The organism is Streptomyces sp. NPDC013317, from assembly GCF_055563155.1.
This window is the reverse complement of the sequence record NZ_JBVHDX010000012.1, coordinates 1-57,508: the sequence shown is the minus strand read 5'-3', so window position 1 is coordinate 57,508 and position 57,508 is coordinate 1. Positions and strand designations below refer to the sequence as shown.

Annotated in this window: 51 protein-coding genes and 7 pseudogenes (1 of these 58 cut by a window edge); 32 read left to right on the top strand and 26 right to left on the bottom strand. The window is 67.5% G+C overall.

Annotated elements, in window-relative coordinates; genetic code table 11:
• A protein-coding gene (locus ACZ3IJ_RS27535; protein WP_467472431.1) for a hypothetical protein crosses the window boundary here: on the top strand, positions 1-771 show its 3' portion. The gene continues 18 nt to the left of window position 1, outside the view; 771 of the gene's 789 nt are visible here — the last part of the coding sequence; its start codon lies beyond the left edge, outside the window; its stop codon occupies positions 769-771.
• 7 nt (positions 772-778) lie between these two features.
• On the opposite strand, the gene ACZ3IJ_RS27530 is transcribed toward ACZ3IJ_RS27535, so the two are convergent.
• The 13 genes from ACZ3IJ_RS27530 to ACZ3IJ_RS27470 all read right to left on the bottom strand — a co-directional run bounded on the left by ACZ3IJ_RS27530 (position 779) and on the right by ACZ3IJ_RS27470 (position 13,901).
• Entirely contained in the window at positions 779-2,734 is a 1,956-nt protein-coding gene (locus ACZ3IJ_RS27530; RefSeq protein ID WP_467472650.1) for a putative baseplate assembly protein, read from the bottom strand.
• A gap of 2 nt (positions 2,735-2,736) precedes the next feature.
• A complete protein-coding gene (locus tag ACZ3IJ_RS27525; protein ID WP_467472430.1) occupies positions 2,737-3,141 on the bottom strand; it encodes a GPW/gp25 family protein in 405 nt (134 codons plus the stop codon).
• A 28-nt stretch (positions 3,142-3,169) separates the two neighbouring features.
• Positions 3,170-5,083 carry a phage baseplate assembly protein V gene (locus ACZ3IJ_RS27520; protein ID WP_467472427.1) on the bottom strand — a complete coding sequence of 638 codons (1,914 nt, stop codon included), beginning with the start codon at positions 5,081-5,083 and terminating at the stop codon, positions 3,170-3,172.
• A 41-nt stretch (positions 5,084-5,124) separates the two neighbouring features.
• Entirely contained in the window at positions 5,125-5,955 is an 831-nt protein-coding gene (locus ACZ3IJ_RS27515; RefSeq protein WP_467472424.1) for a LysM peptidoglycan-binding domain-containing protein, read from the bottom strand.
• A 26-nt stretch (positions 5,956-5,981) separates the two neighbouring features.
• Positions 5,982-6,623, bottom strand: a complete 642-nt coding sequence (locus tag ACZ3IJ_RS27510; RefSeq protein ID WP_467472422.1) for a hypothetical protein — start codon at positions 6,621-6,623, stop codon at positions 5,982-5,984.
• 144 nt (positions 6,624-6,767) lie between these two features.
• Positions 6,768-7,319 (bottom strand): phage tail protein, encoded by a 552-nt coding sequence (locus ACZ3IJ_RS27505; protein ID WP_467472421.1) that lies wholly within the window; start codon positions 7,317-7,319, stop codon positions 6,768-6,770.
• A 24-nt stretch (positions 7,320-7,343) separates the two neighbouring features.
• Entirely contained in the window at positions 7,344-7,832 is a 489-nt protein-coding gene (locus tag ACZ3IJ_RS27500) for a phage tail protein (protein WP_467472419.1), read from the bottom strand.
• A complete protein-coding gene (locus ACZ3IJ_RS27495) occupies positions 7,829-8,812 on the bottom strand; it encodes an eCIS core domain-containing protein (protein WP_467472418.1) in 984 nt (327 codons plus the stop codon). Before ACZ3IJ_RS27495 ends, ACZ3IJ_RS27500 begins: the two co-directional genes overlap by 4 nt.
• Before the next feature lie 1,924 nt (positions 8,813-10,736).
• A complete protein-coding gene (locus ACZ3IJ_RS27490) occupies positions 10,737-10,892 on the bottom strand; it encodes a DUF6760 family protein (protein ID WP_467472648.1) in 156 nt (51 codons plus the stop codon).
• Entirely contained in the window at positions 10,889-11,314 is a 426-nt protein-coding gene (locus tag ACZ3IJ_RS27485; protein WP_467472417.1) for a hypothetical protein, read from the bottom strand. The genes ACZ3IJ_RS27490 and ACZ3IJ_RS27485 overlap by 4 nt, the downstream gene beginning before the upstream one ends.
• Before the next feature lie 11 nt (positions 11,315-11,325).
• Positions 11,326-11,790, bottom strand: coding sequence for a hypothetical protein (locus tag ACZ3IJ_RS27480; protein ID WP_467472416.1), 465 nt, complete (start codon positions 11,788-11,790; stop codon positions 11,326-11,328).
• 29 nt (positions 11,791-11,819) lie between these two features.
• Complete coding sequence (locus ACZ3IJ_RS27475) at positions 11,820-12,284, bottom strand: phage tail protein (protein WP_467472415.1); 465 nt, start codon at positions 12,282-12,284, stop codon at positions 11,820-11,822.
• Positions 12,285-12,311: 27 nt separating this feature from the next.
• Positions 12,312-13,901, bottom strand: coding sequence for a phage tail sheath family protein (locus tag ACZ3IJ_RS27470; protein WP_467472414.1), 1,590 nt, complete (start codon positions 13,899-13,901; stop codon positions 12,312-12,314).
• 170 nt (positions 13,902-14,071) lie between these two features.
• Here ACZ3IJ_RS27470 and ACZ3IJ_RS27465 point away from each other — a divergent pair, with 170 nt between their 5' ends.
• Together ACZ3IJ_RS27465 and ACZ3IJ_RS27460 are read left to right on the top strand one after the other, a co-directional pair.
• Positions 14,072-14,698, top strand: a complete 627-nt coding sequence (locus ACZ3IJ_RS27465; protein ID WP_467472413.1) for a Pvc16 family protein — start codon at positions 14,072-14,074, stop codon at positions 14,696-14,698.
• Between the two features lie 12 nt (positions 14,699-14,710).
• On the top strand, positions 14,711-15,106 hold the full coding sequence (locus ACZ3IJ_RS27460; protein WP_467472412.1) for a PAAR domain-containing protein: 396 nt from the start codon (positions 14,711-14,713) through the stop codon (positions 15,104-15,106).
• Between the two features lie 27 nt (positions 15,107-15,133).
• Here the strand turns inward: ACZ3IJ_RS27460 and ACZ3IJ_RS27455 are convergent, their stop codons facing one another.
• Positions 15,134-17,896, bottom strand: a complete 2,763-nt coding sequence (locus tag ACZ3IJ_RS27455; protein WP_467472410.1) for a helix-turn-helix transcriptional regulator — start codon at positions 17,894-17,896, stop codon at positions 15,134-15,136.
• A 579-nt stretch (positions 17,897-18,475) separates the two neighbouring features.
• On the opposite strand from ACZ3IJ_RS27455, the gene ACZ3IJ_RS27450 reads away from it, so the two are divergent.
• From ACZ3IJ_RS27450 to ACZ3IJ_RS27420, 7 genes and pseudogenes are all read left to right on the top strand, one after another.
• Entirely contained in the window at positions 18,476-19,315 is an 840-nt protein-coding gene (locus ACZ3IJ_RS27450) for an IS5 family transposase (RefSeq protein WP_467472409.1), read from the top strand.
• A 1,113-nt stretch (positions 19,316-20,428) separates the two neighbouring features.
• The gene (locus ACZ3IJ_RS27445; RefSeq protein ID WP_467472408.1) at positions 20,429-23,209 is read left to right on the top strand and encodes a helix-turn-helix transcriptional regulator; all 2,781 of its coding nucleotides are present in this window, start codon (positions 20,429-20,431) and stop codon (positions 23,207-23,209) included.
• A gap of 1,081 nt (positions 23,210-24,290) precedes the next feature.
• Positions 24,291-25,598: an ABC transporter substrate-binding protein gene (locus tag ACZ3IJ_RS27440; protein ID WP_467472406.1), complete on the top strand. Its 1,308-nt coding sequence runs from the start codon at positions 24,291-24,293 to the stop codon at positions 25,596-25,598.
• The gene (locus ACZ3IJ_RS27435) at positions 25,576-25,890 is read left to right on the top strand and encodes a hypothetical protein (RefSeq protein WP_467472405.1); all 315 of its coding nucleotides are present in this window, start codon (positions 25,576-25,578) and stop codon (positions 25,888-25,890) included. Before ACZ3IJ_RS27440 ends, ACZ3IJ_RS27435 begins: the two co-directional genes overlap by 23 nt.
• A gap of 39 nt (positions 25,891-25,929) precedes the next feature.
• Positions 25,930-26,358: pseudogene (locus ACZ3IJ_RS27430) on the top strand (helix-turn-helix domain-containing protein); the annotation flags it as partial.
• 8 nt (positions 26,359-26,366) lie between these two features.
• Positions 26,367-26,670: pseudogene (locus ACZ3IJ_RS27425) on the top strand (hypothetical protein).
• A gap of 127 nt (positions 26,671-26,797) precedes the next feature.
• Positions 26,798-27,208, top strand: coding sequence for an ankyrin repeat domain-containing protein (locus ACZ3IJ_RS27420; protein ID WP_467472403.1), 411 nt, complete (start codon positions 26,798-26,800; stop codon positions 27,206-27,208).
• Here the strand turns inward: ACZ3IJ_RS27420 and ACZ3IJ_RS27415 are convergent.
• The 3 genes from ACZ3IJ_RS27415 to ACZ3IJ_RS27405 form a co-directional block, all read right to left on the bottom strand.
• Positions 27,205-28,416, bottom strand: coding sequence for an IS110 family RNA-guided transposase (locus tag ACZ3IJ_RS27415; protein WP_467472402.1), 1,212 nt, complete (start codon positions 28,414-28,416; stop codon positions 27,205-27,207). The genes ACZ3IJ_RS27420 and ACZ3IJ_RS27415 overlap by 4 nt on opposite strands.
• 528 nt (positions 28,417-28,944) lie before the next feature.
• Positions 28,945-29,427 (bottom strand): ATP-binding protein, encoded by a 483-nt coding sequence (locus ACZ3IJ_RS27410; RefSeq protein ID WP_467472647.1) that lies wholly within the window; start codon positions 29,425-29,427, stop codon positions 28,945-28,947.
• Positions 29,428-29,901: 474 nt separating this feature from the next.
• Entirely contained in the window at positions 29,902-30,366 is a 465-nt protein-coding gene (locus ACZ3IJ_RS27405) for a hypothetical protein (RefSeq protein WP_467472400.1), read from the bottom strand.
• A gap of 136 nt (positions 30,367-30,502) precedes the next feature.
• Between ACZ3IJ_RS27405 and ACZ3IJ_RS27400 the strand changes: the two genes are divergently transcribed.
• From ACZ3IJ_RS27400 to ACZ3IJ_RS27360, 9 genes and pseudogenes are all read left to right on the top strand, one after another.
• Entirely contained in the window at positions 30,503-31,294 is a 792-nt protein-coding gene (locus ACZ3IJ_RS27400) for a hypothetical protein (protein ID WP_467472399.1), read from the top strand.
• Positions 31,295-31,367: 73 nt separating this feature from the next.
• Positions 31,368-32,425: pseudogene (locus ACZ3IJ_RS27395) on the top strand (IS630 family transposase).
• Between the two features lie 497 nt (positions 32,426-32,922).
• Entirely contained in the window at positions 32,923-33,264 is a 342-nt protein-coding gene (locus tag ACZ3IJ_RS27390) for an ArsR/SmtB family transcription factor (RefSeq protein ID WP_467472397.1), read from the top strand.
• Between the two features lie 74 nt (positions 33,265-33,338).
• Positions 33,339-34,994 (top strand): SulP family inorganic anion transporter, encoded by a 1,656-nt coding sequence (locus ACZ3IJ_RS27385; protein WP_467472645.1) that lies wholly within the window; start codon positions 33,339-33,341, stop codon positions 34,992-34,994.
• Positions 34,991-35,413, top strand: a complete 423-nt coding sequence (locus ACZ3IJ_RS27380; protein WP_467472396.1) for a pyridoxamine 5'-phosphate oxidase family protein — start codon at positions 34,991-34,993, stop codon at positions 35,411-35,413. The genes ACZ3IJ_RS27385 and ACZ3IJ_RS27380 overlap by 4 nt, the downstream gene beginning before the upstream one ends.
• Entirely contained in the window at positions 35,410-35,835 is a 426-nt protein-coding gene (locus tag ACZ3IJ_RS27375) for an ATP-binding protein (protein ID WP_467472394.1), read from the top strand. The genes ACZ3IJ_RS27380 and ACZ3IJ_RS27375 overlap by 4 nt, the downstream gene beginning before the upstream one ends.
• Before the next feature lie 60 nt (positions 35,836-35,895).
• Entirely contained in the window at positions 35,896-36,261 is a 366-nt protein-coding gene (locus tag ACZ3IJ_RS27370; protein ID WP_467472393.1) for an STAS domain-containing protein, read from the top strand.
• Between the two features lie 44 nt (positions 36,262-36,305).
• On the top strand, positions 36,306-36,524 hold the full coding sequence (locus tag ACZ3IJ_RS27365; RefSeq protein ID WP_467472391.1) for an alkylphosphonate utilization protein: 219 nt from the start codon (positions 36,306-36,308) through the stop codon (positions 36,522-36,524).
• Positions 36,525-36,700: 176 nt separating this feature from the next.
• The gene (locus ACZ3IJ_RS27360; protein ID WP_467472390.1) at positions 36,701-37,036 is read left to right on the top strand and encodes an ArsR/SmtB family transcription factor; all 336 of its coding nucleotides are present in this window, start codon (positions 36,701-36,703) and stop codon (positions 37,034-37,036) included.
• 237 nt (positions 37,037-37,273) lie between these two features.
• Here the strand turns inward: ACZ3IJ_RS27360 and ACZ3IJ_RS27355 are convergent, their stop codons facing one another.
• Positions 37,274-37,498: a hypothetical protein gene (locus ACZ3IJ_RS27355; RefSeq protein ID WP_467472388.1), complete on the bottom strand. Its 225-nt coding sequence runs from the start codon at positions 37,496-37,498 to the stop codon at positions 37,274-37,276.
• 790 nt (positions 37,499-38,288) lie between these two features.
• Positions 38,289-39,050 (bottom strand): annotated as a pseudogene (locus ACZ3IJ_RS27350) (slipin family protein); the annotation flags it as partial.
• A gap of 479 nt (positions 39,051-39,529) precedes the next feature.
• Between ACZ3IJ_RS27350 and ACZ3IJ_RS27345 the strand changes: the two are divergent.
• From ACZ3IJ_RS27345 to ACZ3IJ_RS27330, 4 genes and pseudogenes are all read left to right on the top strand, one after another.
• Positions 39,530-39,823, top strand: coding sequence for a hypothetical protein (locus tag ACZ3IJ_RS27345; RefSeq protein WP_467472387.1), 294 nt, complete (start codon positions 39,530-39,532; stop codon positions 39,821-39,823).
• Between the two features lie 329 nt (positions 39,824-40,152).
• Positions 40,153-41,453: pseudogene (locus tag ACZ3IJ_RS27340) on the top strand (ArsB/NhaD family transporter).
• Between the two features lie 44 nt (positions 41,454-41,497).
• Positions 41,498-41,755 carry a DUF3040 domain-containing protein gene (locus ACZ3IJ_RS27335; protein ID WP_467472642.1) on the top strand — a complete coding sequence of 86 codons (258 nt, stop codon included), beginning with the start codon at positions 41,498-41,500 and terminating at the stop codon, positions 41,753-41,755.
• 9 nt (positions 41,756-41,764) lie between these two features.
• Positions 41,765-43,285 (top strand): potassium/proton antiporter, encoded by a 1,521-nt coding sequence (locus ACZ3IJ_RS27330; RefSeq protein WP_467472385.1) that lies wholly within the window; start codon positions 41,765-41,767, stop codon positions 43,283-43,285.
• 590 nt (positions 43,286-43,875) lie between these two features.
• Here the strand turns inward: ACZ3IJ_RS27330 and ACZ3IJ_RS27325 are convergent.
• Together ACZ3IJ_RS27325 and ACZ3IJ_RS27320 are read right to left on the bottom strand one after the other, a co-directional pair.
• Positions 43,876-45,129 carry a cation:proton antiporter gene (locus ACZ3IJ_RS27325; RefSeq protein WP_467472383.1) on the bottom strand — a complete coding sequence of 418 codons (1,254 nt, stop codon included), beginning with the start codon at positions 45,127-45,129 and terminating at the stop codon, positions 43,876-43,878.
• Positions 45,130-45,135: 6 nt separating this feature from the next.
• Entirely contained in the window at positions 45,136-45,621 is a 486-nt protein-coding gene (locus ACZ3IJ_RS27320) for a cation:proton antiporter regulatory subunit (RefSeq protein ID WP_467472381.1), read from the bottom strand.
• A gap of 263 nt (positions 45,622-45,884) precedes the next feature.
• Here ACZ3IJ_RS27320 and ACZ3IJ_RS27315 point away from each other — a divergent pair, with 263 nt between their 5' ends.
• The 5 genes and pseudogenes from ACZ3IJ_RS27315 to ACZ3IJ_RS27295 all read left to right on the top strand — a co-directional run bounded on the left by ACZ3IJ_RS27315 (position 45,885) and on the right by ACZ3IJ_RS27295 (position 49,899).
• Positions 45,885-46,838 (top strand): HAMP domain-containing sensor histidine kinase, encoded by a 954-nt coding sequence (locus ACZ3IJ_RS27315; protein ID WP_467472640.1) that lies wholly within the window; start codon positions 45,885-45,887, stop codon positions 46,836-46,838.
• A complete protein-coding gene (locus tag ACZ3IJ_RS27310; RefSeq protein WP_467472379.1) occupies positions 46,835-47,500 on the top strand; it encodes a response regulator in 666 nt (221 codons plus the stop codon). The genes ACZ3IJ_RS27315 and ACZ3IJ_RS27310 overlap by 4 nt, the downstream gene beginning before the upstream one ends.
• Positions 47,501-47,617: 117 nt before the next feature.
• On the top strand, positions 47,618-47,875 hold the full coding sequence (locus ACZ3IJ_RS27305; protein ID WP_467472377.1) for a hypothetical protein: 258 nt from the start codon (positions 47,618-47,620) through the stop codon (positions 47,873-47,875).
• Positions 47,872-48,084 carry a hypothetical protein gene (locus ACZ3IJ_RS27300; RefSeq protein ID WP_467472375.1) on the top strand — a complete coding sequence of 71 codons (213 nt, stop codon included), beginning with the start codon at positions 47,872-47,874 and terminating at the stop codon, positions 48,082-48,084. Before ACZ3IJ_RS27305 ends, ACZ3IJ_RS27300 begins: the two co-directional genes overlap by 4 nt.
• 26 nt (positions 48,085-48,110) lie before the next feature.
• Positions 48,111-49,899: pseudogene (locus ACZ3IJ_RS27295) on the top strand (NAD-binding protein).
• Between the two features lie 302 nt (positions 49,900-50,201).
• On the opposite strand, the gene ACZ3IJ_RS27290 reads toward ACZ3IJ_RS27295, so the two are convergent.
• Complete coding sequence (locus ACZ3IJ_RS27290) at positions 50,202-50,360, bottom strand: DUF6126 family protein (protein WP_467472373.1); 159 nt, start codon at positions 50,358-50,360, stop codon at positions 50,202-50,204.
• A gap of 2 nt (positions 50,361-50,362) precedes the next feature.
• The gene (locus tag ACZ3IJ_RS27285) at positions 50,363-50,560 is read right to left on the bottom strand and encodes a hypothetical protein (RefSeq protein WP_467472372.1); all 198 of its coding nucleotides are present in this window, start codon (positions 50,558-50,560) and stop codon (positions 50,363-50,365) included.
• A gap of 468 nt (positions 50,561-51,028) precedes the next feature.
• On the opposite strand from ACZ3IJ_RS27285, the gene ACZ3IJ_RS27280 reads away from it, so the two are divergent.
• Positions 51,029-51,247, top strand: coding sequence for a hypothetical protein (locus tag ACZ3IJ_RS27280; protein ID WP_467472370.1), 219 nt, complete (start codon positions 51,029-51,031; stop codon positions 51,245-51,247).
• Positions 51,248-51,827: 580 nt separating this feature from the next.
• Here the strand turns inward: ACZ3IJ_RS27280 and ACZ3IJ_RS27275 are convergent.
• The gene (locus ACZ3IJ_RS27275; RefSeq protein ID WP_467472369.1) at positions 51,828-52,124 is read right to left on the bottom strand and encodes an ATP-binding protein; all 297 of its coding nucleotides are present in this window, start codon (positions 52,122-52,124) and stop codon (positions 51,828-51,830) included.
• A gap of 427 nt (positions 52,125-52,551) precedes the next feature.
• Here ACZ3IJ_RS27275 and ACZ3IJ_RS27270 point away from each other — a divergent pair, with 427 nt between their 5' ends.
• On the top strand, positions 52,552-53,013 hold the full coding sequence (locus ACZ3IJ_RS27270; protein ID WP_467472367.1) for a hypothetical protein: 462 nt from the start codon (positions 52,552-52,554) through the stop codon (positions 53,011-53,013).
• A 289-nt stretch (positions 53,014-53,302) separates the two neighbouring features.
• The gene (locus tag ACZ3IJ_RS27265) at positions 53,303-53,695 is read left to right on the top strand and encodes a tyrosine-type recombinase/integrase (RefSeq protein WP_467472365.1); all 393 of its coding nucleotides are present in this window, start codon (positions 53,303-53,305) and stop codon (positions 53,693-53,695) included.
• 989 nt (positions 53,696-54,684) lie between these two features.
• On the opposite strand, the gene ACZ3IJ_RS27260 is transcribed toward ACZ3IJ_RS27265, so the two are convergent.
• Both ACZ3IJ_RS27260 and ACZ3IJ_RS27255 read right to left on the bottom strand, forming a co-directional pair.
• A complete protein-coding gene (locus tag ACZ3IJ_RS27260; protein ID WP_467472363.1) occupies positions 54,685-55,644 on the bottom strand; it encodes a catalase in 960 nt (319 codons plus the stop codon).
• A gap of 160 nt (positions 55,645-55,804) precedes the next feature.
• Complete coding sequence (locus ACZ3IJ_RS27255) at positions 55,805-56,116, bottom strand: putative quinol monooxygenase (RefSeq protein ID WP_467472361.1); 312 nt, start codon at positions 56,114-56,116, stop codon at positions 55,805-55,807.
• A 479-nt stretch (positions 56,117-56,595) separates the two neighbouring features.
• Here ACZ3IJ_RS27255 and ACZ3IJ_RS27250 point away from each other — a divergent pair.
• A pseudogene (locus ACZ3IJ_RS27250) lies at positions 56,596-57,402 on the top strand (IS5 family transposase).
• Positions 57,403-57,508 lie beyond the last annotated feature (106 nt).

Here is a 57,508-nt window from a genome sequence, read left to right as displayed (position 1 = left end):
CCACCGCTCGTTCCGCCGGTGGCGGAGGCGTGCTTCGGCCGGGCGGTGGTGGTGGTGTGCCACCACCGGGCGGTGGTGTGCTTCGGGCTGGTGGTGGGGGAGGCGCGCTTTGGCCGGATGGGGGTGGTGGCGGAGGCGTGCTTCGGCCGGGCGGTGGTGGTGGTGTGCCACCACCGGGCGATGGTGTGCTTCGGGCTGGTGGTGGGGGAGGCGCGCCTTGGCCGGATGGGGGTGGTGGCGGAGGCGTGCTTCGGCCGGGCGGTGGTGGTGGTGTGCCACCACCGGGCGGTGGTGTGCTTCGGGCTGGTGGTGGGGGAGGCGCGCCTCGACCCGGTGGTGGGGGCGGCGGTGCGCCTCGGCCGGGCGGTGGTGGTGGGGGAGGCGCGCCTCGACCCGGTGGTGGGGGCGGCGGTGCGCCTCGACCCGGTGGTGGGGGCGGCGGTGCGCCTCGACCCGGTGGTGGGGGCGGCGGTGCGCCTCGACCCGGTGGTGGGGGCGCGCCGGGCCGGCCAAGGCCGGGCGGACCTGCCCCTGGCGGTGGATTCGGCAGCGACTCCATGGGACCGACGACCACGGCGCTGTACGCGTCATGCATCCGCGCGAGCAGGCCGCGTCGAGAAGGCGGCTCCTCTTCCGGCGTCGGCGCGGGCGGCAGTGGCTCGATCTTGGGTGCCACCCGCTCGCCGCTCCACTCCAGGAACTTTCCACACGAGCCGCAAAAGGTGTCCCCGTCAGTGTTGTGGAAACCGCACTCCCGACAGACGATCATGATCTCTCCCTAGTGCTCCTCTACGCGGACCTGGTGGTCGAACGAATAGACAAGGCTGTTGGCATCCAGATCCACCCGGCGTGTCTCGGTACCTCGCTCGCCGGTGACGGGATTGGCGGTGAACATCCGTACGTCCTCCACGAACTCCACGCCGTGGATCTTCTGTAGCACTGCGTACAGATCACCGGACTGGACTGCGCGACCGAACGGCCAGCCCTGGCCTCGCGGACCGCCGCCGGGCAGTGGACTGAGGTATGCGTAGAGTGCCTCCAGCGCCTCCTCCCGGATTCGCTCGGTGGCGACCCGCGGCCGTGCCACCAACCTGGCGACCACGGTCAGCCCTCGGTAGCGCGGCGGCTCCACGACGACTCGCGTCCCGATCAGCCGGACCTGATCGAGCCGTTCCGCCAACCGGGTGAGCAGGTCCTCCGGAGGAACGAGATCAGCGAACCGGACACGGTGTCTATCAACTGCGGCGGCCGGCACGACAAGCACCCTGACTGTGCCTGCCGCCACGCCGTCCTCGCCCGCTGTGATGCAGCGCACTCTGGCTGCTTCCGGTACCGCCTCGCGCGCGAGCCATTCGTAGTCTTCCGCGGTGACCGCGCGGCTGCGCGTGCGCAGGACCATCGGGCCGCGGTTCTTGGCCTGCTCCAGGGTCTCCCCCTCGGTGCCGCCGTGTGCGGACTCCAGGTTCTCCACAGCGGCCACGCACGGGATCGACGACTTGACAGCGCTGATCGCACCCCGACCGACGTTGCCCGCGGAGCCCCCCCCGATGGCGTACTGGCGGATCCGGACGGCCTCGCCTCGCGGCGGTACCGCGCCGTGATTGTGCATGGTCCCGTCCTCCATTCGGACGGCGGGCCCGAACACCACCTCGCCGGCTACACCGTCGAGGATGAAATGGCGGTCCGTCGGGCCGGAGGCGGCGAAGTCCTCGACCCGTTCCCAGGCCACCCAGCCCTCCTCGGAGCTGACCTCCACCACGCTCTCGGCCATGCCGGTGAGAACGGGACCGGATTGGAGGTTGAATACCTGTCCAGGCACGCCCTCGGACGAACCGAGTGTCTCCTCCTCGACGATCTCCGCATTGACAACCTCTCCGGTTACACCAATGGTCGCGGCGGACAGGCCCTGTACCAGCGGACTTGCGCTGTACTGCGTCTGACCGGGGTCGGGGGTGACGACTCGGGCACGCAGCCAGCCGGCCCGGACGCCGCCCACCACGCCAGCCTGGTGGCCGGGAGGGACGTGCAGCACCACCTCGCCCGGCCGGTTCAAGCCTCCGGTGTCGTCCCGGCTGACAGCGCACTCGGTCCATGAGTCACCGGTCATCGCCTCCCACACCAGAGGCGGGCGATCGGGGTTCACGCCGACGCCCTCCACCCGGCCGTCGAACTCCAGCCTGACTGCACACCGGGGCACTGGCTGGTCCAGGCCGATCAGGAACTCGTCGCCGATCGACGGCTCGACGGAAAAGGCCTTGAAAGGCGTCGACCGCGCGAGTTCCCCAGTGTGGTCCAGGACTTCCTCCGTCTGCGCTGCTCGCCCGCACACGGCGTGGAGCGTGCAGGGCAGCGCCCGAAGCTCCTGGGAGGTGGAGAAGGTGATCGACTCGACGTTCTCCGAGCGCGGAGTGCCAACCCTGGTACCCATGGGGATCACCATGGCTGAACGGGCCGGTGTGGTCAGCCAGAAGGTGACCGGTGCGCGCGCCGCGGTGGGTGGCATCATGCGCAGCCCGATGAGGTCGAGGAAGGTCACGTGCAGCCGGTCCGGTATCCGGTTGACCCGGTACAGGAGCTGATCGACCATGAACGCGAAGGTCTCGATCAAGGTCACGCCAGGGTCGGACACGTTGTGGTCGGTCCACTCCGGACACTGGCGTTGGACCATGCGCTTCGCGTCGTCGACCAGATCCTGGAAGCGCCGGTCGTCCAGATGGGGTGCGGGGAGCGCCATGGTCACTCGCTCTCGTTCTCGGGGATGGTGTAGAAGGGGAAGACCAGGTTGCGCCGGTCGTTGCTGGCCCTGATCCGGTAGCTGATGTCGATGTGGAGCAGGCCCTCGGTGTCTTGGGACGGGTAGACAAGTACCTGCTCGACCTCGACCCGTGGTTCCCACCGCACCAGCGAGCTGTTGACCTCTTGGGACAGTTCGGCGGCGACGTTGTCCGTGGTCGGCCGGAACACGAAGTCGCGCAGTCGGCAGCCGAAGGCCGGGCGCATCGGACGTTCGCCGGGGTAGGTCGAGAGGATCAGCCGCATGGACTGTTCAAGCTTGTCCGCGCCCCTGGACAGTGCGAAGGCGCCGTTGCCCTGGATGGCCAACGGGTAGCTCCAGCCCGATCCCACGAAGTCGGTTGTCATGCAGGTCTCCTGACAATTCGCCGTACGCTCAGTTCAGCTTGATGGGGTTGCCCTTGATTTCGACGGGGCCCTGACTTTCGATCTTGAGGTTGGCCTGTGCCGCGATCTTGAGGTTGGCCTGTGCCGTCAGGTTCACCTCAGTGCTGGTCACATTGACCTTGCCGCCCATTCCGGTGTTGATGTTGATCGTGCCCGTGTCTCCGCAGGCGATCGTGAGCTCGCCCGCCTGGGACTTGCTGTTCGGCGGCGCCGGTTTGCAGCTGATCGCCACCGTGCCCGCGACCTGGTCGATCGTGAGCGCCATTGCACCGTCGGAGGTGCCCAGAACCACTTGCGAGGCGGTCGGCGGCGCGCCGTCGCCGGGCGGTACTTCGTCATGGAAAGCCAGGAAATTACCCGCTTCGGACACGAAGCCGCGCCATGCCACGGCCGCAGTCTCGCCCTGGACTTTCAGCGGGTCGCCGCCGAGCTGGTAGGCGCTTTTGCTGTTGACGATGCCGCCGAGGACGTAGGGGCGGCGTGGGTCACCGAACTCGAAGCCGACGAGCACCTCGTCGCCGACCTGCGGGAGGAACATCGCACCGGTGCGCTGGCCCGCGCCGAACTGCACCACAGACGCCCAGTCGGACTCGAACTGCGGAGACAGCCACGGCAGGGTCACCTTCACCCTGGCCGCCTTCTGCGGATCGTTGATGTTGCTGACGATTCCGCAGACGAGGCCATCGATCCGCGGCGCGCGGCCGTGCGCCGTGCCGCCGGATGTGAGGGCAAGCAGCGTACGTTCCTGGCGGCCGCTGACCTCGAAGGAGGTGTGGTACCGGCCATTGCCGAAGACGTGCCGGGCACTGGTGACCACCCAGTCGCCGGTGAACTGCTCGGAGACACCGGACACGGAAGCAACGCAGCCCGCAGTCAGCCGCGGATTACCGATCGCCTCGCCTTCGGCCTCGGCGAACGTTCCGGCCATCTGTCCTGCGACGCCGGCCACGACCTCCTCCGCCGCAGCAGTGATCGCCGCCCCGGACGCGAGAGGTCGGTCTGACATCACGAACGCGGTGTCGCTTGGCGCGGGCCCCAGGTCGCCCAGGGCCGGGTTGCCGGGTGCGGGCGGCGTTGGCCGTGCCGGGGTGAACACGCCCGCCAACTGGCCAGCGTCGGCTCCGCCCAGGCCCACCGAGTCGCTGTCGGCTGTGGACGTCGCGCTGATGACTTTCGCCTCCAGAGGGTCCCACACCCGTACCTCGGTGTCCGGGCTGAGATTGCCGGCCGTCACCCGCGGCCGGAAAGCGCGCAGAGTGACCGGAAACTTCAGGTCGACCCCGGTAGTGCCGGACGTGACTCCCGACGCCTTGCGGAAGAAGAACTTTCCCTCCGCCACCCCGAACTCGAATCCCACTTCCCCGGCCCGCCAGCACAGGAAGTCCCAGTCGGTCTGGTTCACCTGGGGCATGTGCGCATGAGTGGTTCGGGTCTCCTCGACGGTGCCGATTGCGATACCCGCCTGCGTGGCGATCTCCTGTGCGATGTCGGAGTCCTTCATGTCGGCGAAGGTGCGGTTGCGAAGGCCCCGCTGCAGGCGGTGGTCGCGGGAGTAGCCGCGCACCACCGTCCGGACCAGCGAACCGGCGAACACGCCCTCCACGCTGGTGACTTCACCCGCCACCAGGAGCTCGGCGGATCCGCTGTCCGCAGTCCCGGCATAGACCTCAAGCGCCACGCCGACAGATATCCCTGCGGTGGCCAGCGTGTCCCCCCTGCTGTCCGCGAAGGTGATCTCGAACATGTCGGGCAGGTGAAGATGGCTATCCACGACAAGCCGCTCCATCCGGTCCGTCACGTCTTCGGACAGTTCTCGGCCGGCTGTGGCGGCGCCGACCGACCCGACGAAGACCGACGGCAGGACCGTGGTCAGATTGCCGGGGACGGTGCTGGGAATGCTCATGCCGGTCCGCCTTCCTCGTGTACGCGTTCAGTCGTCATGGCTCATCGCCCCTGATCCGTTTCGTCCGGCAGCATCAGGCTGCGGCCGTTTTGGACGCGCAGCGGATCGTCTATGGCGTTCGCCGTGGCGATGTCGCGCCATGCCGAGGGGTTGTGGTAGGTGTCTGCCGCGATGCGCTGAAGGTTGTCACCTTCGGTGACCAGGTGTGTTCGGCCACCGCCGGGTCCTCCGGAGGTGGGGTTCTGCGGCGGCGGCGGCATCTCCGCCTCCTGAAGGGACAACGCCACCTGCGCCCGGATCGGATTACCGACGGCATCGAACCGTGTGTAGGACACGTCGACTTTTCTGAGCACGACCAGGTCCGGAAGCGGCTTCTTCATGTCGCCGATGCACAGCCTCAGACGCTTCTGCCACACGCGGTGGTTCGGCTTCCCGCTGCCCCGGCCCGCATCGGGCCCCGGTGCCGAGGGCCGATGCCCGCCCAGCGCGAAGGAAGCCTTCTTCTTCGGCGGCTCCTTCCCGGTCTTTCCCCCCGCGTCGGCCAGCTGCGACGGCGTGGCCGACACCCAGCCCGGCTCCGCAACCCACTTCAGCAGGCGCTCGATGGCGGCCATGCTCCGCTGCCCCTCGAACATCAGCCCGTTCAGGGTGATGCTGAGGGCGTGCGCGTCGGTGACCCGCTCCTCGTACACCACTGCGCCGCCGACATTCTTGAGCTGGGCGGATTTCTCCACAGTGACCAGGTTGGGGTTGTATTGGAACACGACCGACTCCTCAGGATCCGTGTCCCTCGTGAGGGTCATGTACGGCTGCCAGGCGGAGCGTTGCGGCCCCTGCGGCAGGGCGGCGGTGTTGCTGACGACGGGGGTCACCTCAACCTGCCTTTCTCAGCGTGCTGTCACGAATGGTTCTGGCCCGACCGGCCCGCTCGGGGCAGCGCCACGATGTCGCCGTTCCTGACACGCAGGGGGTCGTCTATCCCGTTCGCCGTGGCGATGGCGCGCCAGGCTGCGGGGTTGTCGTATGTGGTTGCAGCGATGCGCTGCAGGTTGTCGCCCTCGGTGATTACGTGAGTGCTGCCGCCACCGGGGCCTGCGGACGTGGGGTTCTGCCCTTTGACCCGCACCTTGAACACCTGCAGGGTGAGTGCCACATCGGCGCGGACGGCGTGGCCGTTGCGGTCGAACCTGGTGTACTTGGCGGAGACCTTCTTCAGTAGCACCGGGAACGACAGCGCTTCGCCGACATCGAACCGCAACTGCCTGGGTGGCGGTGCAAGGTTTTTCTTGCCGTCCCCCGACTGCCCACCCGGCTCCTGGTCGAGCCAGCTCAGCAGGATGGGTACGTACGCCAGCTGCTGCCGTCCCTCGAAGCGTAGAGTCGGCAGACTGATGGCCAGCGCGTCGATGTCGACGACCTCTTCCTTGCGGTACACCGTCTGACCGTTCGTCTCGACCTTGGCGCTCTGCTGGAGTGAGATTTTGGGAGGGCAGTAGGCGAAGGGCACCTTCTGCTTTGACGCCTCGTCGGTGAGCGTCATCTTCGGCCGATGACCTCCGGCGACTGCGTTTCGACTGCGTGGGGCTCCCTGCTGCGCCGTCCCCTTATGCCATTCTCCGGGCGCCGAACCTCTGTTCGGTGCGGACAGCCCGCCGGGGGGGGGAGATGTGCTCATCTCTGCACCTCAGTCCAGGAATCCGTAGTGGTGCAGGACGAGCTTCTCGGTGGCCACTCCATCGGACTGGGCATTAAGCGTCGGGCCGCTCCAGGACGCCGGGATGGCATGGAGAAGCGTCCAGCTCGTTACCGCGCCCGATCCGTTGCTTCCGAACAACGTGATGGTGACGGTGTCGCCCTCCCACGGTGTGTCACCGTCGCCGTTGATCCATTTGTCGCGCACCTCGATCAGCCACTTCCGCACGGTGTCGCTGCTCTTCGGACTGATGGCGCGTTCGAGTGTCACGTCGCTGTAGGTCATCTTTCCCGGAAACGCCAGCGGGTGCTCGTAGAGACCGCCCACCTCGTAGGACTCGTGGCTGAAGGTCACCTGGAGACCCGAGCAGGCGGACCAGCCGCCCAGATCACGGCCGGTATTGTCGATCTTCACTTTGAAGCGAGTGGCCAGCCCGTAGACGTCGTTCGCGCCGGAACCAGATGGCGTCGCCCCAGCGACCGTCGCGGGCATGCCGGCAGGAGGCTTGGACGAAAGGGAACGGGGTGGCTGAAGCATGGCCATGATGTCTCCTCGGCGGTCGTCAGGTCATCGGTACGTGTGCTCGTCGTCGAGGAATCCGCCGTGGGCCAGGTCAAGGGTCTCCATGACCGGCCTGGAACCACCAGCGTCCAGGGGGTCGATGCCCCAGGCGATCGGGAAGAACTGCTTGAGCTTCCATTCGACGACCGTCATTCCCATGAAATTGACCATCTTGATAGCTCCGCTCAGTGGCTTGGGCGTGCGGCTGGTCTCGACTAGCCACTGCTGTACTGTCTTCGATGCCGAGCAGGCCGCCCTTGACAGCTTGATGGGCTGATAGCTCGCCTTGCTGCGGCCGACCCAGATCACGCTCGAATCCCCGCAGCGGTACTCGACCTTGCCCCAATTGACGGTCAGGCCCGACGCCTTGGACCAGGTGCCCAGGTTGTAGGCGAACTCGCCGCGGTCTATCTCCACGATGAACCGGTGGCTGACACCGACTTCGCCGAAGAGGAACTCCGTTGCCTTGGTGGAGACACTCGAAGGTGAGATCATCGTCGTCCTCCTTGTCCGAAGACGCCGAGCAGCCCGGCGCGCTCCCGGTCGATGAGCAGTTCGTGACGCAGACCGAGGCGCATCCGGGGAAGGAGCTTGTCGGCCAGTTCGTCGAGTGCCGCCGGGCTGTCGAGGGCGGCCGCGGGTTCCGGAGCGGGCTGCTCGCGCAGCTCGGTCACGGACGCCTTCAGCTCGGTCACGGCGTCACGCAGGGCGGCTACTTCGCCGGGGTCGGCGGTGACGGCGCCGACGACATTCATGACTGGGGTAAGGCCATTCCCACCGGGGGGCCAGACGAAAGGCGTGACGTTCATGAAGTCGGTGGTGTGACTCGTGGCATCGACGTGAGCGGGCACAGGGGGCAGCTCGGAGCCCGTCGGCAGCGACCCGGCCGAGGGCAGAGTGAAGGTTTCAGCGGCGGACATCGCCTGCTCCGTCGCACGCTGCACCCCCGTGGAGACGGGAGCGCTCCAGGCACTCGAGCCAGGGGCCGCTGGAGGCCAGGCACCGTGCGGCAGCGTCGGTTCGCCGGACGGCTGGAAGACACGGGTGGCGGTCGGATCGGTGAGGGAGAGCGGCGCCGTCGCGCGCCCGCCCCCCAGCCATTCCTCAGTGTCAATGGCAACCTGTTCCAGCCGCTGCCCGAGTTCGGAATTCTCGGTCGGCTGGGAGGGCCCCATCATCCGTTGCTGCGCCGCGTGCACCAGTTCATGCCCGAGCAGTGCTCGCGTGCGGGGATCAGCCATCGGTCCGGCCTCGTCCGGCAGGAACACTTCGCCGCCCGTGGTGAAAGCACGCGCGGACAAGGATTTAGCCTGCCGGGAGACCTCCGGGCCACGGTGGACGGGAATCCCGGAGACATCGACGCCGAGTGCCGAACGCAGGTCGGCGGCGACGCCGGCAGGCGGGGTCTCAGTACGCCTGTCGCCCGCCGGGCGGCCTCTGACGCCAGGGCCTTCGTCCTCCTGGGCATCCTCCACCCTGGCTGGCAGGGGAGCCAGGATCGCCCGGTAGACCACGCCGACCGGGCGGCCTGGAGCCTCTAGCTCCGGTTCCATTCTCGGGTCAGGAGGCGGCTCCGGACTCGCCCGATGGGTCACTCCGGTGGGGCGGCCCTGACCAGCATCCTGGTCAGGGCCGCTGAGCTCAGCCGGCTCGGCGTGTGCGCTGGGGGGCGTCTTTGGCGGCTCATGCGTGATCCCAGCCGGAGGATCAGCAGGGTCCGAAGATGGCGGCACACCGGCCGGGTGTTGTGCGGCGGTCGGAGGCCCGCCGTTGAGTATCGCCTCGAGCAGGCCGGAGCCGGAGCCATCTGGTGCAGGGCCTGCCGTCGAGCTCGTACCGAGCACGGCCGGTGCGCTTGAGGCGGGGTCGACGGGAGGAAGAGGCCGGGAGATGGGGGCACCAAGGCCGACTCCCTTCGAGGGGAGCGAGCGGGGCACCAGCGGCTCCGGTTCGCTCTCGGCCATGGTCAGACGTTGCGCCGGACGGGACTGCGGTCGGCTGCCCTCCGACGGCTCGGGCCGGTGGACCATCCGCGGCTGCCGGGGATGGGGTGTTGTATCGGCGCGGCCCTCCTCCAGCCGCTGCGCCGACTGCCCTCGTGCTGACGTGGCGTCCGGGGACGGCGGCAGATCGTCGCGCTGGAGCTCAGCGGAAGGCGTGCTGGACGCGGCCGGTCCCGTGGGCTTCGGTTTAACGGCCGCATGCCCGCCGACCATCATGTCGGGACTGTGGGCGTCGTTGACGTGTCCCTCGGCAGCGGCTTCGTCGGAGGTGCGGGGAACCTGAGCCGCCAAGGCCTCTTCCCGCCCGTCGCTCTCGGTGTCCTCGGAGCGCTCTGTCACGCGCGGTGACTCCGTGATGGCCGAGGGGAGGGCCGCGGTGGCCGTCGGGACACCGCCGGAATCAACTGCTGAAGCTGTCGGCGTACCGCCGGAATCGGGGGGGCCGACTCCCGCTTCGCCCGCTCCGTCGTCGTCTTGGGCATGGACGGAGTCTGTTGGAAGTGGTGTGGGTTCCCGGCCGTCGAGGCCCATCCGGCGGCTCTGGGCCAGTGTTGCCCGGTGCAAGGGACGACCAGGCTGCTCCTGGTTCGGGGCGGCGGGTTCGGGCGACGCGGACGGAGATGACGGCGGATCCGCGTCCTGGCTGAACGCGGCCAGTGCGGCTAGCGCGGCGCCGAGGTCACCCATGCCGCTCAGATCATCGTAGAACTGATCCTGTGACGGTATCCCGTCCTGCTGCTCCTCAAGTGCGTGCGGCTGCTCCTCGGGTGCGTGCGGCTGGCCGACGTACTCGTCGACGGCCTTGGTGAGCTCTGGTCGTGCCGTCGCGTCACTCTGGTGCCGTGTGACAGGAACCCGCCGGGGGTGCACGGGAGTCGGCGGCGGCTGTAGTGGGTTCTCGGCCTCCAGGGCGGACACGGACTGGCCTGGCGTCGCCGGAGCATTGAACACCTCCGGGGCGAGTGTGAGCGGGACAGCGAGACCGCTCACCAGGCCGGGCGGGGGCGGTGCGGGCAGCTTGTACCCGCCGGGCCCCAAGCCCGCCGGGAACGCGTTCTCCCCTATCTCTGGTGAAGCTTTTGCAGAGGTAGCGGTTGGCCGCTGCGTGCGCGGATGGCGTAGCTCGGTGTGTGGTTCTGTCATCCGCCGGGTCCCGGCCACGCTTGGCGCGCGCAGGGGAGGAGCGAGCGTGATGGGCCGCATGGAAACGGTCGTCGTGAGGGCGGGCAGCCGTGCCCAGTTGCGCGGCCTGGACGGAGCCGGCGGCACGAGGGGTGCCTGCCGCCCGCTGCCGGGCAGCTCGGCGGAGCGCTCGGTGCGTCGTCGAAATGGCCAGCGCATGTTCGTCCCCTGTCGTGGGTTGGTCGTTGGTCGGGCGCCGTCAGTTAGCTGCTGGCTAGGCGCCGTCGAGGCGCCGGTGGATCATTCCGAGTTCTGCGATGATCCGGCGGCGCGTCGCGTGCTCCAGGCCGAGGATCTCGGCGAGCGGCCAGTGCAGGTAGTAGGCGATGTACACGGCCTCCTCCCAGAGGCGGTCGGCCGTGTACGTCAGGATTCCCCCGGGGCATCACCGGCGATGTCCACGCCGAAGACCTGACCGCAACCGGGACAGTTGACCTCGACCTCCGTGAAGCCGTCCTGGTTGATCCGCCGGTAGAGGTCCTGGAGGAAAGCCAGATCGGAAGCGAACAGCTGCTCGATCACGGAGGAGTCCACGACCGGCACCGTGCCCAGTCTCATGACCGTGCGCTCCAGCAGCAGAACCGTGAGGAATGCCGGGTTCTGGCGAACCCTGGCGTCGGTCTGCGGCGCGATTTCGTCCCGCGCGGTCGCTAGCCGCATGACCCCCTCCCTGTGCACGGTGCCGGATGCGTCGACGAACCCGCGAGGCAGCACGAACGGATACTGTGTGCACACACCGGCCGTCACGGCTTCAATGTCACCGTGATGCGACTGAGCCAGCTGATCGATCATATCGATTTCCTTTACGCGCCGTCGCCGCCGCTGAAGATGAGTTCTATGTGGTCGCATTCCAACGTGAAATTCACCAGGCCAGATTCCGTGGCACCAGCCTTCACATTTCCGAGGTCGACCTTGGTGCACCAGGCGAGATGCAGATTGTAGGTGACCTTATAGCCGCCGCCCTTAGGCGTAACCATCAACTGCGCGTCGCGACGTGCAGCGGGTGTACCTGCCCGTACGGCTTCGTGCCATCCCCAAATTACCTTGAGAAACTTCGGGATAAGGGGGGCGGAAAGAGTGACGCTTGGGGGGACCGTCTTACCGTACTGCTTGGTGTGGTTAAGAGTTCCCCTTTCGTCACAGAAAAGCAACTCATGCTTCTCCACGGAGCTCGACACGCTCTTGATCTCTGAGATTGGGACTGAATAACTGTCAACCCCCAGCATGAGGTTTGCAGAACTGAGGATGTCGGGATTCTGGCCAGCCATGGTAGGCCTCCGTTATCTGGCTAGATGGTTCATGGAATTTTGAGGGGAGATATGGGGCCAGGGATGATCTGGTCGCATTCGATCGTCACACGCATGACGGGCATTCCCTGTCCTGCAGCCACCGGGTCGATATCGAACTTGGAGCACCAAGCGTTCTCCAGCATGTAACTGCCCATGACTTGTCCGTCGGACCGCATGATCGAGAACTGCGCTGGCGATTTCGCTACCGGATTGTTCATGCGGGCGAGTGTGTGCCACATGAACAGGTGGGAGAAGCTCGCCATGTCGAATGCGCTTTCCAAGGTGATGGTCGGTGGCCGGCCCCGGCCGAACTGCCTGGAGAGGCTGACGCCGTATCGGCCGCTGTGCCAGTATTCACCGGCCTCTACGGAAGAAGTGATTCCGGACAGCTTGGAGAAACTCAGACCAATACCCAAGGCATCCGCCTGGAAATAGAATCTGGGAGCGCTGACGACATCCGTCGCATTGAACATACGTCACCTCGTCGCAGCCGCCGAAATCTATTCGTTAAGACTGGAGCCTTCAGAGAATTGGGACAGACGGAACACGACGAATTCAGCTGGCTTGACCGGGGCGATCCCCACGTCGACCGTCAGGATCCCGGCATCCCGGTTCTCCTCCGGATTATTCTCCGCGTCGCACTTAACGTAGAATGCCTGCTCCGGCGTCTGGCCGAAAAGCGCTCCGCTGCTCCAGACTCTGCGCAGGAACATTGTGATCGTGCGGCGGACCGAATTCCAAAGGAATTCATCGTTTGGTTCGAAGACCACCCAGTTCGTGCCGGTGAGAATGGACTTCTCCACGAAGTTGAAGAGTCGTCGCACGTTCAGGTAGCGCCACTCGGGATCACTGCTCAGGGTACGGGCGCCCCAGATGCGGATACCCTGCCCGGGGAAGCTGCGGACACAGTTGACGCCGATCGGATTGAGCTGGTCGTGCTCCCCTCGTGTCAGCCCCGACTCGAGTTCGATCACGCCGCGCAGCACCTCGTTCGCCGGTGCCTTGTGCACGCCGCGAGTGGCATCATTGCGTGCCCATACCCCCGACACGTGACCGCTCGGCGGGACGAATTCCGGCTTACCGGTCGCCGGGTTCATCACCTTGACCCACGGCCAGTACAACGCGGCGTACTTTGAGTCGTAGCCGGCGACGTTCATTCGCCAGTCCTTGACCTTCTGCGGGCGCAGACCGGGAGGCGGGTCGAGGACTGCGACGCGGTCGGACATCAGCTCGCAGTGGGCGATCATGGCGAGCTGCACGGCCTTGAGACCCTCGTCATCGATCCTGCCGTCGCGGTAGGCGGCCATCAGGTCCGGTACGCACAGCATGGTCACGTCGTCGATCGCCTCCAGGCCCGCGAAGCCGGTCCGGTCGGCGGGGCTGCCCACATAGTCGTCCGCGGTGACCACCGGCGTGGACCCCGGCTCTTCCCCAGGGGCGGGGGACGGGGCGGATGGGCGCAGCACGATTGTGGCTCCCACCTGCGGCACAGCGACGGGGGCGCCCTTGACCTCTTCCACCGTGATGAGAGTGGACTTGCGGACCGCGCTGTACACGCTTTCCGGTCCTCGACGGGCGGTGACGTTGTCGTAGACCTCTTCGTGGCCCTCGCCGCCGTCTGTTCCTTCCGCGTGCACGACCAGCTTGAAGTGGTCGGGTGTCGGCTCGGAGGCCTGCTCGACCTTCACCGTGACCGTCGGCGCGTCCGGCTCCGCGTTCAGGGCACGGACCACCAGGGGCTGACCGGGGCCGGAGCCCGAAGGAAGGGCCTTGGCCGGCGGCTCGAGCTCCACGTGAGCACCGGCCTCTGACGTATCCCCGGTGCTCTGGCCGCCGACCCGCACGATGTACGCCGAGCCTCCGCCGTTGAGGAAGTACCCGTAAACCGACTGGGCAAGGTACGTCCCCTCGACGAAAGAGCCGAAGGTTTCGGTGAACTGGGTCCAATTGGTGACCAGGACAGGCTCGTCGAGCGGGCCCTTCTCAGCAAAACCGACGAAGGCGGCGACTGCGGTGCCGACCCCTTCGATGGGCTTCGAGCCGGAGGACACTTCCTCCATGTACACGCCCGGTGAGAGATAAGAAGGCATGGGTCCTCCAGCGTGAGTGCTGTGCGAAAGCGGATACGACGGCTCCCACTCTGGTCATTGGGACTGTCGCTCCCAAGAGTTGCCGGGCGGGAGAGCGCGCAGCGAAAGATGCCCGATCGGCCGCCCTCCCGTACTCACCGGCCCTTGGTCCGGTCGCACACACTGGCCGGATGCTTGACATGATCGACGCGAGCCTGCGGTCGCTGCTGACCCGGGGTCTTCGCGATGCAACGCAGGTGCGCTTCGGCCCTCCCCAGCCATCCTGGGCGTCTGACCCGCCGGACCCGCGGGTGATCAGTGTCTTCCTCCACGATATTGAGGAAGACATGTCAGGGCGGCTGGCCGACTGGATACCGGTGCGGGACGAGCGGGGCCGGACCATCGGGCGGCAGGCCCCGGTGCGGCGCTACAGGCTCGCCTATCTCATGACCGCGTGGGCGTCGGGAGAGGACGGCGAGCACCGGCTTCTGAGCGCCGCGCTCTCGGTGCTCGCGCAGTACGAGACCATCCCGCAGGAGCACCTGCCGGGTCCGTTGCGGGAACTGGGGCTGACGGTGAACCTGGCGACCGCGTCACCCGAGGCGCCGACGGTCGGTCTCGACAGCTGGCTCTCTCTGGGCGTTCCCCCACGAACGAAGCTGGACGTGGTGGTCATAGCGCCGGTCGTCCCCCCGCTCGACGACGATCTCGCGCCGCCCGCCGACGTCATCGACATGGGAATGCACGGCCAGCCTCCGCCTCGCCCCACCCCTGGAGAACCTCAAGGGTGGCGCGATAAACGAATCCGGGAAGAGTGAAGGGGACCGCTCATGGGCGCACCCGCCGCGAAGTTCGGCGATCAGGTGATCGGGGTGGACACGCATATCGTGGAGGTGCCTTCGGCGAATGGCACCGTGTCCACACCGACCCCGTTCGACTTTATGGGGAAGATCATGACGGGCTGTGTCGCGAACGTGGTGATCGGCGGTCAGCCCGTGGCCGTGGTAGGCAGCATCGCGATGAACCTGCCGCCTCACGTGCCGAAGACCGGGACGTTTCAGGTGCCGCCCACCAACCAGGGAACGGTGCTCACTGGCAGTCCTACCGTCCTGGCCGGCGGTAAGCCGATCGCGAGGGCCGGGGATAAGGTGCTGACATGCAACGACCCGGCTCCGCTTCCCGTTGGCGTGATCCAGGCTCAGGGCACCGTCCTGGTGGGCCCCTGACCGGACTGCGGAGCGTCCGTCTATGCGTCAGGCGTTGGTGCTGTCCGTGAGGTGGATCCGCAGTTGCCGTCGGCTGGTGAGGCCCAGCTTCCCGAAAACGCGGCTCAGATGGTACTCGACGGTCTTGACGCTGACGTAGAGTTCCGCGGCAATCTCCTTGTTGGTCAGGCCGCGGACGACGAGGCGCACGATATCGCTCTCGCGATCGCTCAGTTGAGAGAGCGGATCCGTTGTGTCGGCGGGAGGGGCGGAGCGGTGGACGTCTGCGAGGTCTTGTTGGCACCGCGTGAGGAAGGGCTGGGCCTTGAGGCGGGCGAACTGGCGAGCCGCCCGCGAGAGCAGGATCTCGGCACTGTCACTGTCGCGGAGTGTGATGAGCAACCGCCCTTGGGCCTGTTCAAGCCGGGCGCGATGCAACGGGGGGGTGTCCGGGTTTCCGGCAGTGGCCAGGCAACTCTCATACTGTTGGCGGGCAGCTTCGAGATCGCCCTGGGCTTCCGCGAGCTGTCCGGCAGCCCACCCGGTCATGGTGCACAGTTGGGGAATCTCCGTCGCCAGGCGATTGAGGTGGTGCAAATTCTCCTGAGCCCGTTTCAGGTCATCGGTGGCGGTGAGGGCCTCAGCGTACAAGGGGCGCCAGTATGCTTGGAGCAGATTGGTCATGCCCTGCTCGGACAGCTCGAACATCTGGTCAAGCGCCCTGAGCATTGCCGGATAGTCGGCCTGTGCCTGAGCCAGCACAGCTTCTGCGATGGCCAGCGACGGTACGCAGTAATCGGGTGGACACCGCTGAGCGCTCTCTCGGGCGGCCCGCAGCAGCTCCGTGGCCTGGTTCCCCTGGCCTCGCCCGGCCGCCGTCCATGAAGCGCATGAGTAGGCGAGGGCAGCGTCCCAGCTGTTGCTTTCGTTCGCGCTGATGGCCGCATACCTCGCGTGGATCGCCGCGTCGTCCCAGGCCCCTTGCATGTAATAGCCCACGGTGAGCCATGTGTGACAGAGGCACAAGGCGATTGGGCTGGCGGCGGTCTGTGAGAGACGGAGGGCCGTGGTCAGGTCGATGATGCTGCCCCTCGTACTAGCAGCGAAACCTCGAACGACTCCACGCTGGCAGAGAGGGTATGCGGCAAGCGCTGGTGTGAGGTCGGCCAGGGGTGGTGCGGTGCCGGTCTTCACATGACGCGCCGCGGCTGAGGGTCCGTGGGCCATTCCCTCGTTCAACGCCATGACGAATCGCGACCTCAGCCGCACATCCTCGCGGATCGGACTGTCCAGGGCGTCCTTCAATTCGCTCATCGAGTCGAACGGGGTGACTTGCAGCATGCGTGTGAAACCTGCCCAGTAGCTGGCCAGGTTCGCTATCCAGGCCTGGTCCGGCGGTAGTTCACCGGTGCGGGCCCGGTTGAGCAGCAAGATGGCCTCGCTCATCGCGCCGCGCGAGATCGCATGGCAGCCGAGCGCCAGGTCCCTTAGCGGGCTTGGGCTGCATGCCTGCAACTCCCGGTACAGGGCGTCGACTTGCCCGAAGCGGTCGGCCCACATCAGGTGGAGGGCCCCTGTGAGCAGATGGGTCTCCCGTTCGGTGCGGGAGCCAGCCAGGTCTGCGGCCCACAGCGTCAATGTTGCGGCTCGCTCGATCATGCCCTTCGCGAGCAGGCGGTCAGCTTCGGCGCACAGCTCGACGCACAATTCCGGGTCGGGCCCGCCAGTAGAGGCAACGCGGTGGCGCCAAGCTGAGTTCTTGTCGAGATGACGGGCCGCCGCAGCATGCAGGCTGCGGCGGCGTGTCGGGGAGATGGCCGCGATGACGGCGCCGCGTTGGAGCGCATGGCTAAGAGCTATGGGTGTAGCCGGTTCCTCGGGCCACCATCGCAGCAGGCTGGATTTCAGCGCAAAATCCAGTGCCTCGGCCGCCTCCTCCAAGCCGGCCATGTGAGCCACCACATTCAGTGGTGCCTTGGTGTTCATGATTGCGGCTGCCTCCACCAGCCGCCGGGCGGGCTCGGGCAGATTCAGCAACTGTTGGTGCACCGTTTGGGCGAGGTTCGTCGGCAGCGGCAGCTCCCCGCGGACGTCCACGAGTTGACCTGGCGTCAGTTCCTGTACCACGGCCTGCAGATACAGGGGGTTGCCGCCCGTATGACTCCACAGCCGCTCCGCCACGGGCTCGCTCACGATGGAGCCCGTGAGATGCTGCGCGAGTTCACGCACGTCGTCCCGGCTGAGGCCTTTCATGGACAGCCAGCATGTGGCAGAACGCCCGGACACCAATCGCCGCACCTCTTCGACCCGCCGCAGGGACTCATCACCGCCCGAAGTTTCAGAGCGCAAGGCGAGTACGGTGAGGATTGAGTTGGCGTCCAGCCGTCGCAGAGCGTAGCTCAGTGCCTTGAACGAGGCCTCGTCGCACCACTGAACGTCGTCCACGACGAGCGCCACCGGCCCTCGCTCATGCAACTGGTCGATCATCTTCTGCAACCGCGCGCCATGGACGAATGGGGCGGACGTCGCTTCAGTGACGTCGGAGGAAGAAAGCTCGTCGGCCATGTCGGCAGGGAAGTGGGAGCACAGCTGCGTGATCACGCCAAGGGGCCACCCCTGCTCCGACGGATCACAGACTGAGCGTATGACCGTGAACTTGTCGAAGACGGGGCGGCACAGCCACCTCCGCAGAAGCGCGCTCTTCCCCACACCCGCCTGGCCTTCGACCAGCACCACAGAGGCCGGGCCGGACACGACGTGCGCCGCATACTCGTCCAATTGGGCGAGCTCTGACTCGCGCCCGATGAACACGGCTGTCACCTCCGAGGCTGCCGACGGCCATGCCCGTCGCAATGCAGCGAGCCTCCTCCGCGATCTTGTGCGGACGCCTGCGGCGATCATGTATGACACGACCTGCCGCCCATGGTAGGCCGAGACGCGAGAAGGATGCCCGTTATCTGCCATTTTGACGAGTCCCACGATACCTCGTGAGCGGGCGCTTTCCTCGAGATCGCGATCTACCGGCGCGATATATCCCGCTACTAGGGCGCTTCTTCCGGATCTTGGTAGGCGGACTCCGACGCTGCTGCCCGCATATATTGGCGAGATGGACGAAGCTGAGGCGAGCGGACAGGTGTGGAGGGACGAGGTTCGAGCGCGTCCGACAGCTGAGCAGGATCGGGATGCCCTGGCCCGGCTTGTCGAGGTCGACGCGGACTCCTTCGAGGTTGAGCTATACGAGCGCGCGGCAGATCCCCAGGTGCTTTCGATCGATCGCGCCCAAAGGTCGCAGGCCGGGCAGTAGGCCAGGCACGTGCGGCGACTTCGAGATGCGCAGCAGCACCAGGAAGTTGAGCAGTAGTCTTCAGATCATCTGAGCGTTGATCGGGTGTGTCGTTGACTGACGACCAGTGGGCGAGAATCGAGCCGTTGCTGCCGGACCGAACCCCGAAGCGGGGCGGACGGTGGCGTGATCACCGGCAGGTGATCGACGCGATCGCGTTCAAGTACCGCACCGGCACTCCGTGGACGGAGCTTCCCGACCGCTTCGGTTCCTGGAAGGGTGCTCACAACCGGTTGCGGAAGTGGGCAGCCGACGGCACCTGGGAGAAGGTCTTCACCGGCCTGCTCGCCCGGGCCGACGCCGAAGGCGACCTTGACTGGGTCGTTGCGGTCGACTCCACCATCGTCCGCGCCCACCAGCACGCTGCCGGGGCGAGAAGGGCCCCGGCTGGCGAGGCGGACGACCATGCCCTCGGACGGTCCCGCGGCGGGCTGAGTACCAAGATCCATCTTGCCTCGGGCAGCCGCTGCCGCCCGCTCGCCTTCATCCTCACGCCCGGCCAGGCCGGTGATGCGCCTGCATTCCCCCAGGTCATGGCCTGCTTACGGGTGCCCCGGCCGATCGGCCGGCCCCGGACCACACCGACGATGGTCCTGGCGGACAAGGCGTATTCGTCCCGCGCGATCCGCGCTCATCTCCGTCGACGAGGGATCCGCGCGGTGATCTCGCAACCCGCCGACCAGGCCGCCAACCGCAAACGGCTCGGCAAGATGGGAGGCCGACCACCGGCATTCGACCGCGACGCCTACAAGCAGCGGAACACGGTCGAGCGCTGCATCAACAAGCTGAAGCAGTGGCGCGGTCTGGCCACTCGCTACGACAAGACCGCCACCATCTACCTCGCCGGACTCCACCTCGCCGCCATCTTCATCTGGTCGGGCAGATGATCCGAAAGAGACGGCCTAGTAGCGGCGCCATCGGGCACCATGATCACCGGCACGCGCAAGTGATCACTGTTGCGGGCTGCTGCCCTTGTGGGCTTGTTGCCTGCGCGGGTGGGACTCGCCTAGATCGCCGTCGGCTTTCGGTATCTGCGGCGGCATCGCCACCGCATGTGCGGCCACCATTGACGACCCCGCCGGCCTCCGGCCTGCTGCGTGCCGCGGGGGCCCGATCTCGATCGCGTCGGTCCGACGGCAGCCGCGTCCCAGATCGGCGAGTGCAGCGGGCCGACTGCTCCCGGAAGCGCGGCGGAGGCGATGTGCAGGTGCGTGGCATGTCTGGTAGAGCGCGGCGTCGCGCGGCTGGAGTCATGAAGGCCCTTGTCCATCGCTATGGCCCGGCCATCCTGAAGCAAGCGGCTCCCCGAAAAAGGGCCGGTAACGTCGCGGTTACTTTACGTGTCCGACCTTGCCGTTGCCGGCAGGTCTGGGCTGTCAACGTGTACGCCACAGGCGCGGGAAGTCGATCAGTAAGGCGGGTCATTCGGTCAATTGTGGATGAACCCCAGCATAAAGATCGAACGGGGAGACTAGGGACGCCCTAGGGGATTGCCCCAGTGCCTCAGTGGTTCCCCCTCGAATAGGTTCGGGGGAGATCGCAGGACCGAGGAGGGCGCACATGGGCATCTTGGTGTCGATCTTCCTTTCCGTGTCTGACTCGGCCCTGAGGTCGCCGGGCTGCATGCTTCTCCCTCACACGAGAATCATCCATGGGCTGAAGCTGTGCTTCTTCACGGTGGGCGGATCCTCTGTGTACCCCGGGAATCGCGATGCCCTCGGTACCTGCCCGAAAGGACGGCCCTAGCGGGAAGACCTCGCGAATGAGCGGGTCTTAGGGTGCCCCCAAGAACGGCTCGTCTGAAGCCTGTTCACGCGTTCGCATGGGCGCGCGAGCAATGGGATCGCATCTGTTGCTCTTCCGTGTGGCCTCAAGGCTGCGTCTGACGACATGGCCGAGACCTGAAGAACCAATGCCCGTGCCTATCCGCGGTGTTGCTCTGTGGCGGACGGCACACTCCGTCCGGCCGTGAAGTCTTCGACGTCATCGAGGGTGGATAAATGAGCGGATATTTCGTTGGGCGTAAACCGCAGCTAACTGAGCTGCGAGAACGCGCTGCCCGGACGTCGCAGGGACACGCACAGCTGGTCCTGCTCGAAGGAACGGCGGGAATCGGCAAGAGTTCCCTGGTCCGTAGGTGGCTCGACGATCCCGTTGTCAGGCCCTTCACCGTTTTGCAGGCCCTGTGCGACAGCAGCGAAGAGAACTGGCCGTTCGCCATGATCAACCAGTTGATGAGTCGTGCGCCGCGATCCGCGTTCTTCGGATTCCCAGCACTTGCCGCTGGTCCGGCGCCCGACAGCTCGCTTGAAGAAGTCGCGGCACAGTTCGTGGCGTTCGTCGACACCCTCGCCCGTGCCGAGCCAGTGGCCCTCATCGTGGACGACGCGCAGTACATGGACGAGGAGTCGCTTAGGGTCTTGACCGCCGTGCGGGGGCTTCCAACAGAGCGCAGGGTCCTTACGGTACTGATCACTTGCAGCGCGACGGGGCAGCAAACGGCGGAGTCGGTACGACTGGCCGAGCTGGCAAGCCATTGGCCACCCGCCTGCCACATGGTTCTTCCCGGCCTGACTGAGAGTGAGGTGCAGGATCTTGCCAAGCGCCTCACCAGCCGGCCGATGACGGGGAGAACTGCGGACCGGATACGTCACCACACGGGCGGCAACCCCTTGTATCTGGAGACGCTGCTGAAGGAGATTCCGCCCATGCTCCTGGCCAACGAGGAGCAAGCGCTCCCCATGCCGTACTCAATGGTCAGCGTGGTAAGGCGGCAACTCGCCGCACTGCCGGAAGATTCCCGGCGGCTGGTGGAGGCGGCCGCCGTTGTCGAGTGGCCGACAGCGCTGGTGAGGATCGCGGAAATCGCCCGCGTGCCCGACCTCACCGCAGTGACTCCTGCAGTCGCCGCAGGATTGCTGAGACAGCGACGGGGCGACGAGGCCGAGGTGACAGTCGCCTATGGGGTCCAGCGCTCCGCGGTCGAGGCGGCGATCAGCCCCGTTCGGCGCCGTGCGCTGCACCAGGCGGCCGCCCAAGTGCTAGAACCGGGACTCTCGTGGCGGCACAAAGTTGCCGCGTCCAACGGGCCCGACGCCGGACTGGCAGCGGAGCTGGAGTCCGAAGCGCACCAGCACCTGCAGGCCGGCGCCGTGGATCGTGCAGCAAGCCTGCTGCTGTGGGCATCCGACGTGGCTGCCACCCGCGCTGATCATGAATGGCTGCTGCTTGCCGCGGTCGCCCAACTGATGTGGCACGAGCGGTACGCGCGCGCTGGCTCACTGATACCGCGGGTTCACGATTGCGCCCCTCATCCGCTGCGGGACCTGATTCTGGGCTCATGGGCGATGCGCCACACCGCCACGGGCGAAGCTGAGGCACTGCTGAACGAAGCGCGCCGAGCTGCCCAGACACGGTCTGGCCAGCAATGGATCGCGGGCATGGCAGGACTGTACCTTTCCTTCCTCTACCTGATGCGCGGTGATGGAGCCAGGGCGGCCAAAGCGGCCCAGAGCGTCCTCGCTCTGGAAGGGCTGGAAGCCGGTCTGGCAACGCGCGCCAGAGCACAGCTCGCGTTGGCCTTCGGCTTGGTTCACGGTCCGGCTGCAAGCAGCAGACATGTGACGGTACTCGGGCCTGCCGACTCTCTCGAGGAGGATGGCGTTCGTGCCGCGGACCTTCTCATCGCACGGGGACTGTCTCGTTCGGCATGCGGAGAGCTGACGCGGGGTTCGGCGGACCTGACCGCTGCCCTGCGATCGGAGGGCGGACGCCCCATGCTGGCGGAGCTAGCCCGCGCGCAACTTGCCGTCAACCAATACCTGCTGGGCGCTTGGAACGACATGACCGCATCTGTCAGGAGGATGCTCGCATCCGCCGATAGCACCGGCATGTCGTGGGCGAGTGCTCTTGCCTACCCGATGGCTGCCTGGGTGACAGCGGGGCGGGGCGACGGAGATCGGGCTGAGGAACTGATTCACCGCAGCGAGGAACGGTCCAACGCCATGAACGAGACCCTCCCGAGAGTCTTGCTGGCCATAGGCCGCGCGTTGGCAGGCCAAGCTCAGGGCGACCACACCGCGATGCTGTCCGCGCTGGAGCCCCTGCAGCCACTGGCGGTCCAAGGGCATGTCAAGTGGTACGAAATTCACCAGCGTCCCCTGTACATCGAAGCCTTGATCAATACTGGCCGGCTCGACGAAGCCGGTCAGGCGATGGCTGGCCTGCGGCGCCTCTCCAAAAGGACGCCGTGCTTGCGGATCGTCACAGCCTGGCTTATGGGCCAATTGGCCGAAGCGCTGGGCGATCTGCCGACAGCCGCCGAACACTACAAGCGGGGCCTGGCGATCCCGGCGTCGCCCGATGCCCCCCCTCTGCACCGCGCTCGACTTGAACATGCGCACGGCAAGCTGTTGGCTGGCCAAGGGGATCGCCACGGCGCCGAGACGTGGCTTGGTATGGCTGCGAATGACCTCGCCGCCTTGGGTGCGGTGCCATTCGCCCGCCGCTGCGAGTCCGACCTCGCTGCACTGATCCGGGGCCGCACTGATGAGTCCGCTCAAGCAGGGGAGGCCTCACACGACCTACTGCGGCGGCTCACCGTTCGCGAGAGTGAGATCGCTCATCTCGCAGCGCGGGGGCTGACAAACAAGGAGATCGCCGCGGAGCTGTGCGTGAGCCCCAAGACGATTGAATATCACCTCAACCGCGTCTATATGAAGCTCGAACTGACTAGCCGCCCCCAACTCCGGTCATTCATCAGCCGCCTGTCACCTGCTTGAACTGCGGTTAGTCTGGCCTCCGTTCATTACAGAAGAGCGATGTTCGAGGTATTGGATCACCCCAGGATTGGTGATTCCGGAGCTGGGGTGCGGTCGAGCCGGGCAGGAAGGGCAGTGAGCCCCATTTGATTCCCGGGCTAGCACCGAGAACGTTGTCGGCCAAGCCATGAGAGACTCCCGGACTCGACGGCCTCCGCCTACATGGTGATCTCTGGGCGATGGACAGGGCGATCCCGACCGAAGCGCGCAGCCTGACCTGCCAGGCCTCGCATCGTGGTCTATGACTCATGTCTCAGCCCCGGTATGGGGCTCCGAGTACTGGCTGAATGCTTTGGCCACCTCGGCGTCACCAGGCAGACCGCATCATCGACGGTAAATCCCGGCCCGACCCCGGCCAGCCGCCGGACGCACGGGGGGCAAGTCCATCTGCGAGAGACTGAACCCCATCAAGGGCATCATCTGACTGCCGTGGGCGCAGGGGCGCTGTTCTGCAGCCCAGCCATGCACGGACTGCGCGGCCCCCGTCGGCTCGGCTTGGCCAAGCGACCGGATTCCGGCCCCAGTGGAAAATCGCACGGACTCCGAAGACCCCCGACTGGTACAGGGAGATTCACGAGCGATAGCGGAATCCGACGCCTCATGACGGGTCGGGATCGAACCCACAAACCAAGCCGGCGAACACGCAAGACATCGTCCAGCCACCGTCCGCCTCCTGACCCAGCAGAGCCTCACCGGAATCCCCGACGTCTCACCGACTACCGTGCAGGAACCCGTTAGACCATCGGGTGCAGGTATGCGCGGGAACGAGGCTTGGGCACACGGCGAAGACACGCCCACGAACGCCCATGTGTTCAACCGGGGCTGGATCGCTTCGGGATTCCGCACCGACAGCCGCCGCTCAACCACCGGCATGGCCGGCCTCCTTGTCTTGCGTTCACTGGGCCACCAAGCAGGTGATTGATCTGGTACGAGCAGGTGAGACTGGGCAGCAGTTTGATTGCGGCATCTCTCATGCAGGTAATTTAAGGGTCAATGATGGAATGATGTGCATTCGGGATGGGCTGGAATCTCCCAGGATCCTGTGAAACTCTTCGCCCGGAAAGGTCTGCATATGCGCTCCCTTCGGGTAATCCTGTGGGTAACCGCAGCAAGTTTGCTTTTCTCGGCGTGTACGACGCGAGGGGACGGATCAGAGGCCCCTCCAGCCCCCTCGACTGAACTTAAGGCCGCGGATACCGGCGTAACTGCGGACGAAATTCGCGTCGGGATGGTGGCGGATGTCAATGCGGAGGTGCCGCCGGGACTGTTTCAGAGTTCAGTCGACGGCATCCGAGCATGGGCCTCGTATGTCAATGAAAATGGGGGCCTGGCCGACCGGAAGGTAGTGGTTGATTTCTACGATTCACAGCTCACCGCTGACGGGTGGCGCAACGGTGTCATTAAGTCATGTGAGAACAATTTCGCCATGGTGGGGACATCTTCTCTTGTTGAGGATGACGTTTCCGATCTGACCGAATGCGGAATCCCCGACCTGGCCCACCTGACGCCATCTGAGGCGCACCATTCTGCAGAGAACACGTTCACTGTGTCCGGGGGCTGGGGTCCTGGACAGCAAATGGTAGGTCCCGAGAAGTGGTATCTGTCTAAATTCAAGGACAAGAAATGCTGCTCTGGGATCTGGCTCACGCAGGCCTCCGGCTCGCCATCCGCTCTCAAGCAGGCGAATGATCTCATCAAAGCGCAAGAGCAAATCGGGTTCATGAAGAAGCACGTATTCCTCATGAGCGGACAGGAGTCCAATTTCACCCCGTTCGCACTCGCGATCAAGAAGACCGGAGCTACATATGTCCGCGTGGGAACCGACTACAACCAGACCGTCGCCCTCCGGAGGGAAGCTAGGGCCCAAGGCGTGGACTCGGTCGTGGTTTGGGACTGCTCGCAGCAGTGCTACAACCGTGAGTTCCTCAAGACAGGAGGCAGGGATGTCGAGGGTCAGTTTGTGTACAGCATCTTTGAGCCGTTCGAGGAGGCCGCCGAGTACCCAGGGATGCGAACTTTCCTCGATGCAATGAAAAAGTACTCTCCCCGGGCTCCAATCAACGGATTCAGTCAGGGGGCATGGGTCAGTGGGATCATGTTTGGCGAGGCGGTCGAGAGCGTGGTGAAGGACAACGGACCCAACGGACTCACTCGATCCAACCTACTTACGGCGCTCCGGTCGATGCACGACTTCACCGCCGACGGTATGACCGGTCCGACCGACATCGGAAACCATCGCGTGTCCTCCTGCTTCGTGATCATGCAGGTGCGTGACGAGAAGTTCGTGCGCGTGTACCCGGATGAGGGCCTGTACTGCGATGAGGGCAATGTGGTATCAATCAAGCCGTGAGCCGCGCCCATGGGCCTTCTTCGCGGCGAGCGTCTCTGGGATCGCCACTGGCGCCACCTTAGCCGTGGCAGTCAGCGGGCTGGTCGTCACTAACGTGACTTCGGGCATTTTCAACTTTTCCCAGGGTGCGATCGGCATGCTGATGGCCTTTCTCTACTGGGAACTGAGAGTGGACGTCGTGGTCACTCTGGTATTGATGGCCGCTCTGATGGGCATTGCCGGGCTGGTGTGTCGAGCGCCCCTGCGAGCCGGTCCATGCCGCCGTTCTTCGGTGGTGGGGGATTCCCCTTGAGTTCTAGCGGTCGTAGCAACGCCCCGCTTGAGGGGTGGCATGGAGTTCGAGGTCCGAGAGGACCGGACTAGGCCGCAGGGCCGGAAGCCGCTGTCCCGGGAACGGGGCGCGTACTTCCGCTCAGCAGCAGGGCTACAGGAACAAGGAAGCCTGCCGGATGGTAGTCGTTGACATACGGACCGGTACGAAGTGGCGTAATGGCAACCGGCCGGGCAGGGGCCGCAGACCACTGCCACCGGGACACAGGCCGGCAGCAGAGGCCTGCGGCCCCTCCCGATACCTGCGCGAGGACGACGCATCCACATCGCCGACCGGCTGCGAGAGAAAGCCACCATCCGGCGGATCGCGGCCGAGCTGGGCCGAAGCCCTTCCACCGCCAGCCCCGAGATCCGCCGCAACCGGACCGGCCTGCATGACTACCGCACCTGGTACTACCGGCCGCATGCCGCCCAGGGCCGTGCTGATGCGGCGCCGATATCGAGAACGGTGACTACATCGACGACTCCTCCGAGGAAGCGCTGTTCATGATGATCAGCGGCCTCGACGACTCCGACAACACGTTCGTCGTCGATGAGGAGGCCCCGTCTGGTTCGCCTCCGTGACCGTCTTGGACGAGGGCGGCTACGAGATCCTCCGTCGTGATACCACCCGCAATGAGCACGAGGTCACCACGGCGACCAGATCAACGACATCGCCCGCGACCTCACCATCTGGATGGCCGCCCGCGACTTCCCCGGACGGCCAACCAGGCAGGTACGCGGGTTTAAGAGACGGCCTTAAAGAGCTTTTTGTCCCGGTAGGGGTGTTGGTGAGTCGCGAGGTGTGAGCGGATTGGGGGGGATTGCCAGCTGCCGACTGCGGGGGGGTGCCCCTATCTGTTTGGTCAAGCCGGGTGAGGATGGTCGGCATGATGGATCGGGATCGGTTGGGGCGGACGGCGGTGCACTATGCGGCTGCCGATGGGGACGCGGATCACCTGCGGGTGCTCTTGGCCGGAGGCGCCGCCGCGGAGGCAGCCGACGATGCGGGCTGGACACCGTTGCATTTCGCGGCTCAGGCTCAGGCTCCATCGGCCATGGAGGTCCTGTTGGCCGCGGGTGCGCCGGTTGATGCCGCGGACGGTTATGGCAATACGCCGCTGTGGAGGGCGGTGTTCTGTTCGCAGGGCGAGGGTGCGACGATCCGGCTACTGCTGGAAGCCGGTGCCGATCCCGACCGGGGCAACGGCCATGGCGTGAGTCCGCGGGCGCTGGCGGGACGGATCGCCAACTACGACGTGGCTGCCCATTTTCCGGCCGGGGACGGTACTTCGTCCTAGGCTCCGCTGCCCGCGACGGCTGGCTGGGGTTCGTAGAAGGCGCCGTCGCGGAGCATGGCGAAGAAGACGTCGGCTCGTCGTCTGGCGAGGCAGAGCAGGGCTTGGGTGTGGTGCTTGCCCTGGGCGATCTTCTTGTCGTAGTAGGCCCGGGATGCCGGGTCGCCGAAGGCGGCGAACGCGGAGAGGAAGAAAGCCCGTTTGAGCTGCTTGTTTCCTCTCCTGGAGGGCTGTTCGCCGCGGATCGAGGAGCCCGAGCTGCGGGTCGCCGGGGCGAGTCCGGCGTAATCGGCCAGGTGGCCGGCGGTCGGGAAGGTGCTTCCGTCGCCGACCTCGATGAGGATGCGGGCTCCGGTCCTGACGCCGATGCCCGGCATCGAGGTCAGGGCTTTCGAAAGAGGGTGTGCCTCCAGCAGTTCCTCGATCCGTCCGGCCAGCAGCTTCCGCTGGTCAAGGACGGCCGTCAGTGAGGCGGCCAGGCTCGGGACGATCAGCGCGGCCGCCTCGGTCCCTGGGACCGTCACGGTCTGTTCGTCCAGCGCGGCGAAGATCTCCTCGACCAGCCGCTCGGCCATCCTCGGCGCCTTCGGCCGCAGCAGGGTGACCAGCCGCCGACGTCCGGCCTTGCGTATCTGGGCCGGGGACCCGAACCGTTCCAGCAGCGTGAGGACGGCCGGGTGCTGCAACCGCGGCCCCAACACGCGTTCCAGGGACGGGTGGATCTGGGTCAGCAGGCCGTGCAGCCGGTTCGCGACCCTGGTGGCTTCGCCGGCCAGGTCGTCGTCGAAGCCGACGATCATCTCCAGCTCGGCGATCGTCTCGTCCTCGCCGTCGATCGCCCGCAGCGTGTGCGGCATCGCGCGGGACGCGTCCGCGATGATGAACGCGTCCCTCGCGTCGGTCTTCGCCTCGCCCGGGTAGAGGTCGGCGATCCGCCGCATCGTCAGGCCGGGCAGGTAGGCGACCGGGCAGCCCATGTCCCGGGCGACCGCCAGCGGCAGGGCCCCGATCGAGGCCGGCTGGTCGACGACGACCAGCACCGTTCCGTGCTTGGCCTGGAGCTTCGCGAACAGCTCGCGGAGCTTGGGCTCGGTATTGGGCAGCCGCTTGTCGAACGCCTTCTTCCCGGCCGGGGTGACGGCGGTGGCGTGGTGTTCGCCCTTGCCGACGTCCAGGCCGAGGAAGACGTCGATGTCGCCGGTGTCGATCACGTGCCAGCCCCTCCATCACGCTTTCGTCCGGCCTTGCCACGGCACCGAGCTGCCACACCCACGTTACGGAGAGCTCAACCGGCCCGGGTGAAGCCGGTGCTCAAGCCCCTCATCAGCGGTCCGTCGATGCCTCCGGGCCCGGTGACACCACCCCCCGGATCATGAACAACAAGGGAGGGAAGTCATGCCGAACCCGAAGGCCGGAGGCCCCGTTGCGGAGCCACGAAGAAGGTAACGGGGGGAGAGAGAGGAGATCTAGTCTTCTACCCGGTGTCACGCCACCACGCATGTGGGTGGCGAATGGTTCGAGGTCTCGCGGCCGCCGTACTTGCCCGCGGAGATGCGCTGGGAGAAGGCCGTCGCGGACGGTCTTCCCGTCGACGTCTCCCACGCTTTGCTGCCACATCTACGCCACTGTCGCACGACGAGGGGCGGTCTCTTCGAGACCGCCCCTGCGCAGATATATGCCGCTATACCCCGATAGTCCATACCGCCCCTCAGGTCAGGCACCGAATTCACGCTGGAGGGCTATGCGCTGTCCGCAGGCAGGTCCGCCCACCAGGTGCTGCCGCCGGGAGGGGTGCTGTAGCTGCCGTGGGCGCTGGCGAGGGCGTCGATGATGACAACGCCGCGACCGTGCTCTTCCGGTGCACAGCTCTCCACCCACTCGCCGCCGCACGGAGCGGGCCCGCCATCGCTGACCTCGATGTGCAGCACGTGCTCGGCCTGGCGCACGCAGAGGGCGAGAGGGGGCTGGGCATGTTCGACGGCGTTCGTCACCAGCTCGGAAACAGCCAGTTCGAGATTGTCTGCTACTTCCTCGTCTACTCCCCAGGCACGCACGGCACCACCAGCAAGACGCCGGGCTTCGCTTACGGCCTCGGGCTGGTGCGGCAGGGGCCACGCCGCGGCAGGAGCCTCATCCCTGCGAAAAGCCGGCAGCAGTTTCGAGGCTGCTCCGTACCCACCCTCGATCTCAGGTACGCCGATGAGATTGAAGCGAAGATACATGCCGAACACATCCCTTAGATATCGCCTTGGGGTATAAGTTCGTTCCTTCTGTTATCTGTTCTACGGCGTGGAGGGCTGACCGGGCATCGGGGTATCTCCCTAGCCTTCGCCCCCCGGGGACCCCAGGGGATTTCCCGGGGGCACCCAGGGAATGGCGCGATCTGGGGCACGACCTGCTCGAACGCGGGAAGCACCGGCTTAACGAAGCCTGGAGCCAAGTGGGCTCTGCCGGCGGCGCGCGCCCTTGGTCGCCCGCCCCGGAACCGCATGGACTGACCTCTGAGGAAGCCTTGGCTTCCCGATCGTGCCGCGCGCAGCTTCGCCCGGCCCTGCACCACTTTGCGGCACCTAGCATCACTTCCCAGGCGCTCGTGCAGGGAAGGCGAGCGGCATGTCCGGCACTGAGGGGCTCGCTGACTTGGCCGACCTGCCCCCTCGCGCCAGAGGAGGGGTAATGGACGAAGATCAGACGAGTCACCCCAGACGGCCACATCGCTGGGTCCCGCTGGGCTTTCTGGCCGCGATATTCTTCGGTGCCCCAGCTATATCATCTGGGCCAGACGCCCTCGCGGCACCGACGCCCGCGCCGTCGCCCGCTACCGCCGATGAAGCTCCTCCCTGCACCGCATTGCCCACTCCCTCCGCGTCGCCGTCCGGTTCTCCGTCCGGTTCTCCGTCTGGTTCTCCGTCCGCGTCGCCGTCTGGTTCTCCGTCCGCGTCGCCGTCTGGTTCTCCGTCCGCGTCGCCGTCTGGTTCTCCGTCCGCGTCGCCGTCCGAGCCGTGCCTGACTTCTTCCCCGAACGTCATCTCATCGCCGAGCGCGTCCGCCATCGTCTCGCTCTCTCCGTCAGCCGTCTCACCGGTGTCACCGATTGGCTCGCTCGCTGCGCCGACTATCTCGCCGACAGTCCGACCCGCCCCGCCCACGTCAGCCTCCAATGCCACCGCACCCCCACACAGCACGCTGACCGCCCAGACCCCGGCCAAGCCGGCTGCTCAGTTGGTGACGGCGCCCCCCCGCCCCATCTCCTCAGTTCAGGGCAGCAGTTCCGCTTCACACCCGTACCAGTACGCGATGTCAGTCGCTCTTCAGCCCATCAGCAGAGCGGAGATTCTCCAGCGGGCGCGGCAGTGGGTGCTCGAGGCTGTGCCCTACAGCCAAACGGCTTGGTGGACCAACTCGCTGGGCGTCTACCGGCAAGACTGCTCGGGGTATGTGTCCATGGCCTGGCGTCTCGACCAGAACGTCAATTTCTGGACCGGCAACTTGGCTGCTGTATCCCACCCCGTAACGCAGCAAGAGCTTCAGCCGGGGGACATCCTGCTCAACGAGGCAACCCACACGCTGATCTTCGCGGGCTGGGATGACAACTCCAAAACGACATTCAGCCTGTACGAGGAATCGCGGCCTGGTACGAGCGCGCATTTTGTCAGCGGGGCAAGCTACGCCGCGTACTCCGATAGCGGGTTCGTCCCTTACCGGTACAACAACCTCCTGAACCAAGGCAACGGCTGGACTGCCGAGTTCGTTGCACTTCCCGCCTACCCCGCCGCTCCGGCCGTGCTACCGGCCCCGCCGCTCATCGCCTGGACCTACGGTGGAGGGCATGTGTCTTCCATGCCAGTCGCGCCCCCGAGCATCCGCCAGTCCGCCCCTGTTACGAACATCGGCCAACAGAAGAATCTTGCCGGGAGCAATATCACGGCTGCGGCACCGGTGGCTCTCGAATACACGGCCGCCGCTCTGGTTCTGTGGGCATGGACGGTAGAACGTAGATACCGGAGGGCGACCGCACCTCGCCTCTCCCCAGATGGCATGCTGCGTGGCGGTATCAATCCGCCGCTTCGTAGAGGCCTTTCTCGGTAGCTACTGAACTTGATTGAGTGATGTCGGGGCCGTTCGCCTGACGGTGACCGGTCCGTTCCGGTAGCCCTGGACCGTGAGATACGCGCAGGGCGGCGGGTTGACCGACGCCGGGAGGGCCGCGAGGGGGCGGGTCCGGCTGCAGGCTGTGGAACGCTTCGAGGGCGGGCCAGAAGGGATATCGCTGCCGCGCTGCGGGTCCGCGAGCGGTCCGTGGAGCGGTGGCGCCGCCAGTGGCGCGAGCGCGGTGAAGCGGGAGTCCTGTCGAAAGGATCACCGGGGCGGCCGAGGCTCAGCGACGCGCAGATCGCGAGGCTAGGGCGGGAGCTGGAACGCGGGCCGTTGGTCCATGGCTGGGCCGACCAGCGGTGGACACTGGCACGGATCAAGACGTTGATCGGTCGCCTGTTCCACGTGAGCTACACGGTGGAGGGCACGTGGCTGATGCTGAAGCGGCACGGCTGGTCCTGGCAGCAGCCGACCCGCCGGGCGATCGAACGCGACGACGCGGCGGTCGAGGTCTGGAAGAAGGAGACCTGGCCGCGGGTAAGAACACCGCGGCGGCGTGCGTCGGCTGGATCGTCTTCGAAGACGAAGCCGGACAGTCGATGACGCCGCCGCGAGCGAGAAGCTGGGGACGCAAGGGCTCAACGCCGGTGGTGCGGGTCCGTGGGCGGGGTTCGGGCCGGGTGTCCATGGCCGGGCTGACCTGCTACAAGCCGGGGCAGCTCCAGGATGTTCCACTCGGTCCGCGAGTACCGGGGCCGCAAGGGCGAGCCGAAGGGCATCGGCTGGCGCGACCTGCGCGACCTGCTGGTCAGAGCGCACATACAGCTCGACGGCCCGATCGTGCTCGTGTGGGACAACCTGCGCATGCACCTGGTCGAGCCATTGCGCGAGTTCATCGTCGACCACGCGGAGTGGCTGACGGTCTTCCAGCTTCCGTGTTACGCACCAGACTTGAACCCGCAGGAGGGCATCTGGTCGCTGGTCAAGCGCGACATAAGCAACCAGGCCGCAGCCGACCTCGGCCAGATCACCCGGGCCGTCAAGCGGAAGCTCAAGATGCTGCAGTACCGACCGGAGGTCATCAACGGCTGCCTCGCTGGCACCGGCCTGGCCCTGGACGCGTGAACGCAATGGCTGGCCGATCGGCGATTGGCCGGCACGGTCAAGTCGAAAGTTGCTGGTCAGATACGGTGACGGAATGACCGAGAGCCTGCCTGCCGACGTAGCCGACGTCTCGCGGCAGTCCTGAGCCAGTGCGGCGTACTTCGTGTCCTGCAAGGCGAACGCCAGCGTGACGTGCGGGTCCAGATCGATCCTCGCCGAGAACGGCCTCCCGGTCAGAGCGCAGGGGAAGAGGTGAGTGCCGCAGCAGTCGCCCCGCCCCGAATTATGTGAGATTGACGAGAACGGGGGGCTGTCGGGGGCCGGAGGGGACCTCGCCGACGGGGGTTGCGGCGAGGCCCCATCCGCACGGTAGTCCTGCGGTCGATGAGGGGTCGCAGCATCTACAAATTGCAGAAGTCTGCAATTTCATACATGCTGTGGGTGCTGTGTCCGTAGGTAGCCGCGGGCGCAGCATCAGGCGTTTGCCCCGTTCGGGGTGATGAGAAGGGTGCGAGACCGTGCCGGTTCCGCTGTGTCAGGCGAAGGCCGAGTTCTTCCGGATGCTCGGGCACCCGGTGCGGATAAGGGTTCTGGAGCTGCTGCAGGACGGGCCGATGCCGGTGCGGGAACTGCTGGCCGCGATCGAGGTCGAGCCCTCCGCCCTGTCCCAGCAGCTTGCGGTCCTGCGCCGCTCGGGGATCGTCACGTCGACCCGTAACGGCGCGACCGTCGTCTACGGACTGGCCGGCGGGGACGTCGCGCAGCTGATGCTGGCGGCGCGGCGGATCCTGACCGAGGTCCTGACCGGGCAGAGCGAGCTGCTGGAGGAACTGCGCGAGTCCGAGGTCCCGGCGTCGTGAGCGTGCACACCGCCCTGACGGCCGTGCTCGGCCGGGTACGCTCCGTCCTGCCCGCCCGGGCCGATTACGCGGTCATGGTCCGCAGCCCCCGCCGGGATCTCCTGGCCGGCCTCACCGTGGCGATCGTCGCCCTGCCTCTCGCCCTCGGATTCGGGGTCTCCTCCGGCCTGGGCGCGGAGGCGGGCCTGGCCACGGCCGTGGTCGCGGGCGCGCTCGCCGCACTGTTCGGGGGGGCGAATCTCCAGGTGTCCGGGCCTACCGGTGCGATGACCGTGGTCCTGGTGCCGATCGTCGCCCAGTACGGACCCGGCGGCGTCCTCACCGTCGGCCTGATGGCCGGCGTGCTCCTGATCGGCCTCGCCCTGCTGCGGGCCGGCCAATACATGCGCTACGTGCCGGCGCCCGTGGTGGAGGGCTTCACCCTGGGGATCGCGTGCGTGATTGGCCTCCAGCAGATACCCATCGCGCTGGGGGTAGAGAAGCCGGAAGGGGAGAAGGTCCTGCTCGTGGCGTGGCGGGCGCTCGTGGAGTTCGTGGCCTTCCCGAACTGGACGGCGATCGGCCTCTCGCTGGGTGTTGCGGCGGTTATGCTGGCCGGGGCGCGGTGGAAGCCGACGATCCCGTTCTCGATCGTCGCGGTGATCGCCGCGACCGTGATCGCGCAGCTCTTCCACCTCGACGCGGCGGCACCGATCGGTGACCTGCCCTCCGGGCTGCCCGCCCCCTCCCTGGCCTTCCTCGACGAATCGGCGTTCGGGTCGCTGCTGGCGCCGGCGGTCGCGGTCGCGGCGCTCGCCGCGCTGGAGTCCCTGCTGTCGGCCACCGTGGCGGACGGGATGACAGTGGGGCAGAAGCACGACTCGGACAAGGAACTGTTCGGCCAGGGCATCGCCAACCTCGCAGCCCCGCTGTTCGGCGGCGTACCCGCCACCGCCGCGATCGCCCGGACCGCGGTCAACGTCCGTACCGGCGCCTCCTCCCGGCTGGCCGCCCTCACCCACGCCGCGGTCCTCGCGGTGATCGTGTTCGCCGCCGCCCCCATGGTCTCGAGAATTCCCCTCGCCGCCCTCGCCGGTGTGCTGCTGGCGACGGCGATCCGGATGGTGGAGGTCGGCTCGCTGCGCGCGATGGCGAAGGCGACCCGCTCGGACGCCGTCGTCCTCGTCCTGACCGCGGCGGCCACCCTGGTTCTCGACCTCGTGTACGCGGTGATCATCGGCCTCGTAGTCGCGGGCGCCCTCACCTTGAAGGTGGTGGCGAGTCAGGCCCGGATGGAACAGGTCGACTTCCGCCCGGACCTGCCCGGCGAACACAGCGACGAAGAGCACGCCCTGCTGGCCGAGCACATCGTGGCCTACCGCATCGACGGCCCCCTCTTCTTCGCTGGCGCCCACCGCTTCCTCCTCGAACTCTCCGAGGTCGCCGACGTGACGGTGGTGATCCTGCGCATGGCGAGGGTGACCACCCTGGACGCCACCGGCGCCCTCGTCCTCAAAGACGCGGTGGAGAAACTGAACCGGCGCGGCATCGCCGTGATGACCTCCGGCATCCGGCCCGGCCAGCGTCAGGCCCTGGACGCCGTCGGCGCCCTGGACCTGCTGCGCCTGGAAGGCCGCGAGTACGCCACCACTCCCGAGGCGATCGCCGGCGCCCGTAACTACCTGGAGCAGGCGGGCCTGCTGCCCCGTACGCATCACCGACCGCACCGCATCCGGAAGGCCGCACGATGACCGTCCCCGCCGACCTGCGCATGATCGAGGTCTCCGGCACCGAGGCCCTGTGGCTCCTCGAAGGCTCAGCCCAAGGCAGGCTCGTCTACATCCAGTGGGAGGTGGCCATCGTCCGGCCCGCCGCACACGTGATGGAGTACGGACGCCTCGTCGTCCGCGCTCCCGTACAAGCCGCCACCATCCCCGGCCGGGCACTGCTGACCTACCAGGTCGATGAGATCCGCAGCCCGGCCGGGACCGGCTGGACGGTCAGCGCCCACGGCCCGGCAGACGTCATCGCCGACCCCGACGAGGCCGCCCACTACCGGCGCACCCTGCCCGGCTGGGCCCACGGCCCTCATGACACCCTGCTGCGCCTGCACCCGCAGTCCGTGTCCGGGTTCCGCCTGGCCCGCACCGTGAACGGGCCGGGCCGGTGAGCGTCCAGGTCGAGGCGATGCCCTACCGGCACGTGCTGGATGTGCCGGCCATGGGGGCTGCCGTACGCATCGCCCGCGAGACCACCGAGCTGGTCCTCGTCGAGTGCGGGGTGGGGCTTCGGCATCCGAGTGTCGGGCCGGCGCTGCTGATCGTGGCCGAGCTCGTCACCAACGCGGTCCGCCACGCCGCCGTGACGTCCCCGATGATCACGGTCACCTTCGCGCACGGGCCGGGGGCGTTCGCGTTCGCCGTCCACGACCGCCACCCCTACCAGCCCGCCCTGTTCGGGGCCCTGGCCTCTGCGCCGGGCAGCGGCCTGGCGATGGTGGTGGAGATGACGACGGAGCTCGGCGGCACCGCCGTCGTACGGGCGGACGCGGACGGGCGCGGCAAGGCCATCTGGATCACCCTTCCCCTGTGAAGCCGAGGAGCTGACGATGACGATCGAATGGCGCTACACCACCCGCCGGAACCTGGGCGTGTGTCCCTGGCCGGGTATCTCGGCGCGGACGCCACCGACCGGTTCACCGGCGCCATCGGCTGGGCGCTCGCGAGGGGCACCGGCCCGGTCATCCTCGACCTGACCGGTCTGCTGGGCTGGTCGGCCGGCGGGCAGATCGCCGTCGCCCAGGCCGCCCGCCGCCTCGCCGAGAGCGGGCGCCGACTCGAGCTCGCCGCGATACCCGCGGACGGCTCCCTGGTCCCGGACGCGACCTGTCCGCCCATCCCGGTCCACTGCGACCTCGCCGCCGCTCTGGCCGCTCACGGCGCCCACGGCACGATCAAGCAGTGGACCACCGACGACTGGCCCACCGAGCAGTCCCCCGGGGAACCCGCCCCCACCTGAGACCGGCACCACCATCCACGAGAACGACGAAGGACACCGGCACCATGAGCGACAACTTCAAGGACTCCAACGGCACCATCCTTCAGGACGGGGACTCGGTCACGCTGACCAAGGACCTGAAGGTCAAGGGCACCTCCGAGACCCTCAAGCGCGGCACCCTGGTCAAGAACATCCGCCTCACCTCCCGCCCTGGCGAGGTCGAGTGCAACACCAAGAAGGTCAAAGGCCTGGTCCTGAAGACCGAGTTCCTCAAGAAGGCCTGACCGGCGAGCGGCCCGCGCTGGCGGGCCGAACGTCACGAAGGTGCACCGCCGGGTCCCACGAGTTGCAGGGATCTGCAATTGTGGAGGTCACAAGGTGTGAAGAGGGGCGAACGGATGCCCCTACGAAGGAACGGTTCTGGGTGGATGAGATGGGCAGTCAAGGCAGGGGTACGCAGGTGAGCACACCGCTGTACCAGCTGAAGGCGGAGTTCTTCAAGACGCTGGGGCACCCGGTGCGCATCCGCGTCCTGGAGCTCCTGTCCGTACGCGAGCACGCGGTCGCCGAGATGCTGCCCGAGGTCGGGGTCGAGGCCGCGAGCCTCTCCCAGCAGCTCGCCGTCCTGCGCAAGGCCAACCTGGTGGTCACCCGACGCGAGGGCTCGAACGTGTTCTACAGCCTCACCCACCCCCAGATCGCCGAACTCCTGAAGGTCGCCCGCGGCATCCTCTCCGGCGTCCTGGAGGGCCAGGCCGAACTCCTGGCCGACCTCAAGGCCGGCCGCCACACCTGAAGGGTCCTCCCACACGGTGCCGGCCCTACAGGGCCCGCGCACTCCACATACGGCGGCCGTCTTCCGTTAGTGCGGGTTCAACGCGCTTCTGACACCAGAAGACGGCCGCTTCCTTGCCTGCGCGGCCCGGGCCCGCCTGGTTCCAGGGCTTAAGGGGCCGCGGTAGGCAGACCAGGCCGAGGGCTGCGTACCCGGAGACGAGATCAGTGCGTGATCAGCTCGATACGCTTCGCGATGTCACGTGGAGGGGCTCAGCGGCCGCCCGGTTCGGGAACCCAGCATCACCAGGCTGGCGATGAACAGGGACAGGCCGATGATCAGCGCCGGGGTGCCGGGGCCGGAAAGCATGTAGAGGGCGACACCCGTCAGTGTGGCAGGGGCCCCAACGGCCACCATCGCCGTGGCGATCCGGAGCTCGACGACGTTGCGTCTGAGCCAGGAGGCGACTCGCGTACTGAGCATGGCCGGTCAGTCTCCGAGCCGCGAGGCCGGCTGCCGGGCGAACCGGGTGGCATGGACGAGGAGCGCAACGGCAGCGGCGCTGGGTACAAGCCCGGCTGCGGTGCAGGCGCCATCACCACGTCCGCTGATGCGTTGAGCATGCGAGGGACGGCGTTGATCGGGGCGAGCGTGTAGAGGCAGAGCAGGGCCCAGGCGTACGGGAGTGCCGCGGCCCGTGACGGCAGCTTCGGTGGCGTCCAGCCAGCGAAGATGGCCACGGGGAACGGGATCATGAGCAGGGTCGCCGCTGCGAGAGCGATGGCGTGGTACGCCAGGTTTCGTTCATGGGCGCCTCTCTGAGGTGAACGCCCACGTAGACGGCCTCTGTCTGCCTGCGCGTCCATGCCTGACGCGGGCTCCGAGACCGCAAGCGCGGCACCTGGTGAAGAACATCCGCGTCGCCTTCCGTCCGGGCGAGGTCGAGTGCAACGCGAAGAAGGGCGAGGGCTTCAGCCTGAGGCCCGAACCTCAAGAGGAGTTCCAAGCGACACGGCCCGTCTTCCTCCGCCCAACTCCGCGACGCGAGATCCCCGGTCACCGAATGCTGCCTTGGTCATGCCGGTTCGCTCGGTGTTCACTGTGACACCGGGGGGCGAGGTATCAGGCGGCCCTCCAGGCCAGTGCCCATTCGCCCGGCCCGTCAGGCAGGGCGGGGCTGTTGCCATCCGGTGCTGAGGATCCGGGCGACGGATCCCCGGCCATGGGGGCCTGGGCGCGCCACTTCGGGGCGCGGTGGGCAGCGGTCCGGACTGTGGTGGAGTGGCCCGTTCGAGGAAGCGCAGCAGTTCGACGGGGAAGGGCAGGACGAGAGTGGAGTTCTTCTCGGCAGCGACTGCGACGACCGACTGCAGCAGCCTGAGCTGGAGGGCGGCGGGCTGGTCGGACATCACGGCGGCGGCTTCCGCCAGCTTCTTGGACGCCTGGAGTTCGGCATCGGCGTTGATGATCCTGGCCCGGCGTTCGCGGTCGGCCTCGGCCTGCCTTGCCATCGAGCGCTTCATCGTCTCCGGGAGGGAGACATCCTTGATCTCCACCCGGTCGATGGTCACGCCCCACTCGACGGCCGGGCTGTCCATCATCAGTTCCAGGCCCTGGTTCAGCTTCTCGCGGTTGGAGAGCAGTTCGTCGAGATCGCTCTTGCCGAGGATGGACCGGAGCGAGGTCTGTGCCATCTGGGAGACGGCGAAGCGGTAGTCCTCGACGCGGATGATCGCATCCACGGGGTCGACGACCTTGAAGTAGATGACGGCGTCCACGCGGACGGTGACGTTGTCGCGGGTGATGCCGTCCTGGGCGGGCACCGGCATCGTCACGATCTGCATGTTCACTTGTGCATCGAGTCGACAACCGGAACGATCATGGCGAACCCGGGCCCCCGGACCTGGCCGCGCAGGCGACCGAAGCGCAGCACGACGCCCCTCTCGTATTGCCTGACCCCCCGGGCCGCCGCTGCCAGATAGAGCAGGCCTGCGGCGCCGGTGATCGCCAGTGCGGTCAGCAGTTCCTGGACCATGGCGAACCATCTCCCTCCAGCACGGCTCTCTCTCCTGGACATGCCTCCTTTGCCATCCTTTGAGCCTCATGCCGGGTGGAGCAGGCCGGCCAGCAGAGCGGGGCTGAGGGCGGCCACTGCGGCGACAGGACATCAGGTGCGTCGTGCCGCCGGGGTGGTGTGCGCGTTGCTTGCGACCAGGACCGTTGTCGGGGGCCGTGAAGATGGGTGCTGGCCCCGATGCGCCGGGCGGGGCGTTAGGCGATGGTGGGATCCTGGGGCGCTTCTTGTTCGGGAGGGCCATCGTGGGGCGCTGGGGGGAGGCAGGCCAGGATGCGTGGGCTGGTGTGATGAACTGACAAACATTCGTTGAAGTCAAGAGGGGAAGAACGGCGGGCGATGAGGCGGCTGTGGAAGCCGCTCCCGCAGGTACCGCACCGCGGCGGGCTGGGAAGACGGGCCGGGACGCGCGCCGGATCGAGCGGTGGTCAATCGCGTGGATGCTCCTGGCCATGGTGATCTGGGGATGCTTCGCCTTCCTGCTGTTTGCCGACTACGGCCCCGAGGTGTCGTCCTATCAGGGGTCCCGCAGTCTGTGCCGGGGCCCGTTCGTTGAGCCCTCGCCCCAGGAACGGGTCTGCCGCAGCGACGAGTTGCGGCAGTGGCCTTCGCTCCTGGGCATCCTCGCGCTGGCGACCGTAGCGACCGTCACCGCCGCGGCGACCACGGTGTACGCCAAGGTCCTCGCCCGGCTGGCTCACAGCGAAGAATCCCGCGTGAACCCGCAGGGCTGAGGTGTGCCGTTGCAGCCGCCCGGTGGCCGAGATCGGGGCTGGCTACGGGCCGGTGGTAGACGCGCAGACCGTCCACGACTGCCGGCGCGATCGTTCGCAGCGGTGCTGGTGTGGGGAAGATCCTCCGTTACGGGGGTGGCGAAGATGGGTGTTGGCCCCGATGCGCCGGGCGGGGGCGCCAGGTGATGGTGGGGGTCCAGAGCACCTTCTGTTCGGGGAGGCCCTCGTGGGGCGCGGGTGCTCGCGGCAGCACCTGTGAACGGAGCCGCCCCGATGACGACCCCGCCCCCGTCTCCGCATCACCCCCGCATCTGCTGGGCGGGCCCGCCATGAGCGTCACCGCGTGGCTGGCCGTGGCGGTGTTCGGGGCCGTCTACGTGCTGATCGCCACGGAGAAGGTCCACCGGGTCACCGCGGCCCTGGGTGGCGCGGTCGTCATGCTGCTGATCGGCGCGACGAGCCCGGAGCACGCGTTCTTCTCCGATGTGGCCGGTATCGACTGGAACGTCATCTTCCTGCTGCTGGGCATGATGCTGATCGTCTCCGTCCTCAAACGCACCGGCCTGTTCGAGTTCGTCGCGATCTGGGCCGCCAAACGGTCGCACGGCCGCCCGTACCGGCTCATGGTGCTGCTCATCCTCGCGACCGCGTTCCTGTCGGCGTGGCTGGACAACGTCACCACCGTCCTGCTGATCGCCCCCGTGACCATCGCGGTCTGCACCAAGCTCGGCGTCCCCGTCGTGCCCTATCTGATCGCCGAGGTGATGGCCTGCAACATCGGCGGCGCCGCCACCCTGATCGGCGACCCGCCGAACATCATGATCGGCTCCCGCGCCGGACTGTCCTTCAACGACTTCCTGCTCCACATGGCGCCCATCGCGGCGCTGCTGGTCGTGGTGTTCGCGGTGATGGCCCGCTGGATGTTCCGCGGCGCTTTCTCCTACGGCCCCAAGCGGGCCGCGCACGTCATGGCCATGCGCGAGCGGGACGCCATCACCGCCCCCCCGGCTTCCTGGCCGTCAGCGGCATCGTCGTCACGATCGTGATGGCCTGCTTCGTCCTGCACACCACCCTCCACCTGGAGCCATCGGTCGTCGCGATCTCCGGTGGCCTGATCCTCCTCGCCGTCTCCCGGCTCGATGCGCGCAAGGTCGCGGCGGACGTCGAGTGGGAGACCCTGGCGTTCTTCGCCGGCCTGTTCGTGATGGTCGGCGCCATGGTCCAGACGGGGATCCTCACCGACCTCGGGCAGGCTGCGGCCCGCGTACTGGACGGCAACCTGTTCGGGGCATCCATGGCCCTGCTGTTCGGATCGATCGTGCCGTCCGCGGTCATCGACAACATCCCCTTCGTCGCCTCGACCAGCCCGGTCGTCTCCGAGATCGTCGCCGCCTCCGGAGGAGGCGAGCAGGCGCAGGTCTTGTGGTGGTCCTTCGCACTGGGCGCGGACCTGGCGGGCAACGCCACGATCATCGCCTCCTCCGCCAACGTCGTCACCGTCGGCATCGCGGACCGGGCCGGACACCACATCTCCTTCTGGCAGTTCAGCCGCTACGGCCTGGTCGTCACCGCTGTCACCACCGTGCTGGCCGGGGCGTACGTGTGGCTGCGCTACTTCGCCCTCGCCTGACCGATGAAAGGAGGCAAGGCCATGACCGACTCCGATGATGACGGATCGCCGACCTCGAAGCCGCGCTGTGGCACGACGATCCCCGTTTCGCCCGCGGCCTGGGCAAGGGCCGCCCCCGCCGGCCACGCGAGTACCGGCGCGGCCGGGCCTGGTTGGCCCTGCTGCTGGCCCTGGCCGCCGTGGTCACCGGGGTACTGGTCCCGCACGGGCTGCTGCTGGCGGCGGGCCTGATTATGGCCGCGCTCGCGGTCAACCTCCTCGACAGCAACCGCCTGCGCCGCCTGCGCCGGCGCAGGCCCTAGGGGCGCGCTGTGACGCTGCAGCAGCTGTACCTGGTGCTGCTGGTGGGCGGCGTCGTCCTCATGGCCAGCATCGCCGCCGCCCGCACCGCGCACCGGCTCGGCCTGCCGAGCCTGCTGCTGTTCCTCGCCGTCGGCGTGATCGCCGGCGAGGACGTGATCGGCATCGAGTTCGACGACGCGCAGCTCGCCCAGTCCCTGGGAACCGCGGGCCTTGCCGTCATTCTCGTCGAGGGTGGTCTGAGTACGCACTGGCCGGACGTCAGGCACCGGCTGGCACCGGCCGGTGTGCTGGCGACCGTGGGCGTTGCCGTGTCGGTTGTGGTCACGGGTGCCGGGGCCCACTACCTCCTGGGCATGGACTGGCACCTGGCCCTGCTCCTGGGTGCGATCGTCTCCTCCACTGACGCCGCCGCGGTCTTCGCAGTGCTGCGCTCCCTGCCTTTGCCTCGGAAGACCACGGGGCTGCTGGAGGCGGAGTCGGGGTTCAACGATGCCCCGACCATCATCCTGGTGCTGGTCTTCTCCACCGCCGTCGCCGACCTCCCCGGCCCGGCCGCGATTCTCGGCAACGTCGTCTACCAGCTGGTTGTCGGCGGTCTGCTGGGGCTGGCCATTGGCAGGATCGGGGTGGCCGCGCTGCGGCACATCGCGCTGCCGGCCACCGGGCTGTATCCGCTGGCGACCGTCGGGTTCGGCGTCATCGCCTTCGCCGCCGGCGGATTCGTCAACGCCAGCGGCATCATCGCCGCCTACCTGGCCGGGCTGGTCCTGGGCAACTCGCGCCTGCCCCACCGCGCGGCGACCCGCTCCTTCGCCGAGGGCACCGGATGGCTCGCCCAGATCGGCCTGTTCGTCATGCTCGGACTGCTCGTCGACCCCAGCGAACTGCCCTCCGCCGTCCTGCCCGCCCTCGCGGTCGGACTCGTCCTGCTGCTGATCGCCCGCCCCGTCTCGGTCGCCACCTGCCTGCTGCCCTTCCGCACGCCGTGGCGGGAACAGGCCTTCATCTCCTGGGCGGGCCTGCGCGGCGCCGTGCCGATCGTCCTCGCCACCTTCCCGATCGTCGCGGCCGTCGACGGTGCCCGGCACCTGCTCAACATCGTCTTCGTCCTCGTCGTCGTCTTCACCCTCGTCCAGGGCCCCACCCTGCCCGCCGCCGCCCACCTCCTGCACATCGCCCGGCCCGGGGCCGTGCGTGAAGTCCAGGTCGAAAGCGCGCCCCTGGACGTCCTCGACGCCGACCTGCTGACCGTCACCATCCCGCCCGGCTCCCGCCTCCACGGCGTCGCCGTCTTCGAACTACGGCTCCCGCCACCGGCGGTGATCACCCTCCTCGTGCGCGGCGGCGTCACCCAGGTACCCGGCCCCGACACGGTCCTCGCCGCCGGCGACGAGCTGCTCCTCGTCACCACTTCGGCGACCCGGCAGGCGACCGAGCGCAGGCTGCGCGCCGTTGGCCGCCGGGGCAAACTCGCCCGCTGGCTCGGCGAACACGGCAGGTCCGAACCGGTCGGTGGCGGCACCGAGTGACCTACGAGTTGTTCCGGGGCCGGGAGACCTGCGCGAAGCCGACCAGAGCGACACCGGCCATCAGGAGCGGCACGAAGACCGTGAAGGGCAATGCGGGCGCCCCCGCGAGCGCGCCTGCCATGACGAGCGTTCCCACGCCCCAGACAACCGGCCGCCGCACGCTGCGCCGAAGCCAGGGTAAAACGACACGGCCGGTCACGATCGTCCAGACGCCGGCGGTCCCGACTCCAAGGGCCACCGCAATCGTGGCCGCCTGTACAACGGTGAGCACATGTACCTCCATAGAGCGCGGGAATCGCGTGTTCGTGGCGAAGACCGTCCCGCAGACGGCCTGGTCACCGATCGCGGCGACCGGTAGCGAGCTTGCCAGGCCAGGTATACGGCGGTCGCCGGCCACAGGACGATCAGCAGGGTCAGGGTGAGGGCGCTGGAGACCGGGTCGTGTTCGGCGTCCCGGCGCCAGCCCGGGTGACGTGCCAGGAGGCGGGGCAGGCGGTGGGCGAAGCCGACCGCGCCGCCGAGGTAGACGGCCAGGGCGGCGAGCAGCAGCACGGTCTCCCGGCTGGTGATCGCTGCCCAGGTGTCCTCACTCACGCGCGGCCGGCCGGATCCTGCGCCTGGTCCTTGAGGTCGTCCGGGGATACCGGCTGGGACGGCACCGCGGCCAAGGCGGCCGGGCCCGGCGGGGTGCGGCGGCTAGACACCCACGCGGCCACGGGTTCGGTGTAGCGGGCGGTCAGCGGGCCGATCACCACGAGGATCAGCACGTACGCGGTCGCGAGCGGGCCCATCGCGGGCTCGATGCCGGCCGTGACGGCGAGGCCGGCGATGACGATGGAGAACTCGCCACGGGCCACCAGCGTGCCACCGGCGCGCCAGCGCCCCTTGACGCCGACGCCTGCGCGCTTCGCCGCCCAGTACCCGGTGGCGATCTTCGTACCCGCTGTGACCACGGCGAGCGCGAGCGCGGGCAACAGCACGGGCGGGATGCTCGCGGGGTCGGTGTGCAGGCCGAAGAACACGAAGAACACGGCCGCGAACAGGTCGCGCAGCGGGCTGAGCAGCGTGTGCGTGCCCTCGGCGACCTCACCGGAGAGGGCGATGCCGACGAGGAACGCGCCGACGGCGGCCGACACCTGGAGCTGCTGGGCGATGCCGGCGACGAGCAGGGTCAGCCCGAGGACGACCAGGAGGAGCTTCTCGGGGTCGTCGCTGGAGACGAAGCGGGAGATGTGGCGCCCGAAGCGCACGGCAGTGAACAGGACCGCTCCGGCGACGCCGAGGGCGATGGCCAGGGTCGCACTGCCAGCGGCGAGGCTAACGCCGGCGAGGAGGGCGGTGATGATCGGCAGATAGACCGCCATCGCGAGGTCTTCGAGGACCAGGATGGACAGGATGACCGGGGTCTCGCGGTTGCCGACCCGGCCCAGGTCGCCCATGACCTTGGCGATCACCCCGGAGGAGGAGATCCAGGTGACGCCTGCCAGGACCACGGCGGCGACCGGGCCCCAGCCCATCAAGAGTGCTGCCACGGCGCCGGGGACCGCGTTGAGGCCGAAGTCGACCAGTCCGGCCGGGTACTGGGTCTTGAGGTTGGAGACCAGATCCGAGGCCGTGTACTCCAGGCCCAGCATCAGCAGGAGGAGGATCACGCCGATCTCGGCGCCGATCGCGACGAACTCCTCGCTCGCTCCCATGGGCAGCAGTCCGCCGGTACCGAAGGCGAGGCCGGCCAGGAGGTACAGGGGGATGGGGGAGAACTTCAGGCGCCCGGCGACCCGGCCCAGCAGGCCCAGGCCGAGGATGATCGCACCGAACTCGATCAGGAACAGAGCGGAATGCACAGGCGATCACTCCCGTCCGAGTATGGAGGCAGCGGCGTCGACGCCCTCGCGGGTGCCGATCACGATGAGGGTGTCCCCGCCCGCGAGGCGGAAGTCCGGCGCTGGAGAGGGGCGGGCCTCCGCGCGGCGCAGCACGGCCACGATCGAGACACCGGTCTCCGTACGCATCCGCGTCTCGCCCAGCACCCGGCCATTCCAGTACGAGTGCCCGGACAGCTCGATCCGCTCGGCGACCAGCCCGAGGTCGGTGGTGTGGAGCACGTTGGGGCTGTGGTGGGCCGGCATCAGCGCATCGATCAGCGAGGCCGTCTCCGCACCGGTCAGGTGCAGGGACTGGGCGCAGGCGTCGGGGTCATCCGCCCGGTAGAGGTTCACCGTCCGGGTGCCGTCGCGGTGCGCGACCACGGACAGGTGGCGGTGTTCGCGGGTGGTGAGGTCGTACTGGACCCCGATGCCGGGCAGTGGTGTGGTGCTCGTCCGTGGAGCAGGCACAGCTGTCCCCCTCGTGTTCGCTTTCCTACGTGACGCCGCTGCGGCGGACACTGGTCTCGGGCAGGAGAAGCCGCTCGGCGGGGCCCATCGTGCCACTTTCCGCGTGTCCGAAATATGGGTGTCGGCACGGATGGACAGCAGCGTTCCACCGGCGTGAGGATGGGGCGGGGAAGTGGGCTCCGTCGCAGGTCAAAGCGCCTGGATGCGGGGAGGCCGGGCGGCCGCGGAAGATGCTGGGGGACCGGCTGGAAAGGCGTGTGGCCGTGTCGTTGTACTGGCGGATCTTCCTGCTGAACGCAGGTGTTCTGGCCCTCGCGGTGGCCTTGCTGCTGGGCCCGGTCACCGTTTCCACGCCGGTCCTGTTCGGGGAGGCGCTCGTGCTGCTCGGAGGGCTGGCCGCGATGCTCATCATCAACGCGGTCCTCCTCAAGGTCGGGCTGGCCCCGCTCGCCCGGCTGAACCGGGCCATGGCCACCGCCGACCTCCTCAAACCCGACGCCCGACCGACGGTCACCGGCGGCGGGGAGGTTGCAGCCCTCACCCGGACCTTCAACGCCATGCTGGATCGCCTCGAAGCCGAGCGCGCCACCAGCAGCGGCCGGGTACTCACCGCGCTGGAGGGCGAACGCAAGCGCATCGCCCAGGAACTCCACGACGAGATCGGCCAGACCCTCACCGCCGTGCTCCTCCAGCTCAAGCACGCCGCCGACCGCGCCCCCGAACCGATCCGCACCGACCTGCACCAGGCCCAGGAGACCACCCGCGCCAGCCTGGACGAGATCCGCCGCATCGCCCGCCGCCTGCGCCCCGGCGTCCTGGAGGAACTCGGCCTGCACAGCGCGCTGCGCTCCCTGGCCGCCGAGTTCACCACCCCGCGCCTGGGCGTCACCGCCCACATCACCCCCGGCCTGCCCCACCTGGACCCGGCCACCGAACTCGTCCTCTACCGCGTGGCCCAGGAGGGCCTGACCAACGCAGCCCGCCATGCGAGCGCCACCCGCGTCGAGGTCCACCTGCGGCCCCTGCCCCGCGGCGGCACCGGGCTCCTGGTCCGCGACAACGGCCACGGGCTCGGGGACGCCCCTGAGGGCGCCGGCATCCGGGGGATGCGCGAACGTGCCCTGCTCATCGGCGCCGAACTCTACGTCGGGGCCAGCCCGCACGGCGGCACCCAAGTCCGACTCGAAATCCACGACACCACGGGGGCCACAGCATGAGTCAGCCGGAGGCCGGGCCCGCCCGCATCCTGCTCGCCGACGACCACACCCTCGTGCGCCGCGGCGTACGCCTCATCCTGGACGCCGAACCCGACCTGACCGTGATCGCCGAGGCCGCCGACGGAGCCGAAGCCGTCGCCCAGGCCCGCAGCCTCGACATCGACCTCGCCGTCCTCGACATCGCCATGCCCCGCCAGACCGGCCTCCAGGCCGCCCGCGAACTCGCCCGCATCCAGCCCGGCCTGCGGATCCTGATGCTCACGATGTACGACAACGAGCAGTACTTCTTCGAGGCCCTGCGCGCCGGAGCCTCCGGGTACGTCCTCAAATCCGTCGCCGACCGCGACCTCGTCGCAGCCTGCCGCGCCGCCCTGCGGGACGAGCCGTTCATCTACCCCGGCGCGGAGACCACCCTCATCCGCAGCTACCTCGACCGCGCCCGCGCCGGCGGCCCGATCCCGGACCGGGCCATCACCGAACGCGAAGAGGAGGTCCTCAAACTCGTCGCCGAAGGCCACAGCTCCAAAGAGATTGGCGACCTCCTCGTCATCAGCCCCAAGACGGTGGAACGCCACCGCGCCAACCTGCTCCAGAAACTCGGCCTGCGCGACCGCCTCGAACTCACCCGCTACGCCATCCGCGTCGGCCTGATCGAGCCGTAGCCGTAGTCGCCCCGGCGCGCACCGGGACAGATCAACGTCCGCAAGCCATCCGGCCGCCCCCGCTTCACACCTGTGTGCGGTGGGCCGCCCAATCGCTTTCGACCCGGGGGAAAGCCTGTGCACCACGACGACGAGCCCATCTTCAAACGCAGCAAGTGGGGAACCAACCGCTACTACTACAACCCGCGCAACCCCGTCGGCCTCGCACTGATCGTCATCACCGTGCTCTTCGTCGGGACGATGATGATCCTCATGGCCAACCGGGCCGGACCGTTCGCGGCCCCTCCCGCCCCCAAACCGTGGAACCCCCCGACGTACGAGCACTCCTGGACGCCCCTGCCGGCGGCGGGCACCCCGGGAGTGGGTGCCCCGTGAGCCGGATACGGAACTGGCGGCGGCAGGCGGGATCCCTCCTGGTGTGGTGGGCCGTCGTCACCCTCGTACTGGTGCTGCTCAGCGCGGCTACCAGCCAACCGGTGACCCTGGTGGGGTGCGGTGCGTCCGCGGTGCTCCTGATCGCGGTGGGCGAGGCGGGCAACGCGCTGAGGCAGCGCCTGCGGCACAGGAGCAGGAGAACAGGGTGACGCACAGCAACTCGATACCCGGGGAGATGATCGTCTGTGGTGACGACGCGCTCGCCGTTCGCCTGGCCGGCGAACTCCACGACATCTACCGCCGGCCCGTCACGCTCCTCGTGCCCGACGCCGACACCATCGGCCCCCTGCCACCACCCGTGTCGTGGAAGCCGACACTGCGGACGCGGCGGCGCTCCGGGAGGCGGGCACCGCCCGCGCCGCTGCGGTCGCGCTCGTCTACGAGGACGACGAGTTCAACATCCGGGCCGCGCTGGCGGCCCGCCGTATCAACCCGAGGGTCCGCCTCGTCATCCGCCTCTACAACCGCAAGCTCGGCCGCTACCTCGCCGAACTCCTCGGCCAGGCCGCGGTCGTGGCCGGAGGACAGGCGGGTGACTCGGCGATCACGGTACTTTCGGACGCCGACACCGCTGCCCCCGCACTCGCGGCCACCGTCGTCGCCGGCACGAGCAAGGTCCTCCAGGCCGACGGCCTGCTGTTCCGCGCGATCGAGCGCACCCCCGTGCAGCGGCGCGAGGCCACCGAGCCGGTCCTGTGCACACTGGCCCTGCTCTCCTCCACCACCGAGGACCCCGATGGCACCGAGGGAACGGACGCCAGCGGGCCGGCCGGTCCCCGGCTCCTGCCCGCTCCGATGGAGATTGCACAGTCAGCGCAGCGCGGCGCCGTCGTCCTCGAAGCCGTATCGCACGCCGCCTCCTCCCCGGCGCCCGGCAGGCTCAGTGCCGCCCGCCTGCCGGTGATGGAGCTGTTCTCGCGCCGGGGCCGCTGGTCACTGTCCGGTTTCACCGCGGCCGTCATCGCCATCGCCATCACCTCCAAGATCACCACCGGTGACCCGGTCGCCCACTCCGCATACATCCTCCTCGACCTCTTCTCCATCAACGACCCCGCCGTCGACGACACCGTCGAGCGCCAGCTCCTCCAGCTGTTCACCGGCCTCGTCGGCCTGCTCCTCCTCCCCGTCCTGGTCGCCGCAGTGCTGGAGGCGTCCGGATCCTTCCGCTCCGCCTCCACCTTGCGCAGGCCCCCGCGTGGTACCGCCGACCACATCGTCCTGCTCGGCCTCGGCAAGATCGGAACCCGCGTCATGGCCCGCCTGCGCGAACTCGACATCCCCGTCGTCTGCGTGGAAGAAGACCCCGAAGCCCGCGGCATCCCCTCGCCCGGAGCCTGCGCGTGCCGGTCATCCTCGGCGACGCCACCCAGGACGGCGTTCTCGAAGCCGTCCGCGTCCACCGCGCCCACGCACTCCTCGCCCTCACCAGCTCGGACACCACCAACTTCGAAGCCATCCTCTGCGCCCGCACCACCAACTCCGACCTGCGCGTGGCACTGCGCCTGTACGACGACGAATTCGCCACCGCCGTCCACCACACCCTGCGCGCCGCGCACCCCCAGGCGGTGACCCGAAGCCGCAGCGTCACCTCCCTGGCCGCCCCGGCCTTCGCCGCAGCCATGATGGGACGCCAGATCCTGGGCGCCATACCCGTCGAGCGCCGGGTGCTGCTCTTCGCCGCGATAGATGTGGTCGGCCTGCCCCAGCTCGAAGGCCGCACCATCGCCGACACCCTCAACCCCGGCCAGTGGCGCATCCTCGCCCTGGACACCACCGACCCCGCCGACCGGCGTCCCGACTTACGCGCCACTCGCCTCGACGGCCAGAGCCACGTCAGTGGCCTTCTCTTCGACCTTCACCCCGGGCATCTCCTCGGGCCCGACGACCGAGTCGTCATCGCCGCAACCCGCCAGGGCCTCGCCGAACTCCTCAGCCACCGACCGCAAACCACCCCGGCCCACTGAATGCCGCCGCACCGCGAGACCCGACCAGGCAGGGGGCCGGACCACACACCCCGGTCCTGCGGCCAGAAGACCGCAGACGACAGTGTCCGCGCAACCCGTGGCCGGCGGTCACCGGGCCGGTCAACGACGCTCCTGGGCCGGACCAGCCAGGACCTGTCCGACCTCTTCGCCGGCGACGGCGGGAAGCAGGGGGACTGACATCCCCCAGATCCGCAACCTCCTGCGCCGCCGAGCATCACCGCCCTTACCGAGCCCACGTAGCGGCACCCAGGCCGGAGCCGAACCTTTGGCGGGTGCCGACCTCACTTCTGCGCGTGCTGGCCGAGGTAGAACAGCAGCCAGATGAAACCGGCGAACACGTGCGTGCCGAAAATGTAGAAGAAGGCCCGCATCGCGACGCCCTTCTCCTTCCACTTCTCCTGCTCCGCCGCCCTGTCCTTCCCGGTCGGGTTGTCCGTCATGATCAGTCTTCCTTCCTGGGGTCCGGTTCCTGGGGCGGGCCGGTGCACGGGCGGACGAGGATCTGCATGCCGTGCACGCCGGCGTACTCGATGACGGCCGCGACCTCCCCGACCTCGACCGTACGAACATCCGGCTCGGGGCCGGTGCCGAGATAGGTGATCTCGTACAGCCGGACGCCCTCTTCGCTGCTGCTGGTCACGGTGTTCCTCCCGGCAAGATGAAGCGGACGACGACCGCCTTGCCGCGCCCGTCGGCGGAGGGCTCGATACGGACGTCGCCGCCGAAGGGGTACGCGCCAGCTCCGCCACCGTGCGCAGCCCCTGACCGGAGGTCCGGCCGGCATCGGCCAGCGTTATCGGCCGCGGGTCCAGATCCCCGACACGGACCACGAGCAGATGCTCGGACATGTGGACGGTGACCTCCGCGTCCAGGGAGTGCTGCGCGTGCCGGACGGCGTTGGCCACGAGCTCGCTGACGACCAGGAGCGCGGTCCCGAAGAGCGCGGAGGATCTCTCCAGGCCGAAGAGGACCAGGGAGCGTTCGGTGCGCTCGCGCGCGGCCCGGACAGATCCCGGCACCAACGGCACCGTCCACACGTGCTTGCGGACCTCAACGGCCGGCTGCCCGCTGGGGGCGGGCCATCATCGCCGCCTCGGACGAGCCGGCGATGACACCGGCTTCACCGGTTGTTCCCGTCGGTGGCCACTCCGTGATCGCGGGCCACGCGCAACGCGTCTTCCAGCTCCTCCGCGGCCTGCGCCTCCTCGAAGGCATCGTCAGCCTCCTGCGCATCCTCGAGACGAGCCCGCGCCACACGGACCCGTTCCAGCGCCGCTTCCTCGAACCCGGCCACACCGCGACCCCCGCCCAGCGAATACAAAACTAGTAAATTGCATAACTCTGCAAGTCTAGCGGCAGGTACGCCGTCCGGCTCGCGATGGGGGGCTGGCCAGTTCGCACCGGGCCCCCACCACGGCTAGCGCGCCCGCAGCAATCTTGGGCGCCTGGGTGTCGGTTCGGCCAGCGGGAGCGGACCAGCCCCACGCTCGCTCGCGGTGATGACCGCGTCCGCCGAGCCGCACCCTGAACGGTGAAGTCGATCGCCGGACGGATCTGGTCGATCAAGGCCTGCACGCGGCCGGGTGACGGGCGCCCATTGCGTCGATCGGCGGGTAAGGGTCTTGACCGGGTGGCCGGCCCCATGCTGATCTGGCACCACAGCTCCGCCATTGCCTTGCGCTGTTGGAAGGGGCTCACGTCCGCGTACGCGGGGTTCCGCTTGCGGTGCCGGAGATCCGCGGCCACAACAGCCCACTCGAGTCGCGGTTTTCGGGCCCCTCGTGGTGGATGCCGTCGGGGTCGAGACACACGGGCGGAATGTGGAGGCTCTGGCCGCTCCACAGGGCGACGGCGGGAACCGGCTCCAGCCGGGGGCAGGCTGTCTCCGAGGTTGAGATGCAGCGCGGTCAGGGCCTGCCCGTGCGCCCGCTCGGTCGGAGAACCAGCAGCCTCCCCGACACGCGCGGCCCGCCCTCGGCGATCGAAAGCGAAGACGTCTCCCGGACTGCCTGCTCCTGGCCCTCCTGGGTGTGCTGCACCGCGTTCGTGGTCAGCTCGGAGACGATGAGTTGCACCGTCTCGATGACGTTGGGTGGCGTCCCCCAGCGGGATAGGACGTCGGCGGTGTACAGCCTCGCTAGGCCCACGGCGTTCGGCGTGGTCGCCAGCGTGAGCCTGTCGCTCGGGTGTGGTGCCTGGGACACGATGTGCCTCCCGCGTTGGGAGAAGGGACCGTCGAATGTCCGGGCCAGCCAACGGTGTGCGAGTTGGACTCCCGGGGAGGGCAAGATTTGTCCTCCTGGCTTAGGAGCAGCAACCACGACAGTTCACGTAAACGCGACGTGCGTGCGTGACCCTTCACGTATTTCCGGTTCCGTGGTCGATGGAGTCACGATTTCTTGACGCCGACCGGACGGCGGGTCAGTACGCTGGCGGACGAGTCTGAAGGGAATCGTCTTCATGCGAAGTGGCCTTGAACCTCACGGTCCGTCCTGCGCACGGCGGTTACGCGAGAGCGGCGCGGAGCGTGGGCATTCAACCGGCAAGATCGCCCACACGATTCATGCGCATTGCTCGGTCTCCCGCTTGCGCGCGCAGCGTCTGGCCAGGGGCCTCACACTCACCGGCGCTGTGGAGCAGATCCGCGAGCTGGTCGCCGACCAGAACGGAGCTCCGCGGGTCACCGTGGAGCAGCTACGCCTATGGGAGACGGGAGGACACCGGCCGCTCCACTCCACCGTGCTCGTGCTGGCAGCCTTCTACGCCTGTTCACCAGGCGATTTGGACTTGGACGACACCGAGGTGGTCGCAGGCATCGTCCTCCGAGCAGAACCTCCGCAGGGGCACCGAGCCGAGAAGCACAGCGTGCCTGATCTTGCCGGGCGGGTTCCGACGGCTGCGGGCTACCTCGTGGACAAGGTCGATGCCGTACGTCGAGAGGTAGACCGCGCCCTCGCCTCCGCCACTGTCAGTTCAACGCAGCTGGACCACATTGACGAGATGGTCCTGTGGGCTAGCCAGGAGTACGTTTCCACGCCACCAGCTTTGATGCTAAGCCATCTCCTGGACTTCTCGCGGAGGTCCAGGACCTAGCCGCGTGCCGACAGCCTGCCACCGTTCAGGTCCGCCTCTCTGAACTGACAGCGATGATCTCCACGTTGACAGCGGACGCGCTCATGAAGCTCGGCGACCTTGCTCGGTCACGATCTTGGTACGCCACGGCGCGTACCGCTGCGGACGACAGCGGGAATGTGGAGCTTCGCGCCCGCGTCAGGGCTCAGGCCGCGATGCTGCCCTTCTACTACGGTCCGATCACCAGCGCGGTGACTCTATGCCGGGAGGCCAGGGTGATTAGCGGCAGAGCGCGGACCAGCCTGATCACGTGCTCGACGCACTGGCGCGCCACATGCCCGGACGCGAGAAGGACGGTGCCGTCTTCACGACCGTCACGAAGGGGCGGGCAGGTCGGCTGCTCGACGACGGCAACTGGAGGACTCACGTCTGGTGGCCGGCGGCGAAGGAAGCGACGTTCCTCGATTTCGCCGGGGATCTGCGCCCGGTGCCGCACTACCCCCCGCACTCCATGCGCCACACGTGTGCTTCGTGGCTGGTACAGAACGGAGTGTCGCTGTACGAGGTGCAGCACCTGCTCGGCCATGAGAGCTACCAGACGACGCAGCGATATGCCCACCTCGCCCCGGACACCCATCAGGCGGTGCTGGGTGGCTGGGCACGTCTGGAGTCCCAGCTAATCATCCCTGCGACGGCGGCTTGATCATCCCAACTGTTAACCGAACGTAGTCGTGGTCGAGGCGAGTAGATCTTGCACGCCGTGCCTTCCCAGCGTCGGAGGGGCCCCGTTGTGGGTGCGCCCTCCGACGCTGCTGCGTTTCCGGTACCGTCAGCAGCAGTGGTTCGATCGGTGATCGGCTTGAGAGCGGGAAACGAGCCTCTGACGTACGCCTTCGGGTGTGACGCACGTTTGACGCATGGCGCTCTGTGCGTCACAAAAAAGGGATTCGCCTCTGACCTGCGCGTTCTCCATTGGCGAGGTGCCCTCTACGCGTTCCCGATGACGCACCATCTGCGCAGAGCCCGCTGCTTCTGTCCGTGCACAGCCCCCAGGCGGGCCAGCTCCTCATCCCGCCGGACGAACACCTGCCTTGCCCCGGGTCGGCTCCGACATGTCCAATCCTCCTCGCCGCAGGCGAGCCTGCTCCCTCAGAGCACCAGGGTCCGAAGGAAGAGATGCCCGCTGCCGATGACAAACGGATCCCCGCCCTTCGGGGACGAGCCGACCGCCCGGGCGGCACCTAGCATCCGACCCGCCCGCCTGTGAGGCCCGACGGCCCGCCCCCGGTAGGGCGTAGGCATAGAGCCATAGCGGAGATCGCCTACTACTTCGCCTACGCTGCCGTGACCTGCGCCATCGCCGACCTCGCGCCCAATGGGACAGGTTCAGTGCGGTTCGAGGGTGAGCCAGTCCTGTTCGGCGGCTCAGACCTCTGCGATAGTCATGACTATCCGTAGTGGCATTTAGTAAGACTAAAATCGCCATGTACCTCTCGGGGTCAAGACGGTCGCTATTTACTTTTCCGATCCGCAATTCGAACTTGTGTGAGCGTGGAGGCTCGGCCCTTCACGGGATGCGCCCGTGGCGGCCGCGCCGCAGTGGCGCCGATCAGCAGCGAGACCCGTTCGCGGGCACGTCATTCTCCGTGGCCACATCATGATCGTGGTTTACGCCGGACGATTTACCACCCCTTATTCGGGGCACACGGACGGCCCAACTTGGGAGTGCCGCCGACGGTACAACTCTGAATGCACCCTGGGACGGAAGTGCAGAATGGCGCCGCTCGATGGCTCGAGTCCTCCCGGAGCGCTCGTCGGATCGAAGACGTAGCCTTCGACAGCCTCCTGGTCCTCGTGGAGTTGGTCTATCACGAGACGGCCGGCATGGAGCTGGCGGTTTGGCGGCCACTGCTTGTTGACGTCATCTACCGGGTCCCCCGGAGTAGCGGGCTGGAGCAGCAGGTTCCATGCCACCGGCCCACGCTCCACCCGCTGTTTGATCTCACTGATCAAATATTCCGGCGGGAGAATCCGGTCTTCCGCGATTCTGATGCCGGATGCCGGGCTCTCGGGGACCCACTTGTAGCGGAAGGCCTGACGTCGACCCCCACGGTCAACCAGGAAGTACGCGTGAAGGCCGTTGAACCGTACATCGGCGAAACTGACCACAGCGGGCTGTCCAGATTTCTCCCTAGCGCCATCCATCGAGCTACGACGACGCCCTAGGTGCCACAGAAGCCGTCTGGTACTGGGGCGCCGGGTCCGTCGCCTGTGACGCGCAGCCGTGGTCACCTCGATGAAGTCGTCTGGTGTACTGGCGGGGAAGGCGGCGACATTCGGTGCGCCCCATGTCGCGTACCCGCCGGACGGCAGCGTGAAGCGCACCGCAAGCCCGAGAACCGTGCCCTGAAGGGCCGAATGCCGGCTAGGCGCGTACGGACTCCCTTCCGCCTTGGAAAGTCGGACCACAGTATCGATTTTTCCGCCCTGAAAATGCTCAGCTGTGGTGATGGAAGCTATTTCGCTAGACGCCAAGAAATAGCCACGGAACCCAATGCCGCGAGGATGAACTCTGCGATATCCGGGAAAAATGCCGGTATATTTCTCCATCACTTCTATGGCTCTGTAGACCTGTCGTGGATCGAATTCCATCTAGCTCCCCTTGCTTCCCGCCATACTATCATCGCGGTCGCTCCAAGAAGTCAGGGTGACTATGGAATGCGTGGCCATATGCAATGAGGCAGAGAGGCCAAGCGATGATAAACCTCCCACCGAGACAGCTTGCAAATCTGCCCGGCCAATCGTCATGGCATCAGGTGTTGCGGGTGCTGGGGATCTTGATGCCCAGGAGGTCTACAGGGGTGATGACAGGGGCGGAGCTGAGCATGGTGGGGGCGGCTTCCATGAGAGCGGCGGCGATCAGGCCTTCCAGGTGGCTCTGGCGTCCCTGTTCGTCGTCGAAGGTGTCGAACACTCCGAAGGTCGTTGCGTCCTGGCGGAAGGAGAACCAGGTCACGGTCTGCGCTTCCTGCTCGGCCAGCGTCTCCGCGCTGCGCAGCATCGCCTCTACCTTGTCGGCGAACTCGGGCTTGACCTCGATGCGCGCCAGCAGACCAAGCTTCACAGTGATCACTCCTCGTCGTATGAACCGGCCGGATGCCCGGCATGCACCGAAGGTACGGTCCGGCAAACAGCACCAACCAGTGGCGGGAACGACAAGTAGCAAACCGATTCCGACAGTCGGAAACCGTGGAGCCGGGCGAAGGTGCGCTCGAAGACCCAGTACACGCAGGGGCGTGCTGGTCCGGCGCCGAAGGCGGAGGCGGGTATGGCGTCTCGCCCGCGGCTTTGGTCGGGTGGGCCGTGGTCGTAGCAGTGGTCGGCGAACAGGCGGGGCCGACCGACCCGGCCGCGGACCGGCGGGGTCGCACCGAGCAGCCGGGGGATTGGGTGGCATCTGTTGCGGTTGCCGCCGTCAGAAGGACCGCAAGCGGGGCGCTGTGCCCTTCGACGAAGTGGAGTTTCGAGCCGACCTGGCGCTGGCCCGCGCATCACCCCGCCTATAAGGGGCCTGACGTGGGAGGAGTCGACCACGCAACGGGCATGACGAGTCTTGCTGAGAGGTTGGTGCCGGATGAGTTGTGGGAGTTGTTCCGCAGGGTGGTGCCGGAGACGGTGGTGAAACGTCCGCAAGGGGGCGGCCGTCGACGGTCGGGGGACCGTGAGTGTCTGGCTGCGATCGTGTTCGTGGCGACGTCGGGGTCACGTGGCGGCAGGTCCCGCCGGTGTTCGGGCCGGCCTGGCCCACCGTCTACCGGCGATTCGCGCGCTGGAGCAAGGACAGAGTCTGGGCTCGTCTCCACCGGGTCATCCTTGATGAACTCGGCGCCCAAGGAGAGCTGGACTGGTCGCGTTTCGCCATCGACTCGGTGAGTGTCCGGGCCTCAAAGGGGGCTCCTGACGGGACCGAATCCGACCGATCGCGGCGAGAACGGATCGAAGATCCATCTCGTCACCGACCGGTGCGGTCTGCCGGTCGCGGTCGCCATCTCCGCGGCCAACACCCACGACAGCCTCGCACTGCAGCCGCTCGTCGCGTCGATACCGCCGATCCGCAGCCGCCGCGGACCCCGCCGCAGACGTCCGGACAAGCTCCATGGTGACAAGGGCTATGACTATCCCCATCTGCGGCGATGGCTCTGCGGCCGGGGAATAACACCTCGGATCGCCCGGCGCGGTGTTGGGAACTCACATCGTCTGGGACGCCACCGATGGGTCGTCGAGCGGACCATGTCCTGGCCCTCCGGCTACCGCCGGCTCCACCGCCGCTACGAGCGCAAACCCGAGCGCTTCCTCGCCTTCACAGCCATCGCCACCAGCCTCATCAACTACCGCCGACTCACCAAGTGAAACAACGTCTTAGACCGTGTCCTATGTGGTGAGGCGGTCGTTGGGTTCGTCACGGGGCGGGGTACGTGGAGTTGGATTGTTTCCGGACGGGTTGTGGGAGATCGCG

Coding starts and splice junctions, on each gene's coding strand:
- ACZ3IJ_RS27530 (WP_467472650.1), bottom strand. CDS start 2,734: ATGGCGCTCCCCGCACCCCATCTGGACGACCGGCGCTTCCAGGATCTG.
- ACZ3IJ_RS27525 (WP_467472430.1), bottom strand. CDS start 3,141: ATGACAACCGACTTCGTGGGATCGGGCTGGAGCTACCCGTTGGCCATC.
- ACZ3IJ_RS27520 (WP_467472427.1), bottom strand. CDS start 5,083: ATGAGCATTCCCAGCACCGTCCCCGGCAATCTGACCACGGTCCTGCCG.
- ACZ3IJ_RS27510 (WP_467472422.1), bottom strand. CDS start 6,623: ATGACGCTCACCGACGAGGCGTCAAAGCAGAAGGTGCCCTTCGCCTAC.
- ACZ3IJ_RS27505 (WP_467472421.1), bottom strand. CDS start 7,319: ATGGCCATGCTTCAGCCACCCCGTTCCCTTTCGTCCAAGCCTCCTGCC.
- ACZ3IJ_RS27500 (WP_467472419.1), bottom strand. CDS start 7,832: ATGATCTCACCTTCGAGTGTCTCCACCAAGGCAACGGAGTTCCTCTTC.
- ACZ3IJ_RS27485 (WP_467472417.1), bottom strand. CDS start 11,314: ATGATCGATCAGCTGGCTCAGTCGCATCACGGTGACATTGAAGCCGTG.
- ACZ3IJ_RS27480 (WP_467472416.1), bottom strand. CDS start 11,790: ATGGCTGGCCAGAATCCCGACATCCTCAGTTCTGCAAACCTCATGCTG.
- ACZ3IJ_RS27475 (WP_467472415.1), bottom strand. CDS start 12,284: ATGTTCAATGCGACGGATGTCGTCAGCGCTCCCAGATTCTATTTCCAG.
- ACZ3IJ_RS27470 (WP_467472414.1), bottom strand. CDS start 13,901: ATGCCTTCTTATCTCTCACCGGGCGTGTACATGGAGGAAGTGTCCTCC.
- ACZ3IJ_RS27465 (WP_467472413.1), top strand. CDS start 14,072: ATGCTTGACATGATCGACGCGAGCCTGCGGTCGCTGCTGACCCGGGGT.
- ACZ3IJ_RS27460 (WP_467472412.1), top strand. CDS start 14,711: ATGGGCGCACCCGCCGCGAAGTTCGGCGATCAGGTGATCGGGGTGGAC.
- ACZ3IJ_RS27445 (WP_467472408.1), top strand. CDS start 20,429: ATGAGCGGATATTTCGTTGGGCGTAAACCGCAGCTAACTGAGCTGCGA.
- ACZ3IJ_RS27435 (WP_467472405.1), top strand. CDS start 25,576: ATGTGGTATCAATCAAGCCGTGAGCCGCGCCCATGGGCCTTCTTCGCG.
- ACZ3IJ_RS27420 (WP_467472403.1), top strand. CDS start 26,798: ATGATGGATCGGGATCGGTTGGGGCGGACGGCGGTGCACTATGCGGCT.
- ACZ3IJ_RS27410 (WP_467472647.1), bottom strand. CDS start 29,427: ATGTATCTTCGCTTCAATCTCATCGGCGTACCTGAGATCGAGGGTGGG.
- ACZ3IJ_RS27400 (WP_467472399.1), top strand. CDS start 30,503: ATGTCAGTCGCTCTTCAGCCCATCAGCAGAGCGGAGATTCTCCAGCGG.
- ACZ3IJ_RS27385 (WP_467472645.1), top strand. CDS start 33,339: ATGGTCCGCAGCCCCCGCCGGGATCTCCTGGCCGGCCTCACCGTGGCG.
- ACZ3IJ_RS27380 (WP_467472396.1), top strand. CDS start 34,991: ATGACCGTCCCCGCCGACCTGCGCATGATCGAGGTCTCCGGCACCGAG.
- ACZ3IJ_RS27365 (WP_467472391.1), top strand. CDS start 36,306: ATGAGCGACAACTTCAAGGACTCCAACGGCACCATCCTTCAGGACGGG.
- ACZ3IJ_RS27355 (WP_467472388.1), bottom strand. CDS start 37,498: ATGCTCAGTACGCGAGTCGCCTCCTGGCTCAGACGCAACGTCGTCGAG.
- ACZ3IJ_RS27345 (WP_467472387.1), top strand. CDS start 39,530: ATGCTCCTGGCCATGGTGATCTGGGGATGCTTCGCCTTCCTGCTGTTT.
- ACZ3IJ_RS27310 (WP_467472379.1), top strand. CDS start 46,835: ATGAGTCAGCCGGAGGCCGGGCCCGCCCGCATCCTGCTCGCCGACGAC.
- ACZ3IJ_RS27290 (WP_467472373.1), bottom strand. CDS start 50,360: ATGACGGACAACCCGACCGGGAAGGACAGGGCGGCGGAGCAGGAGAAG.
- ACZ3IJ_RS27280 (WP_467472370.1), top strand. CDS start 51,029: ATGACACCGGCTTCACCGGTTGTTCCCGTCGGTGGCCACTCCGTGATC.
- ACZ3IJ_RS27260 (WP_467472363.1), bottom strand. CDS start 55,644: ATGGAATTCGATCCACGACAGGTCTACAGAGCCATAGAAGTGATGGAG.